This window comes from Paenarthrobacter nitroguajacolicus (assembly GCF_031455195.1).
Lineage (GTDB): Bacteria > Actinomycetota > Actinomycetes > Actinomycetales > Micrococcaceae > Arthrobacter > Arthrobacter nitroguajacolicus_D.
In genome coordinates this window covers 226,990-282,235 of sequence record NZ_JAVDSH010000002.1, presented here as the reverse complement: position 1 = coordinate 282,235, position 55,246 = coordinate 226,990, and the positions used below count along the sequence as shown (strand labels likewise).

Sequence of the window (55,246 nt, the reverse complement as noted above, 5' to 3'; positions counted from 1 at the left end):
CCGCTGCGGCCCATGGAATGAATGATTCGCGAGACCGATGCCTGGGAGGTCAATGCTGATCCGAGACTGCCGGCAATGTAGGCGGCCGTGAAGAAGGCCACGAGCAGTTCGCCGCCGGCCGCGCCAATAACCTCGATGGCCGCCGAGTCCACGTCGTTGAAGGTGCTGACGGGGAGAACCAGGTGGCTGATGTACGCGAGCCCCAGGAAGATCATGCCGGCCAGGATGGTGGTGATCATGATGGCGCGGGGCAGATTCCGCTTCGGGTCCTTGGTTTCCTCCGCAAAGGTTGAGACGGCGTCGAACCCCAAGTAGGAGAGGCAGAGGATGGCGGAGCCGGCGAAGACGGGCGAAAGTCCCTCGGCACCTTCGGTCCCGGTGAAGGGCGCCAGTAGATCAACATTGCCAGTTCCGGTGATGGAGGAAAGCCCCAGGGCCACGAACAACACGATGAAGATCGCTTGGAGGCCCACCACCACAAAGTTGGCCTTCGCAATCGCAGTGATGCCGAGGATGTTCAGCACGGTCACAGCCATAATCGAGACGATCATGAACACCCACGACGGCACCGCTGGGAAGGCCGCGTTCATGTAGATGCCGATCAGCAGGTAGTTGATCATCGGCAGCAACAGATAGTCCAGCAGGAGCGACCATCCGGCCATGAAGCCAAGGCCTGGCCCGAACGATCGGGTTGCATAGGTGTACGCCGATCCCCCGAATGGGAACGCCTGCGACATCCGGCCATACGAGCGGGCCGTGAACAGCATGACCACCAGGGTCACTGCATAGGCAGCCGAGAGCCGCCCGCCGGTCAGTTCCACGACGATGCCGTAGGTGCTGAAGATGGTCAGCGGCACCATGTAAACCAAGCCCAGCAGGACCAGGGATGGAACCCCGAGGACTCGGCGCCAACCTTGGTTCGCCGACTCCGTGGACGCGGGCCCCACAGGCTTCTCGCCTGCCGGTGTATCAGTTTCAAACATGGGGGTCATTGGGAATCCTTGGTGGTCATGCTGGAGTGTGCTGGGAAGCTGCGACGCTGCAGAACTTCGTAGCGGCAACGGGATCTACGGGGTCACCGAGATCCTGAAGTGCTGGGGCCGCTCAGGGGCGCGTGGTGGACGCCTCTGGTCTTTTGAACGTGAAATGAATAGCGTTCATTTAGTGTGACGGTGAGGCGGGTCACAGTCAATATGTGACGAGTGGCTCTGAGGCGGCGGCGGCGCTCACGTTTACCTCGTGCGCGCTCGCCCGCCTACGGCAACTCCCCGACGGGGGATCTTACCGTTGACCGCCACCTCACATCCTCCATTCACTTGCGTTCTCCGTCGCCAAAACTTGACTTGTCACAACACTCAAACCGGATGTGAGATGTAGATCCCCAAATTATGTGTCCGCTAGGTGCCAGCCGTGACGCGGTTGTTCATATATTTTTGAAAGCAGATCGTTGGCACTCGTGCCAGTACTCAAACGATCCGCCGCCACCCAACATCGGACAGTGGCCGGCAACAAAAGGGACAAAGGCAGTGGGTTACATCTGTGGGGGCATTATCGGAGCTGACAGATCCATCAGCAATTGCAAATACGGCCGACGAATTCAAGGTTCTGGGACGAGATGCATTCCTGGCCAAGCACGGACAACAACCATCGGTGCGGTACTTCGCCGCTGTCAACGGCATGCTTATCGACTCCAAGCCGCTTTTGGCAGTCGCCTACGGATACCAGCATCCGGCCAGGGGCCCACTCTCGAGCCGGCTATTCTCGGGCGGTGAAGAGACTAGAAAGGCACTGAAACGCTTTGGCATAGAGCTCACCTCAATTGCCAGTGAGCCGCCAGCGCGTATGTATGGGGAAATCCCGGATTGCCCGCCGGGGACAGCTTTCAGGGATCGACGGGAGGCGTTCGAAGCTGGCGTTCACAGGACCACTCAAGCCGGCATCGCTGGTCAGGCAGGCGGCACCCAATCGATTTGCCTTTCAGATGGATACTCAGATGACGAGATTCAGGGTGACCTCATCACCTACACCGGCTTTGGTGGTCGCGACGCTAACACCGGCCGGCACATCGCCGATCAAAGGCTGGAAAAAGGCAATCTTGGCCTCGTCGAGAATTACAAACTTGGCCGGCCTGTTCGAGTCCTGGTCAAGGAGTCCGTGCTCACCGCGAGGAAGGCCAACACTGAATACATCTACTTAGGGCTGTTCACGGTCACGACATGGGGCTGGGGTAAACGTGACGGCTGGAAAGTCTTGATTTACCAGCTCCGAGCAGTTGCTGGCGAAAGCCTCATTCCCGATGAAGTTGCGACGGCTTTGACCCGCGGGGAAGACGTAACGCCGCCTCGACGCAGCGCACACGCCAATCGGATCATTCGGAACTACGATGTCGCCGCTTCCGTAAAACGCCTCTATGACAACACGTGTCAGATGTGCGGAACCAGACTCATCACTGCCGTGGGGCCGTATTCGGAGGGTGCACATATCCGCCCGCTGGGCATCCCCCACAACGGACCGGATACTTTGGAAAACATCCTTTGCCTATGCCCAAATTGTCACGTCCTCTTTGACGGGCATGCCCTGACCGTTCGACAAGACAGCACGGTCATGAATCTTGGGAGACCGACGGGAAAGTTGAGAGTGGTGGAGGCCCACGGGCTCAACTACGACCATCTTGCTTATCAGGAACAGTTCTCGACAGCTTCTTCGGGACGGGCTGCTGGTTCCCAATAAGCCGCGACACGGGCCGAGGAATCTATTCCAAGCTGGCACCCGGACGCAAGTTCACGGCTGAAAGATGCTTTTCGACCCTGCTGTTCGCGGCTGATCAACTGTCCCTGGTGCAAGCGCGAGCTGCCGACCATTGAGGGGAAGGGTCCCGGGGAGGTACCAGCAACCCCCAGCTACTCCCCGATCGCGCCGTACTCATCATCGGCACCGACCAGCCGTGCGGACAGGTGGCATCCGGCGCCTGCCTCCTCAGACACTTTCCGGAGAACGATTTCCTCCAATCGCAAGGCCGGAATGTGGTGCTCGTTGCGACGCGATCCTGTCTCGGAAGGTGACTGGGCTCCTACGCGTAGCTCCAAGAATCCCTCCAGCTTCGAATCCAACTGCGCGAGCTTCCAGCGAACTTCAAGGGAGAGCCTCTGGCTGCTCGAGCCCCTCGGCATTCCATTCAGTCAGCACTCGATCGGGAGGCCCCAAGGGCCTCAGGCCGCTGCACCAAGAACACCGACCCCAGCACCAACACCGCACCAACAATCTGCCACCCCGACAACGCCTCCCCCAGGAACACGAACCCCAGCACCGTCGCCACAAGCGGGCTCAGGAATCCCAGGAACGACACCACCATCGTCGGCAGTCGTTGGATACCCCGAAACCACACCGCGTAGGCAGCCAACGCGCCGATGACACTGAGGTAACCAAAGCCCGCCAGGTTAGGCAGCGAAACCGACCCCGGCAGTCCTTCAACCACCAGCGTCACGGGCAGCAGCATGACTCCACCCATTGCCAACTGCAGGCCGGTAAACCCAAGCAGCCCCACGCCGTCGGGCCTTCCCCAGCGTTTCGTGAGGACGATGCCGGCCGCCATGCTCAGCGCCGCCGCCATTCCGGCCAGCACACCCACAAAAGTCAGCGTCGCGTCGGATCGCAGGACGAGCAAGCCGACACCCGCGGCTCCCACCGCGCAAGCAATGATGTGCGCCTTGCGGATTCTCTCCCCCAGCAACAGCACGCCGAGGAAGAGCACGAACAAGGGCTGGATGGACATGACCAACGCCGCCAGTCCACCCGGCAGTTGATACGCGGTGAAAAACAGGAGGAAGAAGAACAGACCGATGTTCAGCGCACCCAGCGCCGCCGCTTTGAACCACCAACTCCCCCGTGGCCACGTTCGGGTGACCAACATGAGCACGATCCCAGCGGGCAGGGCCCTCACGGTTGCGGCCAGGAGCGGCCGGTCGGCGGGGAGGAACTCCGTGGTCACCAGATAGGTGGAGCCCCAGACCATCGGCGCAAGGGCGGTGATAAAGAGGTCGCGAGGGGATGCCTTCGACGCCCCAACTCCCGCCGTGCTGGCAACCGTTGCAGATGAACTCATCTTTCACTTCCATACATTTCGATGTCGAACTATTTGATTTAAGACAATGTAGGTGCTGTACTGTTTGAGGTCAAGCATTGGAGGACGATGGACCGCGACGCAGTGGACATGATTCTTGAGCAGTGGAACAGGGAGCGACCCGACGTGGACGTCAGCTCCATGGGCGTTCTGGGCCGGCTCAACAGGGCGAGCCGCCTCGCCTCTCTGGACGTGCAGAAATTCATGAACCAGTTCGGACTGGAGCCGTGGGAGTTCGACGTCCTGGCGACACTGCGCCGGTCGGCAGCCGAGGCGCCGTTGACGCCGGGCAGGCTCGCCAGCCTGACCATGATCGGCTCGGCGGCGATGACCAACAGAGTGGACCGGTTAGTAAGCCGCGGCCTGGTCCATCGCGAGACCAACCCCGAGAACCGCCGGCAACTACTCATTAGCCTCACGCCCGAGGGACTCGCCTTGGTGGATGACGTAGTGGAGCACCACGTTGAGAACCAACAGAAGATGCTCGAAGGCCTCTCCAAGACTGAGAGGACACAGCTGGCGAACCTGCTGCGCAAGTTCCTACTGACAAACAACGACGTCGACCCCACCTAAGCGGTCCCATGCAAGGATGAGGCGTGGACACTTCCTCTGAGCAACTGGCGATCGCAATCGGAAAAGCACTGGGAGGCGGACAGGCAAGTGCCTACACCGGCACCTCGTATTGCCAGAGCGGCAACCATTTGGTGAGGCATGCCGTTTCGGTGCATCCGCGGGCCTTCATGTGGTCTGCGAAGGAGTTACCGGACGGACCGACGAGAACATTTGCCCCCCGCTCCCTCACCCTTCAGACGGACGGCGCCGATGATTTCAGCCTTTCCATTGATCGCATCCCGTTTTCCTTTCCTGAATCCGTCAAGCTGTCGTTCCCACTCTCCCTGCCCATATGGGGCCGACACCTGGACGACTATCATCCGGTTGCATGTGAGGTGAATGGCTCGGACACAACACTCCTCCTCAGGCACCGCATTGACCCGACAATCTTTGGGTCCTTCACCTTTGAAACCGAAAGCGGAATCGCTAAAACCCTGCTCACGCCCACGACGGCACTGAAACTGGAGCGCGAGATCCCTCCGGACAACGGAAAGTACGACTTCGGATTTGTGGCTGGCTCCGGTGACGCTGAATTTCAGAACCGCTTCCGCCCCGACGGAAACCCTCACCATTAGAGGTGGCCCGCAAACGAAAGTCTGCAGACCATTCTCAATCTCAGGTCACTCAAGCTCGCAAGGCTCCTGGCCCGACTCTTTACGCTTGCTCCGCCGCAACACATAAACGCCGTAGCAACCGAATCCGAGCATGAGCACCGCAGCCGCGGCACGCCACCAGGAGAAAGGCTGCCAGACGGCGAAGTTGAGTCCCATAAGGAAGAACGACACGACCTGCAGGGGATGCGGAGCCGTTTTCATTCTTTGCTCCTGCCACTAAGACGCCCGCGCGTGGTGAGCTCCCGATTCATCCCGACGGCCGCGGCAACGCCAACGAGCGGCGTCAACACGAAACTCAGTGGGTATCCCCTGAGAAGCAACGCCAACGTGGTCGCAGTGACGCAACCTACGCTGAGCCTGGCCATTTCCGATTCCTGGCTACAGGACGGCACCCACCGCCATTTCCTGTAGTGCACAGCTGCAGCCAGGATGCACACCACCAACGCGGCAGCGACGACGAAGATCAGCGGCTCAGGCACCAACCCCACGCACAGCACACTGGCCCCTAAAATCAAGGACAAAGACAACGAGTACCGCTTGGTCTCCATCGTGTTTGCTGGCATAAAGCCTCCCCTGACGCGACGCTTGCTGTGACACGAACAGCGTGGGTCTCCAAACCCGGACTAGGTGCCCAAAAGCACCAAACTAGGTGGCGGCCCGACCCAAATAGGTGCTCAATCGCCCGAAGATGAGTGGCAGAGCACTCCTCCTAGGTGCCACCGAGCACCCCACATTTTCATTTCGGAAATTTCCGACATATGATCGAATGATGCCTATCGACGTCTTCGGTGCCCTCGCAAACCCTTCGCGGCGCACCATCCTCGACAGCCTCCTCGGAGGTCCCCTGACCGCGGGCGAACTCACCGGCCAGCTGGAACTCAGCCGCTCGTCGGCGTCGGAACACCTCAGTGTCCTCAAGGAAGCAGGCCTGATCCGGGAGGAACGGCAAGGCAGGCACAGGATCTACCACCTCCAAGCCGCCGGGCTGCAGGAAGTCAACGGCTGGCTGAAGCACTACGAGCAATATTGGAACCAGCGTCTCGACGCCCTGGCCGAACTACTGGACGGCCAATTAACTGAACAGGAAAATACCCATGACTGACAACGCTATCCGCCTCGAACGCACATTCCCGCACCCCCAGGACGCCGTGTGGGCAGCCCTGACAACGCCCGACCTCCTCGCCCGCTGGTGGGCACCCGGCGACATAGCACCCGCAGCCGGCCACCGGTTCACCATGGACATGGGCGCCTGGGGCCAACAGTCCTGCGAAGTCCTCACGGTCGAGCCTGGCACGTCCATCAGCTTCAGCTTCGCCGAAGGAACCTTGGACACCATCATCACCTGGACACTGAAAACGGTCGACGGCGGGACCACCCTCTACTTCGAACACGCCGGCTTCAACCTTGACTCACCTATGGGACGCCAAGCTATCGAGGGCATGGGCAACGGCTGGCCCGGCCTGCTTGCCCGGATCGACGAGGTCTTGGTTAACGCCAGCTAGCGTCGGCAGCTAAGGCGAGTGCCGTCGTCGCACTTTCCTGCACGGTGCCGGACGTAGATCCGGCACCAACGGCGTGCGCCGCACGGGCATGGCAGGATGGGCTGATGTTGCCCGATGCCGAGTCCTTGCTTGCAGGTCCCCGCGGAAGACGACTGTGCCTGGAGCTTGCCATGGCAGCCGACGAGGAAATCCTCTGGGCCGCACGCCACCTCAGCTACAACCTCGATCCGGCGGCCGGTAGATCGAGGGCCATGTACACGCTCAGCTCCTCCAAGGAGCCTGAGCCCGTTTCAGCTGCTCCGACCCTCGCCGAGTTGGTTTCCCGCATCAACGCATTGGACTTGGATACCGTGAATTCCTTGGTGCCATACGCCCTGCAGCGAAGCGTGAACACCGCCAGGTATTGGCAGGAACCCGACGGTGAGGACGCTCTCGCCGCCACGGATGCGGTGGCTGCTGCGTTGGCACACGTCGCAGCGGGGGTTCTGGAATCACCCGCGTCGCAATGGTGGCGGGACGGCTTCCGGCCGGGGCAGTGGGCGATCGACTGGCGTTCCGCAAACGACCGAGCTCCACTCCCCCGAAGTCCCCAGCAAATCCTGGCCGAATGGGGCCGCAAGGAGCGCGCCGATGAGGCCCGCGCCGCGTGGGAACGCCCTGCAGACATTAGGGCCCAGGTGGGCGGAGAGTGGTGGTCAATCCCGCATGGGCTTGTGCAAACCGTCCCATTGATCCCCGGAGGGCTCAGCCTCGTGGAGGATTCCCTCGGGTGGGAAAAGGCAACCACTATCCCTGTGAGCGGCGCCGGGCGGATTCTGGAGATACGCACGGCCACGGATTGGACCGATCTTTGCCGGACCTACCCGCTGGAGGTCACTGCATCTCGCCGCCATGACTGGTTCCGCTCTACCGGTCGCCACGGGCGCTGGCTCATCCCTGACTGGGAGCAGGCCGCATCGGAGTGGGACGCCGTGCACCTCACCGTCGCGGGCTACCTCAATTCGGCAGGTCGCGCGCTCCCCGTTGGCCCGGACACCGCAACAGTGATCGCGGGTTGGGACCCGGGCAGCACGATCTGGCTCACGGACGTGGCCCGCGAATCCGAAGAACAGCCACGGCAGTTCTGGCACCGGCCCGATAACCAGGACGAGTGGTTCCAAATCCGGGCGGATTAGGCGATATCCCCGCCGGGACACGAATCAGGGTGGAGAATCGCGGGTATGGGTGGATCAATGTACCAACCGGCAACTGACAATCCGGCTCGGGATGCTGCCCGAAAGCAACGCGCATCCCGCGCGGAAGACTTCGGCGAGTTCGCAGTGTGCCTGTCACTCACTGATCCGGGCCCGTCCTCCATTTCCGGCCCATCCAAGGTCGAAGCGGGAATCAGGGTCGCTGCGAACTTCGCCGACACGAACAAGGGCGCGCTGTGCCTGATAACCCTCATACCGGCGCAGAACCTGCCCATGCGGAGCGTGCACCTTGTGGACCTCTTGGCAAACGAACTTACAAACTTCGCGTGCAGCCATATGGTTCCATACGGTGACGACGTGGCGGCGGCCCTTGGGCGCGCCAGCGCTCAGCCCGCGTCCATCCGAATAAACGGGATCGATGCTGCCGGGTGGAGTCTGCAGCATCGTGAGCTGCTCGGCCTGGTCGCCCATACCGGAAACCGCGTGTATATGTGGCTCAGTACGAACGCCCCCGAAGCGTCACTGGCACTAACAACCGAAGACTTGGGCGCACATCTCAGGACGATTCGCGGCAAGTAAGCAAGAGCGAAACCAAGAGAAGGCCGCCAAGGCGCGCCCCGCCGTCGTACTTTCCACTTCACACCCCGGTTACCCGCCGCCCCGCCAGACCCGGTAAATTTGATTCCACGAGTTTGACCCTCGGTGAGCAACACCATTCGCGCGCCTCACGAAAGCAGGATCACATGACCGTCTCTCCCCTCATCTGGGGCATCACCATCGTCGTCATTTTGGCGCTCTTGGCCTTCGACTACTTCTTCCACATCCGCAAGGCACACGTCCCGTCGCTGAAGGAAGCCGCCGTCTGGTCCTCCGTCTACGTGGGCCTCGCGATCGTTTTCGGCATCCTGGTGCTGATCTTCGGCGGGGGCCAGATGGGGTCGGAGTACTTCGCGGGCTACATCACGGAGAAGGCCCTCTCGGTCGACAACCTGTTCGTGTTCCTAATCATCATGGCGAGCTTCCGGGTGCCGCGCGAGGATCAGCAGAAGGTGCTGCTCTTCGGCATCGTGTTCTCGCTGATCGCCCGCACCGGCTTCATTTTCCTGGGCGCCGCGCTGATCAACTCGTTCGCTTGGGTGTTCTACATCTTCGGCCTCATCCTGCTCCTCACGGCAGGCAACCTGCTCAAGCCCGGCGACCACGGGGACGATCAGGCGAACAACTTCATCATCCGTCTCGCCAAGAAGCTTTTCCACACCACGGACAAGTACGACGGCGACAAGCTCTTCACCATGCTCAACGGCAAGCGTGCGCTCACCCCGATGCTCCTGGTGATGGTGGCGATCGGCGGCACGGACATCCTCTTCGCGCTCGACTCCATTCCGGCCATCTTCGGCCTCACCCAGAACGTGTTCGTCGTCTTCACCGCCACGGCGTTCTCGTTGATGGGCCTGCGGCAGCTCTACTTCCTGATCGACGGGCTGCTGGACCGCCTCATCTACCTCTCCTACGGCCTCGCAGCGATCTTGGCGTTCATCGGCGTCAAGCTGATCCTGCACGCACTGCACGAAAACAACCTGCCGTTCATCAACGACGGCGAGCACGTCAACGTCATCGAAATCACCACCGGCCTCTCGCTGAGCGTCATCATCGGTGTCCTGGTCATCACCGTGGTGCTCTCGCTGATCAGCCCGGCGGGCAAGGCCCAGACGGCCATCAACAACGCCCGCCGCCACGCCGTTGATTATCTGGACCTCGACTACACCGCCGACGCCAACGAGCGCGAGCGTATCTACCGCGCACTGACGGCTGAGGAAGCCCAGATCGTTCAGATGCCACTGAAGTACCGGAACAAGGCCAAGGACGTGGAGAAGATCCGCGAGCAAGTGGCCGAGGCACACCGCCAACACGAGGCGTTCCTCAACCGCTAAAGCTAGCCGCCCAGCAGCACACTGACCTGGGCACGGATATCGTCGCCAACCTGGGCATCGTTCAGGCCCAGGTTGGCTGCCGACGTCATGCTGATGAACATGATCGCGGAGATGATTCCGGCCAGTTTTCCGGATCCGCGCGCCGCAAGCTTCTTGTCGCGGTTCAGGACATCGACGACGGCGGCTTCCGTCCGTTGGGTGAGGGCCAGCGCCTCTGCGTGGTGTGGCTCAGCCGGATCGCCAAAGACGATTTCCTTCAGATAGGTTCTGCCGTTCTCAATCTGTACCCGGTTGCAGGTGATGATCGGGTTGATGATGGCCATTACCGCGTCCAGGACCTCGGCTTCGGCGGCGGCAGCTTCGATTCCCACGTCCAGCGCCTCAGCGTATTTCACGTTGTGCACCAGAAGCAGCAGCTCCGCCTTGGTTTTCGCATACAAGAACAAGGTTCCCGATCCGACGTCGGCCTTCTCAGCCACTTGCTGGGTGGTAACCTCATCCACTCCGTACTGGGTGAAAAGCTCTCGGGCGGCCGCGGTGATGCGGTCAAGCTTTTCCTGCTTGTTCCGCTCACGTCGGCCAAGGGTCTGGGGCGCAGGCTGCATTCAGTTACCGTATCAGCGGCCCAAGAACTCGAGGGCTACAGGGACGAACCTGTCATGGAATTGGAAGATGCCACCGTGTCCGGAATCAGGGTAGATGACCAGTTCGCTGCCCGGAATCCGACGGTGCATGTCGCTTGAAAGCACGGACGGCACCATACGGTCGTTGTCTCCGTTGGCGATCAGCGTCGGCTGGGTGATGACGCCCAGATCGGCCGACGGCGACAGTCCCCACCGGCGGATGGCTTTCAGTTGCGTCTGGAAGGCGCTGAGCTTGATGGGTGCCTCGCGATTGGTGGTGCGTTCCTTGAGTCGGTTAATGAAGGCCCGGGCGGCAGGCTTACCGGCGGCATTCCTGTTGAAGAACAGGAACTCCTTGGGATCCTGCCGGGTGAGGCTGCCCCGGAGAACGTCGTAGTACGTGGTTCCCATAATCTTCTTGATGCCTTCTCCACCGGCAGGGCCGGTACCGGCGAGAACCAGCTTGCGTACCAAACCGGGGTGCTTGAGGACCAGCGACTGGGCGATCATTCCACCGAGCGAGAAACCGAAGAGATCCACCTTCTGGTAGCCGAGAGCTTGGATGAAGGTGGCGGCGTCATCGGCCATGCTGTCGATGCTGTCCGGAACGGTGCCAGTGGACGCGCCTACTCCTCGGTTGCTGAAGGTGATGACGTGGTGCTTCGCGGCGATGGGGTCGATGATGCGCGGATCCCAGTTGTCCATGGTCCCGGCGAGGTGAATCAGGAAGACCACCGGAACCCCGCCCTTGGGCCCCATCTCCCTGTACGCGTACGTGACTCCGCCTGCTGTCACGGTCTTAGCGGGTACTTGCAAATATGACTGTTGTTCGCTGCTCATGATGTTCGTCCTGTCCTGTGGTTGTTGCTGGCTTAAGGTTTTTGGCTAAAGGTGGCTGACAACGGTCTTGCCGCGGACGCCGCCCTTTTCCATGGCAGCAAGGACATCGGCCGTCTGATCGAACGGCACCACCCGGCCAAGGACCGGCTTGATCTCCCCCGCATCGATAAGTCCCGCAATACGGCGAAGCTGGTCGCCGTCCGCACGCATGAAGAGGAACTGGTAGCTAACGCCCAGGCGGCGGGCCTTGCGGCGGATACTCGAGCTCAGCAGGGTCGTAGCACCCAGCAGCACAGGGTTTCCGCCCAGCTGCCGGGCAAAGTCTGCGTCCGGCGGACCCGCGATGCCGATGGCTTTGCCACCCTTTTTCAAGACCTTCAGGGACCGTTCCAGGTTCTCGCCACCGAGGCTGTCCAGAACGAGGTCGTAGTCGTGAAGGATCTCCACGAAGTCCTCGGCGCGGTAGTCAATCCCTACATCAGCGCCCAGCTCACGGACAAAGTCTTTGTTCCCGGCGCTGACCGTCGTCGCTACGGTTGCGCCCAGGTACTTGGCCAGCTGGATGGCGATGGAGCCTACTCCCCCGGCGCCGGCATGGATGAACACCTTCTGCCCGGGGCCAACGTTTCCGCGCTCCACCAGCGCCTGCCACGCGGTCAAGGCCACCAGCGGAAGCGAGCCCGCTTCTTCCATGCTGATGGTGGCCGGCTTGATGGCCAGGTCTTCTTCGGCCACCGCGATGCGCTCCGCGAACGTGCCGATCCGGTGGTCCCCTGCCCGTGCGAAGACCTCGTCGCCGGGCGTGAAGGACCGCACCTTTGGCCCCACCTGCAGGACCACGCCAGCGACGTCGTGACCAAGAACCTGCGGCAGTTTGTACGGGAGGATCTGTTTGAACTCCCCTTGCCTGATCTTCTCGTCCAGCTGGTTCAGGCCGGCCGCGTGCACCTCCACCAACACATCGTGATCGCCGAGCACAGGCTCAGGTACGTCGATCTGCTGCAGGGGTTCCTTGTATTGGCTAAGGACGAAGGCTTTCATGTGGGTCTCCCGTGCTTAATTTCTGACTTAACTCAATTATGAGTCTACTCAGTTATTTAAGCAAGGGAAGCTGCGGACCTCCCCCGTCGGAGAGGCCCGCACGCTACCCCGGGAGACGGCGCCGGTAAGACTGCTGAGCCCCATTTAGACGACTCGCTGCGTATAAGACGGTGGGAAACGTCGAATACGCAGCGAAACATCGAAATGGCCGGCCTGAAGCGTTACGTCGCTGGCTTACGCCACATCACGGCCAGCACCAGCACCAGCACGTTCAGCCCCAGCATCACCAAGACCATCAGTCCCCAGTTGGCCTGGTTCACTCCAGGGCCGTAGAACACGCCGATCAGCACGGTCGCCGTGATCGCGCCAAGGTAGCGGCAGGTCTGGAAAATCCCGGCGGCCACTCCGCGCTCTTCGGGCCGGGCGGAAACGTAGAGACCCTGATTGGAGGCCGTGCTGACTACGCCATACGGCACACCCATCAACGCGGTCAGCACGAACACCAGCGGCGCCCACAGCGTCAACGTCAACGCGCCCAACGTTCCTGCCGCAGCAGTAAGAATCAAAACGCCGGTGATCAGTACAGGCCGGACGCCGTACCGCTCAATGAACCGCACAGTCAGCGGCGTCACCACAACGGACAACGCCGCTAGGGGCAGCATCAGCAGGCCTACTACGCCGGCGTCGTAATGGCCAGCTTCCTGCAGCAACTGCGGAAGGCCGAAGAACGCGAAGTAGTAGACACCACTGAAGACGATAAACAGCAAGTAAACCAGCAACAGCGGACGGTTCCGCCCCAGCAAACGCAGATCCAGGAATGGCGGACGGAAGCGCAGCTCACGCCAGGCGAAGAGCGCCCCGATCACTGTGGCAGCGGCCAGGAGGTACCACCGGTAGCCGGGCATCACGTTGAGCAGCGCCATCATCGCAAGCATGAGCGAGGTGACGAAGGCCAAGATGCCGGGGATGTCGGAATCGCGGATCAGGGTGGACAGCTTGCCCGTTTCGCGGCCGGCATCCGCGGGCGCCGTGTAGCGGACCACGAAAAGCGCCAGCAAAGCGATGGGCACATTGATCGCGAAGAGCGCTTGCCACCCAACAAGGCTCACCAGCAGTCCACCAACCACAGGACCCACAGCCGCGGCGGACGTGTTGGCCATCTGGATCCGGCCCAGTGGACGCGTGGACGGCAGGTTAGCCAGCCGGCTGAGTTCGGTGACCATCACGACGGCGGACGGGTACGCCGTCGCGGTCCCAACAGCCATCAGTGCGCGGGCCACGCAGACGAGCGCGAAGTTGGGCAGGAACGGGGCGATCGCGCAGGTGACCGCCACCAGCGCCATGCCGAACATGAAGAGTCGGCGGGGGCCGAAGCGGTCGGCGAGCCGGCCCATCAACGGCTGCCCGGCGGCGGAGGCGAGGTAGAACGACGTGATAACCCAAGTGACCGTGGCAACGTCAAGCGAGAAGTGCTCCCGCAGGACCACCAACGCAACAGCGATCATGGATGAGTTCAGCGGGTTCAGCGCCGTCCCAAGGCTCAGCGCGGCGATCGCGAGGCCGGGGCGGGGGTTGTTGGCGGTCACCTACCCAAGTCTGCTCCATTGTTGCCTCGGGTCACGAAACAGGTTCGCTGGGCGGACCCACGACGTGACATTCTCGCTGGATCATCACGGCTGGCACCCACACAAAACCTGGAATACTCAGGCCCCGCGGCTTCGTCGGAGAGCAGTCAGGCGCGCAGTGTATTCGCTGTCGTCGATTTCACCCCTGGCAAATCGTTCTGCGAGTACGTCCTCTGCTCCCCCGACTCCGGGAAGTCCACCCACGTACCGCCGGCTGCTGGATCCCATGAACCGGGCGAAGAGGACTATTGCGGTGATGATGACCCCCCAGAAGAGTAGGAAACTCGCGGCCATCAGCGCGTACCCCCAGACGCCCATGTTCCCATTCCAATACATCATGGCTGCCTCCTGCTCACTGCGGCGCGCCAGCCGCTTCAGGACTTCACTTTCGCCCCCAGGGGCGCAGTCCAACAGAGGCGAAAGTCCCCCTGAGTTACTCCTCGAAGTGGGTGGTGACCTTACCCGAGGAAACGGCCGCGATGATGGACCGGGCCAGGTGCCGCAGCTTGATGTTGCGGTTGCTCGAGGCGGTGCGGAGGATGGTGAACGCCTCTTCCTGGCTGCAATGGTTCTGGGCCATGATGGCGCCCACCGCAAGGTCGATGACGGTGCGCGACTGCATCGCGGCGGCGAGGTCGTTCCGGGCATCGCTGAGCTGGGCGATCTTCAACGCAAGGCGAAGCGACTTGGCAGCGTGCGACGCGAAAACTTCTGCCCTCTCCACGTCATCCGGGCCGAAAGCGTGGGTGCGTTCCGAGTAGAGGTTCAGTGCGGCACGGGTATCGCCTTCAACCAGGAGCGGCACGCTCAGGATGGATCCGAGGCCCTGCTGCGACGCCGCTTCAACATAGTCCGGCCAACGATGCTCGCTAGCAAGGTCCGGGACCAGGACAGATGTGAGCTTGTCCATGGCCGTCAAACAAGGGCCGTCATATTCGCTCTGCAGCTCATCCATGACGCGGGCGCGCTCGTCGCTGCTGGCCGCTGTAGCTGATTTTTTCCGACGCAACACCGTGATGCCGCAGAAAACGGGGGCCGTATCGTGGGAGAGGCTCTCGGAGGAAAATGCCGCAAGATCTGTGAGGAACGCCTCGACATCTTCGCTGCCGAGGACCAGATCAAGGAAGTATCCGTTTTGGAGAGCTTCCTGCTCGGGGCGTGGGTTAGACATATGACACGTTCCTACTGACTGAAATGCGTCCCCAGCAGACAGCAAAGGAGCGAAACTTGCCGCCCTCTGCAAAACGGTCTTGCATAACCATAACGTCCAACGATCGACGGTACAAAGTTCAGCACGGGACGCCCTGACCTGCAGCGACGCGACCTGCTTACAGCCTTCGTGTCAAGCCCGGGCAGGGTGACACTTGAGTGACAACTAAGTAGGCTTACTATGTGAGCCGGGTTCGATCTCCGGACCATTTCTGCAAAGGAGTCATTTCATGGGCGTCGAAGACAGCATTCGCAAGGCCACAGAAAACGCAATGGAAGATCTGGCTGGCACATCCAAGCCGGTGAACGACCAGCAGGTTCCCGAGCCGGGTGAGAAAGACGACGACATCCAGGTCCACTCCTCCATCAGCGAAGGCTCCAACGCAATGGACCAGGACCTGCCATCCAAGGAGAACCGGCCCACGGGCCGCCGCCGCGCACCGGGCGAACCCGACAGCGGGACTCGCGCCGCGTCGTCGGATTCCGACGGCGGAACCCACCGCGGCGAGGACGTTCCGGCGGCCACGGGAGACGTCCCCGGACCGGCGGGGTTGCCCGACGGAGATCCGGACGACCTCCGCGCAGACCCCTCAGAGGGTGGCGGGGATCCGTCCACCAGCATGGGCCGGGGCTAAGAGCTTTCCGTCGTAAGACCTCCGCTCGTCCACCACCCACTTTGAACTGGCATCCCCTGCCCGGCAACCCATTCCGGTTGCAGCAGGGGGTCCGAGCTTCCAAAGTGGGTGGTGAAGGAACGCCTTGCCTGGGAAATTCGGTGGGTAGGCTGAAGGCGTGCCCCCACAACCGACCACGCGGCTGCGCTTCCGCGAGATGACGATGGATGATCTCGACGCCATGAGCGCCATGCTCGGCGACGCGAACGTCATGACCTATTACCCGGCGCCGAAGAGTCGTGCAGAAGCAAAGGCTTGGATCGAGTGGAACCAGGCGAACTATGCCCGGGACGGGTACGGGTTGTGGATCATCGAGACACTTGCCGGCGACTTCGTCGGAGACTGCGGACTGACATGGCAGAAGGTCAACGGCAGGTCCGAGCTTGAGGTTGGCTACCATGTGCGCCTGGACCTCCAAGGCCGGGGTTACGCCACGGAAGCAGCTACGGCCTGCCTTGAATTTGCGCGGGACGTGGTCAAGGCGCGCTCACTTGTTGCCATCATTCACCCCGAAAATGCAGCCTCCCGCCGAGTGGCTGAACGGATAGGCATGCGCCAAGTCGACAAAGACACGGATGGCCCGGTAACCCGGACCGTGATGGGCATGGAGTTGGCCTGGCTACCAGGCAAGGTCGGCGGCCCCGAGTGAGACAAAGCGCGGCGACGTTCGATCGCCGGAATCAACCAGTTCCCGGAGCTCGCGGGCTGCGACCCGAGGGTTTTTCGATGCGCCCGGCTGCCCCATCTCGGTCGCCAAGATGCCCGGGTGGACCGCCCAACAGCGCACTTTGCCAGCGAGTTCCTGTGCAAGGGAAACAGTCAGCATGTTCTGCGCAGCTTTGGAGATTCTGTAGGCGTAGCTGGTGGAGAGATCTGCGAAGTCACCGCGTGCCTGCGCCTCTATGGACCCCAGACGGGACGTGACGTTAATGATCACCGGATCGGCTGCGGCCAACAGATTTGGCAGGATTGCCTGAACCATCCTCAGCGGGCCGGCAACATTCACATCAACAGCGTTCATCACGCCTTCCGCTGCAATAGAGCCCAATCCGGCGTGGGAGGCTCCCTGCGCAGCGTTGTTGATGATCAAGTCGACGGGCCTGCCCGCGATGGCGTCCATGAGAGCGCCGGAGGCGTCGTGCCGAACGTCGTGTGTCACCGACACAAACCTGTCATTGGCGGCCCGTGCTTGGAATGTCCGGTTCACAGCGACAACCGACCAACCGGCATTCCAAAACTCCTCGGCCAAAGAGCGGCCAAACCCCCGGCTGGCCCCCGTAACGACCACAAGCCGCGACTCCTCCATCAAGCGAACCGAACGTCCGTGTCCGGGTCCTTGCGGGCATCCAACATCCCGGCGATCTTCCCTTCCAGCGCCGCGACCGTGGCCTCGGGGAGCACGATCAGGCCATCGAGTTCCTTGCGGGCACGCTTGTAGGCGGTCTGTCGTTCGGCAGGAGTGGCGGCGGTGTCTTCGGCGATGCGCAGCAGCTTCCTTGCAGTTGCCAGCCGTTGCCTTTCGGGTCCGCTGAAGTTGCCGTCCTTGATGCGTCGGGCTTCGCGCTCGGCAACATCGAAAGCCAGTTCAAAGTTGTGGACAGCTGTGCGGTACTCGGCGAGCCGGGCCGGCGTCGTGAGGTCCTCAGGCGCCGCCGGCCGCAAGCCGTCGGCTTCCTTCTTGGCTTTGAGGAAGGCCACTGTGAGGGGCTCGCGAACATCGGTCATGAGGGGGAAGTCGATGAGGTTGCCGACGTCGAGTTCGTAGTCCAGCCAGCGGTGGTTTACCGAATCGTGGGCGGCTATCAGCGAGACCACTTCGGCCTGGTTGGCTTCCTCATGTACGGCGAGCTGGTTCTTCAGCTTGAGCAATTCCACCTTGCGGCGGTGCCGCTCCTCGCTGGCCTTGGACCACGACCGCGCCCAGCCACCAGCCATGCCGCCGATGGGAAAGATAAGCCACCAGTAATGACCAAGGAAATCGAAGAGGGGTTCCACTGCTCCATCCTCCCACCGGCTTGGACGGGCACTCAACAGGACAGGCCGCCGTACCCTCTCGCTACTATTCCCGTATGGACCAGCAACTGCACTTCATCACGTTTGCCACGCCGGACCTCGACGCCGCCCGCAAGTTCTACAAGGTCGGCCTCGGGTGGGACCCACTCATGGATGTCCCTGGCGAGATCCTCTTTTTCCAGGTTGCGCCGGGGCTGATGCTCGGCCTGTTCGACGCCGAAAAGTTCGATCAGGACCTCAACAACGCCACCGCCACGTCCGGAGTCAGCGGGGTCACGCTCTCCCACAATGTCGGCAGCGCGGCGGAGGTGCCCACCACCATCGATGCCTTGGTGGCTGCTGGCGCCACGGTGGTGAAACCCGCCCAGGCCGGTGCGTTTGGTGGCATCTTCCATGGCCACGTGAAGGACCCGAACGGCATCGTCTGGGAAGTCGCGCACAACCCCGGTTGGAAAATCAACGACGACGGCACGGTGGTTTTCGGATGAGCACGCCAACGTCAACGGAGGACGTCATCAACAACAGCGAACGGGTCCAGTTCGATACCTTCCTGGACGAACACCGTTGGGCGCTGAACGCCAGTCTTGAGGGGCTCACCGAAGAGCAGGCACGACGGCGGCTGGTCCCCTCCCGCACCACCCTGCTGGGTTTGGTGAAGCACGCCACCTTCGTGGAAAAGGTGTGGTTCGACGAAGCGATCTCTGGCAGGTCCCGCGCGGACATTGGCATCCCGGCGTCGCCTGACGAGTCGTTCATCCTGGATGACCAGGACACCGTCGCCAGCATTCGGGCAGCCCATGTGGAGGCGTGCGAAGCATCCAGGAGAGCGGCGGCGCAGCTGAGCTTGGACGATCTTGTCCTCGGAAACCGCCGCGGCCCACTCCCGCTGCGATGGGTGTACCTGCACATGCTGCGGGAGCTCGCGCAGCACTGCGGGCATGCGGACATTCTGCGCGAACAGATCACCCACGCCGACGCGTAGGCCGGATCGAGTTCCACCGAAAACCGTTGACACGTGACCAAACAGTCACCTATTCTGAAGCCATGGACACCGTGTTCAAAGCGCTGGCAGACCCCACCCGCAGGGAACTCCTGGACGAACTGTTCCGCGAGGATGGCCAGTCTGCCTCGGCGCTCGGAGCCCGCTTCGAGATGACACGTTTCGGCATCGCCAAGCACCTCAAACTGTTGGAAGATGCAGGGCTGGTGGTTACCCGCCGTCGTGGTCGCGAAAAACTACATTTCCTGAACCCGGTTCCCATCCGCCTCATCCACGACCGCTGGGTGAGTAAATTCGCAGAACCATGGGCCGCTGCACTCAGCGACCTCAAATCCAGATTGGAAAGTCCCATGGAAAAGATCTTCGAGATTTACATCAAGACCACGCCGGAGCGGTTGTGGGAGGCCATCACCAACAGCGAGATCCGGAGCAAGTACCAGTTCGGAAACACCTTGACCTCGGACTGGACTCCGGGGAGCCGCTTCGAAATGCGGAACCCCAAAGCCGATGCGCCGCTGGGCGAGGGCGAAAACATCGAGGTTGATCCTCCGCGCCGGCTCGTCCAGACCATGACCGCGCTGTGGGGCGAGGACGTGAAGGCCGAGGGCACGTCACGGATCACCTGGGAGATCGAACCCGTCGGCGATTCGTGCCACCTCACCGTCACGCACGATCAACTCCGCGAGGGCGCCAACGACCAACTCTACGGCGGCTGGCCCATGATCCTTTCAGGCTTGAAGACCTGGCTGGAGACGGGCGAAACACTCACCACGCCCGGCTCCCTCATGTACGCGTAACCGCCTTAAACGAGGACGACGACGGCGGTCCGCTGCCGCCGTCGTCGTCGATCCTTCAGTCTCCCGGCAGTCAGGCGACGGGCACGACGGATTCCTCAAGCGAAGCTTCCGTGAGCCAAGCGGCCTGCAGGGTGCCCAACAGGTGCGGAGCAAAGTCCTCCCCGATGGACAGCACCACCCGGCAGCGCGCGCCCCGTTGTTCCGGGAAACCGGCGTACTGTCCGCGGAGGTCGCAGACCGTCTGGCCGCGGCCGGGCCCATCCGTTGTGTCCACCTGGACGCGAACGGTGGGAGCCAAGGCAAGCTCCACTCCCCTGACGGCGATGGCCGCGGCGAGGGGATCGTGCATTGCCGAGCAAGCACGCCCAAAGATGTCGACGTAGAAGCCGAAGTAGTAGCCCAGCATTTCACCGAGGGCCTGCGAAACCGGGTGTTCGGTGGCGAGCAGCTCCTGACGGTGGTTTTCCTCCAAGACATTGGTCATGGTGACGTCCAAGGGCACCATGGTGACGGTCCAGTCGGCGGCCAGAACCTCGGCGGCAGCTTCGGGATCGTTGGCAATGTTCGCTTCGGCCACGGCTGTGATGTTGCCCGGGGCCAGCGCGGCGCCACCCATAATGGTGATCTCCGCGACCAGTTCCGGCAGTTTCGGTTCCAGTCGCAGGGCCTCGGCAATGTTGGTCAACGGACCGATCGCGACCAGGCGCAGCTCCCCCGCGTGCTGGTGGGCCAGCTGCACCAACAGTTCGGCAGCCGTGGCTTCCACCGGTTCGCGGCCTGACGGGGCCAGGTCCACACCACCGATGCCGTTGTCGCCGTGCACGTGCGGAGCGCCGCCGTGGAACGTACCCACCTGCGGATCGTGCGCACCGATGGCAACGGGGATGTCCGGGTGGCCTGCCAGGTTCAGCAGGTCCAGGGTGTTCCGGGCCCCGCCGGCTGCACTGACGTTGCCACTCACGGTGCCGATACCCACGAGCTCCGCCAACGGGGAGGCGAGGAGGTACGCGAGGGCGAGGGCGTCGTCGATGCCGGTATCGCAGTCGAGGAAGAAGGGTGCGGGCTGGGTCATGATCTCTCGTTTCAGGTGTAGCGGACTGGAATGAATCGGCGGCGGGCCGGGATGCGGGAGGTGCTGCCCGGCGTCGTGCGTTAGATCTTTTCGCCCTTCGGCGCTGCGATGAACAGGCTAACAATGAACGCCAGCGCTGTGATGGACACCGAAATCCAGAGGGCCGTGGAGTAGCCGGCCGCAGTGCCCAAGCCGGCGAACGGCGCAACAATCACGACGCCGAGGCTCGCCCCGATCCCGAAAGAGGCGCCGTTGATGCCCGGCAACGCGGCCGGCGCTTCCTTGGGCGAAAGCAGGACGGACAGGCCGTTGATGGCGGTGAGGAAGAAGCCGTTGTAGAAGATGCCCAGCGCGGCGATGGCGATGAGGACTGCGACCTGGTTGTGCGCAAACAGTGCGGCCACGATCGCACAGGCGAGGCTGGTGGCGGTGCCAACGCGAACGGTCTTGATCCAGCCGCGACGGTCGGCGATCCAACCGGCCAGCGGTGCAGCGAACGCGCCGATCAACGCGGCGGGGGTGAGGAACAGGAGCGCCGCAACGGACGCGGAGAGACCGAAGCCGTTTTCCTTGTCCTGGCTGAGCAGCACCACGGTGAAGTTGATGATGGCGAAGATGCCGGCAAGCGTCAGCACGGTGGTGGCGATAACGGGCCACACTTGGCGCGAACGGAGGTGGTGGACTGCAACCAACGGGGTTTCGCGCTTCTTTTCGATGAGCCAGAAGGCCGTGAAGGACGCGATGCTGCCAGCCAGCAAGCCGAGAGCTGCCGGTGAGGTCCAGCCTGCGGAGGAACCCGTGGACACGAAGTAGGTGATGAACACCAGGAACACGGACAGCGATCCCGCTCCCCACCAGTCCATCCGGCCCGGAGCGACGGCGGACTTACCGCCCGGGACCACTTTGATGACACAGACGACGGCGATCGCGGCCAGTACCAGCACGGCGACGAAGATCGACTGGAAGCCCAGGGTCTCTGCCATGAGCCCGCCGAAGTAGCCGTCCACGCCACCGACGCCACCGTTGATGGCAGCGATGATGCCGATGGATGTACCGAAGAGCCGGGCAGGCAGGTACTCGTTCAGGACGATGTAGGAGAGAGCGAAGATGGCGCTTGAAACACCCTGCATGAAGCGGCCGGCCACCAGCAACGGCAGGCTCGGGGCGAAGATGCACAGCACCGTACCGGCACCCATGATCGCCAGGACCAGCAGGAGTGCATTGCGCCGGCCGATGAAGTCGCTCCAGCGCCCGATCACTGGACCTGAAATGGCACCGGCAAGGAAGAACATGGATTGCACTTGGGCTACGGCTTCCGGGGACTCACCGAAGAAGGAGCCGATGTGCGGGAGGGCCGGGGTGATCATGCTGGCGTTGAGCTGGAACGCCAGGACAGCAAGCACCAGGGTGGTGATCAGCAGGGCGGCGGCCTTGCCCTGGACGCGACCCGCGTCAGTCTTTGTGCCGGCTGCTCCGGTGTCGGCTGAGGCTGGGGACTGCGGGTCTACAGCCTGCGTGCCTGTGGCGGTGGGGATGTTCACATCAAACTCCTTTGTCCGAGGGCGCGGGGCGGCGCCACGAGATGTGAGTTGTTATACAAGCATGTATTACGAGCTTGTGCAACCTGTCACATCGATCCGGTACAGTATCCGTAACCCATCCCGAGTGAGGCACCCTTGACAGACAACGCCGTCAAATTCCTGTCCCGACCCATCGCCACCCAACCAGGGCAGCCCTTGCGCGTCGCGGCCTACTCCCGCATCGCCGAGGCCATCAGGACCAAAATCCTGCCGCCGGGCTCGCTGCTTCCCACGGAGACAGAGCTGGGCACCATGATGGACGTCAGCCGTACCGTGATCCGCGAAGCGCTGATGCTGCTGGAAGAAGACGGCCTCACCCGCGCACGCCGAGGGGTTGGCCGTTTCGTGGCAGACTCGCTGCCGCGGATTGGGATCGAACACATCCGGCCCTTCGACCAGCTTCTCGGCGGGCCGGACCAGGACATCCAGGTCAAGCGGGTAGCGGCCATCAAACAGCCGGCCTCGGAATTCGTGGCGCCAGGTGTGGGCGTGGAGCCGGCCCAGGATGTCTGGTTCTGGGAAAGCGTGCTCATCCGCGACGGCGAACCCGTGGCCCACCTGCAGGAAAACGTGTCGCAGGAAATACCCGAAGCGGCTCCGCTGGCTGAGGCCGCCGAAGCACCAACACTTTCCGCCTCCACGCTGCTGGAGGTACTGAGCGAACTGCCCGGCGTGACCCTTGGCCCAGGCGAATGCGAAATCAGCCTCAGCACGGCTGGTCCAAGCCGAGCCAAGCTACTGGGACTCCGCCCGTCCGATCCCGTACTGGTCCTCACCCAATACGTGCGCCGGAACGGCTCCCCGTTCTACCTCGCCAAATGCCTCGTGGCCGCCAAGGCCGGGCACCTTTCCGTCATCCAGTCCTCCTGAAACCTCCCCGAAAAGGACCTCCCATGAGCACGCCCGTTCAGTCCTCTGCGCCCACACTCACTGTGGTGGGCAGCATCAACCTCGACATCACGGCCACCGCCAGCCGTCTCCCCTCGCCCGGCGAGACCGTGGGCGGGGCTGTCCTGCGGCAGCAACCCGGTGGCAAGGGCGCCAACCAGGCCGTCGCCGCAGCCCGGCTCGCGGGCAGCTCACGCATGGTGGGGGCCGTCGGCCAGGATGACGCCGGACGCACGCTTCTGGACGCAATGGCTGGCGCCGGCGTCGATATCAGCGACATCGCCGCCGTCGACGAAGCTACCGGTACCGCGTTGGTGCTGGTGGACAGCGACGGCGAAAACCAGATTGTGGTGTGCCCCGGCGCCAACGCGTCCGTGAGCCTGGCCGACGTGAGCTTCGGCGATGACGAGGCCGTGTTGTGCCAGCTGGAAGTGGACCAGGACGTTGCCCTCGAGGCAGCTCGGGCCAGCAAGGGATTCTTCGCACTGAACGCAGCCCCGGCGGCACCCCTCATTCCGGAGTTGCTGGAGCGCTGCCACCTGGTGATCGTGAACGAGACCGAATATGAGTTGATCCCGGCCCTGACGGACGCCCCGCTGGTCGCCGTCACGTACGGTGGCGACGGCTCGGCGATCTTCGTCGACGGCGAAAGGGTGGCCGAAGCTCCTGCCGTGCGAGTCACGGACATAGCCAACACCATCGGAGCTGGGGATGCCTTCTGTGCGGCCCTGGTTCTGGCACTCCAGGCTGGGCTTGATTACTCACACGCCCTTGCGACGGCGAATGCCGTTGGCGCGGACGCGGTCCGGGATGCTTCGTCGCAGCCTGCGCTGCAGCCGTTGGAGCACTACATCGAGGCGACGCGGACCTCGCTCGCGTCAGGTTCCGCCACTGCATAGTCCGCCGATTGCGTTTTGGCCGATGTTATCGAGGCTCATCGCTCTCGGCTGCTACGATTGCTACGGAGGCTAACCATGACAACTATTCCGCACCGCGAACTGCGCAATCAAAGCAGCAAGATACTCGAACGCGTCAAGAACGGTGAGGTCATCGACGTCACCAACAACGGCGAGATCGCCGCTACCCTCATTCCGCCGTCTGCATCTCCGTTCGAGCGTCTCCTTCGAGCTGGCAGCGTACGGCCCGCCTCTGCCTCGCCGGTCGACTACCGGATCCTGCCGCGGGTTCAGAGTGAAATGTCCACGGCCGAGATTCTGGCCGACCTGCGTGGCGATCGGTGATCGTCTACGCCGATACATCTGCGATTCTGAAGCTTGTGGTGGAGGAACGCGAATCCGTGGCACTGGCCGCCTACCTCTACGACGTCCGCGAGGGCGGAGGCCATTTAGTGACGTCGATGCTCCTCTATACCGAGCTTCATTGCGCAGCACGCCGCCGCAACCTGCCCTATGACCAAGTCAACGACGTCCTAACAGGCATCAATCTGGTTGATGTCACCCGCTCGGACCTGATGTATGCCTCAGCCCTGCCCGGGCAACTTCGGAGCGCAGACGCAATCCATCTTGCAACCGCCATCAGATTGCAGGCGGACGCGGTGGTGGCCTATGACCAGGAACTGCTCATGGCTGCGAAGGAGTCCGGGCTCATGACTGCGTCACCGGGAAATTAGGGCTGCTACCCAACGATCCGGAAGTCGTCGAACTCCCCGGTGGCCTCGGAAACCTGAAAGTCTACGTTCTCCACCCGGCCCGGGGCCTGCGGGGAGTTGAGCCAGCTCGTGAAACGCTCCACACGTTCCACGGACCCTTCGGCTACGAGTTCCACCGAACCATCCGGAGCGTTCCGCACAGTCCCTGTGAGCATCAGTTCATCGGCTTTGCGAGCAGTCCAGTAGCGAAAACCCACGCCTTGCACCATGCCCGAAATGCGCGCGGTAACCCGGACCGTGTCTGCCTCCATGGACCCACCTTAACGAGTCCCGCCCTTGTCCGTCACGCGCCCCGTACAACGGGAGGCGCCACGAACAAGGTCGGGTTCCAGCAAACCAAAGAGCTAGCCGATCACGATGTCCCGGGTCACGTGGCTGTACGTGATGGTGACGGGACCGCCGTCGTGGTTCAACTCGTGGTTGGCACCGTCGCGGGCGCCGAACGCACCGTAGTTCTCATCCCACGAACGGTTCAGGGCGATCTTGTAGGTGTAGTGCCCGGCCGGAAGATCAGCCGTTAGCGTCCACACCTGAACCAGCGGGTTGAACTCCATCTGGGCTTCGTCGTACTGCGGCGCCCAGTCCTCGGGTGCGCCCAGGATGGTGTTGAAGTCGCCCGCCACCGCGACGGCGTCCGGCTGCGGCACGGTCTCGACGGCGGTAGCTGCCGCAGCTTTCGAAGTCGCCTTGCGCGGTGACTTCTTTGCGGCCGGCTCAGCCTTTGCAGCAGCCTTGGCCCTCGGTGCGGACACCTTGGCAGCGGCAACCTTCGGCTCAGCCACTTCATCAGGAGCCGCCTTCTTGGCTGCAGCCCGCTTGGTTGCTGCCTTCTTCGCCGCAGGCTTCACTGGCGGGGCCGTCGGAACTGGAACGTCGGCTGGTACCGGCGTTCCGGCGTCAAGCGCTGCCGCGAAAGCCGCCACGTCAGGGAAAGCGACTGTGGCGCGCAGGCCGTCCTCGGGAATGGTCCACCCGGATCGGCCCTTGACCAGCCACCCGGCCTTGACCAGTTTCGCCGAAGCCGACGTCAGGGTCTTGTGGCCGCGCGGGATGCCGCCACTCAGGAGCTCCGCTTCGTGGTCGTTGAAGGGAACGCGGGCAATCGCCTCAGCCAATACCTCCCCGGCGTTCAGTGAAGTCCCGGACCACACGCTTTCAGCGAGGATGTCCAGTACGGCCTTCAGACGAAGGTTGGTGTTTTCGGCGGTGTTCGCGCCCATGCTTCTCCTTCAACGGTGGTTACTCCACAGCAGTTTGCCAATGATTTGTTAATTCCCACGACTGCTGAAGGTAAACACCGTGTGTCGTGACCGAGTGTGACATCACAGCCGCCTCAAGTGATCTACGGGTCTCGGCTGCCGTGCCCAAGCGAGCCTCAGGGGTGCGGCACAGAGGCCTTGACCCACTCCGTGACTTCGTCCAACAGCACCGCTTTTCGGGCGTCGCTGGCGAACGAGGACCGGATGGAGTTCGCGGCCAGGGTTGCCTGCTCCGGTACCGAGAATTCCAGGACCTTGACCAACTGCTCAAAGTTGTCATCCACGTACCCACCAAAGTAGGCGGGGTCATCTGAATTCACGCAAACGTTCAAACCGATGGCGAGCATTTCCGGGAGCGGATGGTCTTCCAGCTTGTCCACCGCGCGTAGGCGCACATTCGACAACGGACAAACGGTCAGCGGCACCTGCTCGGCGACGAGTCGCTGGACAACGTCCGTATCTTCCATGCAGCGGATGCCGTGATCAATGCGCTCGACGTGGAGGACGTCCAGCGCCTCCGTGATGTAGGAGGCCGGACCTTCCTCACCCGCGTGGGCGATCCTGCGCAGCCCGGCCTCGCCGGCGCGCTGGTACAGACGTTCAAATTTCGACGGCGGGTTGCCCACCTCTGCAGAGTCCAACCCGATGCCGGCGATGGGTGCGTGCATGGCCAGGAGCTGGTCCAGCACCTCAAGGGCTGAATCCTCGGACATGTCCCGCAGGAAAGCCGCGATGAGCAGGGTCGAAACGCCGAAGTCCTCTTCGGAGGTTGCCAGGGCGTTGGCCACCCCGTTGACGCAGGTTTCCAGTGCGACACCCCGGGAAACATGGGCCTGGGGGTCCATCATGATTTCCGCATGGCGCACTCCCCCGGCGGCGGCGCGCTTCAGGTAGGCACGGGTCATGTCGGTGAAGTCCTGCTCGGTTTGCAGGACGGCCATGTTGGCGTAGTAGAGGTCCAGGAAGGATTGCAGGTCAGTGAACTCGTACTTTTCCCGGAGTTCCCCGATGTCTTCATACGGCAGTTCAATGCCGTTGCGTTCGGCCAGGGCAAAGATCAGCTCTGGCTGGAGGGTCCCTTCGATGTGCAGGTGCAGTTCGGCAACCGGGGGCGCCGTGGTTGTAGTTTTCTCGCCAAAAGTTTCCACCCGACAACTCTAGGCCCCATCGCCGTACGTGTCCCGGAGCACTCAACTTGGTTCTCAAGCCCGGCACCCTCAAACTGAAAGGATGCAGACTTTCCTCCCTTTCGCCGATTTCCGTGAGAGCGCCGCGGCGCTCGACACCTCAAGGCTCGGCAAACAGCGCGTCGAAGCACTCCAAGTCCTCCGCGCGCTGGTGATCCCGGAGTACGGTTGGCAGTCACACCCGGCCGTGCGCATGTGGATGGGCCACGTCCCGGCGCTCACCCTGTACGGCTTGGCGATGGCCGACGAATGGATGGAGCGGGGCCACCCGGACAACACCCGCACCAACATCGCGGAGTTCGCACCCCAGGCGGCCCACCCGGACTATGCGTCCAGGATCATCATGCCGCCATGGCTCGGACACGAGGACCTGCACCTCAGCCACCGCTCCAAGCTGATCGGCAAGGACCCCAAGTTCTACACCCGACTGTTCCCGGGCACGGATGAAAAACTGGAATACGTGTGGCCGGAGCCCAAGCACGAGTTCCACCCCGAGGAACCCGAAGAGGACAGCCTCTGGATCCTGCGCGCCCCAGTGGAGGAAATCCGCCCGGAGCAGCTCACCACGGTCAGCATGCCCCCGCACGGCAAGGCGAAGCCCGTTTCGGACCCCGACGAGTACGAATTCGTGTACGCCGAGGAGAAGTCCCGCAGGCAGGTTGGTGGGCCCAAAAAGCGTCCCGCCGCGCCGAAGGAAAAGAAGCCAACGCGCAAGCGTCAAGCCCAGGAGCAGGCGTTCAACACCTTGCCTGGCAAGACCGAGATCGCGGTTCCGTTCGACGGCGGCCAGGTCTTCGCCGTCGGCCTCATCCAGGGACGCCCCATCACCGTTGACGGACGCTTCGCCCGCAACTTCGAAGTCACCAACGTGATCAAGCGCTCCGATTTCGACTACCCGGCGCTCCTGCAAGATCCCCGCGTGTTCTACCGGGTCCCGGCGCCCGCGCTGTAGCGTTTGCTGGTTCACGACGGCGGCAGTCAGGTTCCGTAGCTCCGGAACCTGACTGCCGCCGTCGTTGGTTTGTGAGACGGTGGAGGCACGCAGCTAACCGGGGAGGGCCATGGATTTCCAGCACATCATCGAAGCAGTCGGCCGGTACATGGACTTCGCCGGGGTGGCGGTGATGGTGATCGGCGCCTTGGTGTCCATCCCCATGGCCCTCCGTGGATACCAACCCAAACGCGCCAGCGGCCTGGAACCGTTCTCCCCGTACCGCGCCTACCGGCAATTGTTGGGCAGGTCCATCCTGCTGGGCTTGGAACTGCTGGTGGCGGCCGACATCATCCGAACCGTCGCCGTCACCCCCACGTTCGAGAGCGTCGGGGTGCTGGCGATCATCGTCCTGATCCGGACGTTCCTGAGCTTCTCGCTGGAACTCGAAATCACCGGGCGTTGGCCGTGGCAGAAGGAGAAGACTTCGTGACCGGGTCATGGGTTGCGGACATTCTTGGTGACGGCTTTGAGCAACAAACTTTAGAGCTCGACGGCGGCGCTGTCGCCACCTTGGTGAGGTACGTTGGCGCCACTTCCCACGCGCAGCCTGACCTGGACGGTCGCAGTTTGGACGCCGATGTCCTGTACGTGCACGGCTGGTCCGACTACTTTTTCCAACGCCATGTGGCCGAGTTCTGGCATAACGCCGGCGCGCGCTTCTTCGCCTTGGACCTGCACAATTATGGCCGCAGCCTCCGGCCCGGGTTGGTCCCGGGCTTCGTCACCAACCTGGCCGACTACGACGCCGACATCGGCGCGGCGCTGGAAGCCATGGGACGCTCGGGGAATTCAGAACGGCCCCTGATCCTGCTGGGCCACTCGACCGGTGGGCTGACCCTGAGCCTGTGGGCCCACCGGCATCCGGGGGCGGCTTCGGCATTGATCCTCAACAGTCCTTGGCTGGAGTTCCAAGCCACGGAGCTCGGCCGACGGGCTATTGCGCCCTTGCTCGGCCTGCATGCACGGCTGCACCCGCTGACCCCACTGCCACCGGTGGACCTCGGAATTTATACCCGGGCTGTTTCCGCGGCGTTGGACGGCGAATGGGACTACAACCTCGAGTGGCGTCCGGACCGGGGATTCCCCCTCACCCCGGCGTTCCTTGACGCGGTGTTCCGTGGACAGGCGACCGTCGCGGCGGGTCTGGGCATCGACGTTCCGGTGTTGGTGATGCTCTCGGACAAGAGCTACCTGCAGCCAAAATGGTCCGCCGACGCGCTCACCGCTGACGTGGCCCTCAACGTCGACGCCGTAGCCCACCGGTCACTTTCCCTTGCGGACACCGTCACCATCAGCCGGCTGCCGAACGCGCTCCACGACATCTTCCTGTCGCCCGAACCCATCCGGCGGGAAGCCTTTGCGCGGATCGGTCGCTGGCTTCCCGCGGCGCTGCAGCCCTCGGGTGCAGGGGCGTGGGAAGCCAGGACCGCAGGCTCCTAGGCCCTACTTCCCCAGTCCTGCCCGACGCAGCGCCTCGGCCATTGCCGTGTTGGCGGGCGCGGACGGTGCTTGCTGGGGCTTGCCCTGACGCTGCCCACCCTGCTGCGGGTGGCCCTGGTTACCGCGGCGATCGCCCTGACCTCCAGCTCGCTGACCGGGCTGGCCGCCGCGCTGCCCCTGCTGTCCCCCAGGACGCTGGCCATCACCCGAAGCACGCCCACCTGAGGTGCGGCCGCCCCCGGTGCCGGGTTGGTCGTCGAGCCTCAACGTCAGTGAGATGCGCTTGCGCTCGGGATCCGCCTCAAGGACCTTGACCCGGACGACCTGGCCGGACTTCACGATCTCGCGCGGATCCGACACGAACTTGTTGGACAGGGCCGAGACGTGGACCAAACCGTCCTGGTGCACTCCCACGTCCACGAACGCGCCAAAAGCGGCAACATTGGTGACCGTGCCTTCCAGGATCATGCCGGGCTTGAGGTCGGAGATCTTCTCGATGCCCTCGGAGAACGATGCCGCCTTGAACGCGGGACGGGGATCGCGGCCCGGCTTCTCCAGCTCGGACATGATGTCCTTGACCGTGGGAAGGCCGAACGTGCCGTCGACGAAGGCCTGCGGGTCCAAGGCCGTGGCAGGTCCACCACCGGCCGCAACCAGGATCTTACGGGCCACGGAGTACGCCTCGGGGTGAACGCTGGAGGCGTCCAGGGGCTCCGCTCCCCCGGTAATCCGAAGGAATCCTGCGCACTGTTCGAAGGCCTTCGCGCCCAGGCGCGGCACCTTCTTGAGGTCGCTTCGTTTGGCGAACGGACCATTCTGGTTCCTGTAAGCCACGATGTTCTCGCTGAGCAGCGGCCCGACGCCGGCCACCCGGCTGAGCAGCGCTGGTGAGGCAGTGTTCACATCCACGCCCACAGCGTTCACGCAGTCCTCCACCACGGCATCCAATGAACGGTCCAGCTTCGCGGCGGTGACGTCGTGCTGGTACTGCCCCACACCGATGGACTTCGGCTCAATCTTGACCAGTTCCGCCAGCGGATCCTGCAAGCGGCGGGCAATGGACACAGCCCCACGCAACGAAACATCCATCCCCGGAAGCTCGGAAGCTGCGAGCGCGGACGCGGAGTACACCGAGGCTCCGGCCTCAGACACCACCAGCTTCTGGATACCCTTGGACCCGGCAGCCTCAAGGGACTTGATGAGCTCGGTTGCCAGCTTGTCCGTCTCGCGGGAAGCCGTTCCGTTGCCGATCGCCACCAGTTCCACGTTGTACTGTTTGGCGAGCCGGCCGAGGGTGGCCAGTGCTTCGTCCCACTTCTTCGCGGGTGCGTGCGGGTAGATGGTGTCTGTAGTGACCACCTTGCCGGTCCCGTCCACCACCGCGACCTTCACGCCGGTCCGCAAACCTGGGTCCAGGCCCAGCGTTGCGCGGTTTCCCGCGGGGGCGGCCAAGAGGACGTCGCGCAGGTTGGCGGCGAAGACGCGCACGGCTTCATCTTCTGCGTCCGCGAACATGCGACCACGAAGGTCCGTGGTGAGCCGGTCCAGGATGCGTCCGCGCCAGGCGAGCTGCGCGGTCTGCGTCAGCCATGTATCGGCGGGCCTGCCCTGGTTGGAAACCCCCAGGCACTTGGCCACAGCGTTCTCGTACCGGCCGCGGGCGGCGGCCAGGGCGTCGTCGTCGTCGGGGTCTGCTTCAGCGAGATCCAACTCCAGGACGCCATCCTTCTCACCACGCAGCAAGGCAAGGACGCGGTGCGACGGCATCCCCGAGGGCACCTGGGTGAACTCGAAGTAGTCCTTGAACTTCTGGCCCTCAGCCTCCATGCCCTTCTTGACGCGGGACACCATGCGGCCTTGCTTCCAGAGCCGTTCGCGGAGGTCCTCAGCCAAGTCCGCATCCTGCCCGACGCGCTCCACAAGGATGGCCCGCGCACCCGCGAGCGCCGTGGCGGCATCCTCGATGGAGTGCTCTGCGTTCAGGTATTTGGCGGCTTCGGTGGTGGGGTCCAGCTGCGGATTGGCCAGCAGCACGTCGGCGAGCGGTTCCAGCCCGGCCTCGCGGGCGATCTGGGCTTTGGTGCGGCGCTTCGATTTGAAGGGAAGGTAGATATCCTCCAGCCGCGCCTTTGTATCGGCACCGACGACGGCGGCTTCCAGTTCCGGGGTCAGCTTGCCTTGGGCGGCAATCGCCTCGAGGACGGACTTGCGCCGTTCTTCCAGTTCCCGCAGGTACCTGAGGCGTTCTTCAAGGTCGCGGAGCTGGGTGTCGTCGAGCGTCCCGGTGGCTTCCTTACGGTAGCGGGCGATAAACGGAACGGTGGATCCGGCGTCGAGCAGTTCCACCGCGGCCTTGACCTGCCAGGCTTTGACGCCGAGTTCTTCGGCGATCTGGGCGTGGATAGCGGAGTCGGCTGACTGGTGTTGGAGATTTGAAGTCACCATGACAGTTTGCCTCACCCGGCCGACAGTTTCAGGTCCGGCTTCCTGCAGGGCCTATCCCTGCGGCCCTGTTAGTGGTGTAGTTGGAGCAAAAGACGGGCCGCGAGGCGTTCCTCGGAAGGAGTGCCTCGCGGCGGCTGGGGTTGGTGGCCGGCTACCCGTAATAGGGCCGGGCCTAGTGGGCCATGTGCTCCTTGGCGGAGATGTGCTCCACCATTTCACCAAGGCGTTCTTCTGCGTAGTGGTGGCGGGCGATGTCGCCCTGGCTGATAATGCCCACCAGCTTGTGGTCGCTGATGACCGGCAGGCGGCGCACCTGGTGCTCTTCCATCATCACGATGGCGTCATCGACGTTGGCATCTGCGTCAACCCAGTAGGGCTTCCCTGTGGCGAGGTCGCCGGCGCGGACTTCGCGGGCGTCCTTGCCCTCAGCCAAACACTTGACCACAATGTCGCGGTCGGTGATGAAGCCTGTGAGCTTGCCGTCACGGCCGCAAATGGGAAGTGAGCCGCAGTCCAGGTCCCTCATCAGCCTGGCGGCATCCTGAAGAGTCTTGTCCTCTTCGATGCACTGGCAGTCCGTTGACATGAATTCACGTACGACACTCATGGATCCTCCTTCATCGATTGGATTACCGACGCGGGGCCTACGGGATGAGTCTTTCGGCTCAGCGCCGATGATGCCAAGCCTACGCTCGATTCACCTATTCAGCGATGTCCTCAGCCCACAGTTCCGGGTGACTTTCCTGGAAGGTCCGCATCATGTCGACGCACCGGGAATCATCCAAAACCACCACTTCCACGCCGCGTGAACGGAGGAGATCGAACTCGCCGGGAAAGGTCTCCGCTTCGCCCACTACAACGCGTGGAATCTTGAACTGGATGATGGTTCCCGTGCACATCGCACACGGTGCCAACGTGGTGTAGAGCGTGGTGTCACGGTAGCTTTTCTGGCGTCCGGCGGCGCGTAGTGCGGACATCTCCCCGTGCGCGATCGGGTCGCCGTGCTGCACGCGTTCGTTGTGGCCACTTGCGATGACCACACCGTTGCGGGCCAAGGCAGCTCCGATGGGGATCCCGCCCTCGCTGAGACTCTTCTGCGCGGCCTGGAACGCGGCTTCAAAAGCGGGGTCGGCGGCGCGGGCTGTTTCAGTCATGGGTGAAGTCTAAATTGCTTCAAGGCTAAATTGTCGGGGCCCGCTGATAGCTTGGCTGCAAGGGTTTAACCATGGCACGGAAGGAAGGTGGGTCGCGGTGTTCTTTCTCGATTCCGAGACCGCAGGCGCCCCGCAGGACCTGGTCTTCTCCGCCAGCGACCTCGTCATCGCTGCCACCTGCGAGTACCAGTTGCTCCGGAAACTCGATGAAAAGCTGGGCCGCGCCGCCAAACCGGACTTCCCGCCGGACGCCATGCTTGAGCGCACCGCACAGCTGGGAGACGTCCATGAGCACAGGGTGCTGGATGACTTCGTGGCTGAGTTTGGGCACTGGGATCCGACGACAGGAAAAGGCGTTTACGACGTCGTCCCGGCCGACGCGATGGACCGCACCACCCTTTCGGCCAAGCACGCGGAATCCATCGACGCCCTCAAATCCGGCGCGGACATCGTATTCCAGGCCGCCTTCTTCGACGGCCAGTTCCATGGCCGCTCTGACTTTCTGGTGAAACGTCCCGGTGGCATGTACGCAGTCTTTGACACCAAGCTGGCACGGCATGCGAAAGTCACGGCCTTGCTGCAATTGGCCGCGTACGGGGATCAAATGCTGCAGGCCGGCATCACGCCTGACCCCACGCTCACCCTGGTCCTGGGCAACCGTGTCCACAGCGACCACCCTTTGTCGCAGGTCCTCCCGGTGTTCAGGGAGCGGCGCGCCCGATTCCTTGGCATGACCGCTGCGCACATTGCGGAGCCCGGGCCCATCGAATGGGGTGACGCCCGCTTCTCCGCATGCGGCCGCTGCGATTACTGTGCCGAGCAGGTCCAGTTCCACCGGGACCTCCTGATGGTTGCAGGGATGCGCATCAGCCGGCGGAAGAAACTGATCGAGGCCGGGATCACCACCATCGACCAACTGGCAGCCTCTCCTGCTGACGGCGACCCGATGTTCCTCAGGCTCCGGGAGCAAGCCCAACTGCAGACCGGCACAGGCACGCCTGATGGAACGGTCAATTACACGGACAAGTCCGGCGAAGCCAAGTCGGTGAGTTACACAGTGCTTCCTGACAACACCTTGGGCAGGCTCCCCGTGCCCGACCCGGGCGACATCTTCTTCGATTTCGAGGGCGATCCCCTCTGGCAGGACCCTGTCACCGGAAAATGGGGGCTTGAGTACCTCTTCGGCGTCATTGAGAATCCTGTAGGACCCGGGGCCGCACCAGTGTTCCGGCCCTTCTGGGCGCACTCGCGTGCTGAAGAAGGCCAAGCGTTCGTGGCTTTCCTGGACTACGTGGCCAAACGTCGCGCGCAATATCCGGGGATGCACATCTACCACTACGCCGCCTACGAGAAAACGGCCCTCAGAAACCTTTCCCTGACGCACGTGGTGGGCGAATCCGCCGTCGACGATCTCCTGCGCGAGGGCGTCCTGGTGGACCTTTACGACACCGTGCGCCACAGCATCCGTGTCTCCGAAAACTCGTACAGCATCAAGAAGCTTGAGCCTCTCTACATGGGCCAGCACCTGCGCTCCGGGGACGTCACCGACGCCGGCGCCTCCGTGGTTGCCTACGCGGACTTTTGCACGGCGCGGGACACTGGTGAAGCAGACGCGGCGGCGGCAATCCTTGAGGGCATCCGGGACTACAACGAGTACGACTGCCTCTCAACCCTGGAGCTGCGCAACTGGCTTCTCGCCCGGGCGGCAGAACGCTCCATCCATCCGGTCGGCGGATCGGACGACGCAGCTCCCACAGATACAGAACCCGAGAAGTACGAAGCAGCCCCGGAAGAAAAATCCCTGTTCGATTACCTGGCTGGCCTACCGGAGGATGAGAAGTCCACCGCGGATGCGCGCGCCATTGGCATCGTCGCAGCTGGAGTGGGCTACCACCGCCGCGAGGACAAGCAGCATTGGTGGGGGCACTTCGACCGATTGGAAAAGCCCACCTCGCAGTGGCCGGACGAGCGTGACCTCTTCGTGGTGGATCACGCTGAGATGCTCCAGGACTGGGCTAAGCCGACACCCCGGAGCAACCCGGCGCGGACGGTGAAGCTCTATGGCCGCTCGGGGGACGGAGCAGGACTCGAGGCCGGCAAGAAGTACTTCAGAATGTATGGCTCGCCCCTTCCGGACGGCTTGCAGGGGAAGGAATCGGCCGTGCTGGGCAGGGCCGGCTGGAACGGGACCCTGGTCACCGAGGTTGGAGAGGACCAGGACTTCGAAACGGTCACTATCACCGAAGGCCTTCGCAAGGACTCAAGTGCGTTCAGCCAACTGCCCATTGCACTGACCCCGGATCCGCCCATCGCTACGAAAGGCCAGCGGGCGGCCCTCGCCGCGCTGGCAGCACAACTCAAGGACGCACTTCCGGACTGGCCACAGGACCCGGCACTGGACCTGGTGCGGAGAAGGCCGCCCAAGCTGCGGAGCCTGGAGGCCCTGCCTCGTGTGGAGCCCGGGCCTGATGGTTACATCGACGCCATCACTGCGGCTGTTACCGACCTGGACGATTCCTACCTGGCCGTCCAGGGTCCTCCGGGGAGTGGCAAGACCCATGTCGGCGCCCACGTCTTGGCGCGGCTCATAGCCAACGGCTGGAAGGTGGGCGTCGTGGCGCAGTCACACGCCGTGGTGGAGAACATGCTGTGCGCCGCCGTGGAGAAAGCAGGGGTGGATCCGCACCGGGTTGCCAAGGAAGTCAAGCACGATAACCCCGTGCCGTGGATGCACTGCGGAAAGGGCAACGTCGAGGACTTGCTCGCCAAGCCGGGAGGTGCCCTGATCGGCGGGACCGCCTGGACCATGGTTGGCAAGGAAGTCCCCGCCGGTTCCTTGGATTTGCTGGTCATCGACGAAGCCGGCCAATTCTCGCTGGCTAACACCATGGCAGTGAGTCGCGCAGCCAAACGGCTCCTGCTCCTGGGCGATCCGCAGCAGCTGCCCCAGGTCACGCAGGGCAAACATCCGGAACCCGTAGATGAGTCGGCACTTGGCTGGCTCTCTGATGGCTACAACACCTTGCCGCCGGAACTGGGCTATTTCCTGGCTCTGTCCTGGCGTATGCATCCCGAACTCTGCAGCGCAGTTTCAGAGCTCTCGTACGACAACCGGCTCGAGTCAGCGCCTGCCGCCAAGGAACGCCACTTGGAAGGGGCGAGTCCCGGGATCTCCTGCGTCTATGTCCCGCACACCGGGAATTCGAGCAACTCGCCCGAAGAAGCCGCCGAAGTGGTCAGGCAGGTCCAAGCCCATCTGGGACTGGAATGGCTGGACCCCTCGCAGGCCCCGGATCCCAAGCCCCTCCAGGAATCCGACATCCTGGTGGTCGCGGCCTACAACGCCCAGGTCCAGCTCATCAAGCATGAGCTCCGGGCCGCAGGCTTTCTCAGCGTGCGGGTAGGAACAGTGGACAAGTTCCAAGGGCAGGAAGCACCGGTGGTCATCGTGTCCATGGCCGCCTCGGCAGCAGCTGAGGTTCCCCGGGGCATGGAGTTCCTGCTCCTTCGCAACCGGATCAACGTGGCTGTGTCGCGCGGTCAGTGGCGTGCCGTCGTTGTGCGTTCGCCGGAACTGACAAACTACCTCCCGACACATCCGGAGGGACTGGAGAACCTTGGCGGCTTCGTGGCCCTCTGCCAACGGAGTGTTGGCACAGCTGATGGCCTTAAAGAGGCCCGTTAAGAACCTCGGCCGTACTGAAGCTCAACGCTTCGTCCAGCACCAGGCCGAAATTCCGGGCATTGTGCGCGAAGCGTCCCAGGAACAACCCCGATACGCCTGAAAGCTGGGGCAGCAGCCCCGGCTTGGCCGACCCCCCATATATGACGGGCAAATCAACCAGGCCGTGCTGGCCTAGCGAGTCCCGCAAGGCAGCCACCACCCGCGAGACGTAGGCAGCCGACGCCGGCTCAGGAGCACCGATGGCCCACACCGGCTCGTAAGCAATGATGAGCCCGGAAGCGACGGACCAGTCACCGGATACGGCTGCCCTGATCTGCCGGAACACCAACTCCGCCGCAGCTTCTGGCGTGCTGAGCTCAGGCTCCCCCACGCACAGCAGCGGGGTGAGGCCAGCATGGACGGCGGCCCTGACCTTGAGTGCCACCACACGGTCGTCTTCGGCGAAGTGGCGTCGCCGTTCAGCGTGGCCGATTTCTACGAGGCCCACACCGAGCTCGGCGAGCATCGAAGGGGAAACCTCCCCTGTCCATGGCCCATCAGCCCATCCACAGTTCTGCGCGCCGAGCAGGAGGGGAGAATCCGCCATCGCCGCGGCTGCGGCGGGCAACACAGGAAACGACGGGATCACGAACGGGACCACCCGCCCGGCCGCAAGGGCCGGGCGGGCGTCCACTTCAGCCACCAACTGCTCCAACCACGCCAGGGACTGCGCGTAGCCCATGTACATTTTGGTGCTGACTCCTACGTAAAGGACGTCAGGCGAAGGGAGGGAGGCAGCTTGGCGCATGGTCTACTTGTCCAGCAGTTCGTCGGCTTTGTTGGTGAAGGCTCGGGTACCGAACATCATCAGTGCCGCCACGAACGGCAGGACACCCAAGGCGTAGACACCCATGGTTCCCGTGTCGGAAGCGGTGACCTGGTTGACGGTGGTGCGCAGGATCGGTGCCACGAATCCGCCGAGGTTTCCGAGCGAGTTGATCAGCCCGATACCCGCAGCTGCGGCAGTTCCGGTGAGGAACGCCGTCGGATATGACCAGCAAATGGGACCGGTCGACAGGAAGCTGCACACCGCCAAGGTGATGAAGATGATGCCGATGGCCGGCATGTGGTTTGCACCGGCCCAGGCGGAGCCGAAGATGCAGAGGCCCGTGGAGATAAACAGCGCGGTGCCCCAGCGGCGTCGGCGGGCAACGGTGTTGGCCGCTTTGCCAATGAAATAGCAGGCGAAGATGCCGAAGAACCACGGGATGGCTGCCATGAGCCCGACGGCGAGGCCCACCTTTTGGCCGGTCAGCTGCGCTACCTGCTGCGGCAGGTAGAAAGTCACCCCATAGACGGCCACCTGCAGGCAGAAGTAGATGACGGTGAAGTACCAGACCCTGCCGTTGCGCATTGAGGCCAGAACGCCGCGGGGGCCGAACTCTTCCTTGACCGTGTCTTCCATGGCCATGACATCGGACAGCGCCTTCTTCTCCTCTTTCGAGAGGAACTTGGCGTCCTGCGGGCTGTTGATGAGGAAGAAGTAGGCGGCCACACCAGCCAGGACGGCGAGCATGCCTTCAACGAAGAACATGACCTGCCAACCAGCGACGCCCGGAACCTGGTCGCCGATGTTGATGAGCCAACCGGACAGCGGCGCACCCATCATCTGGGAGAACGGCTGGGCCAGGTAGAAGATGGCGAACATCTTCACGCGGACCTTGTTGGGGAACCAGGCCGCGAGGAACATGATCACGCCCGGGAACAGGCCAGCTTCGGTGACGCCCAGCAGGAAGCGAAGAATGATGAAGGACGTCTCACCCTGCACGAACGCGAAGCACGCTGAAACGATGCCCCAGGTGATGGCGATTCGGGCCAACCACACTTTGGCTCCGAACTTGGTGAGCAGCAGGTTGCTGGGGATTTCAAACAGCGCGTAGCCGATGAAGAAGATACCGGCACCGAGGGCGTAGGCCCCTGCGGTGATGCCCTTGTCCATTTCCAGTGCGGCTTCGGCGAAGCCAACGTTGGTGCGGTCCAGGAAAGCCACGACGTACAGGATGACGAGCATCGGCATGAGCCGCCGGGATGCTTTGGAGATCGCCGATTTGAGGACCGGCGTATCCAGCAACTCCTTAGTGGAATTGGTGGCAACAGACATTGAAACTCCTCTTTGAGTGACAGGAAATGACTAGTGCGGCGCGATCGGCTTCGATCAGCGCGGGAAGAAAATGAGCACCATGCCCACTGCGCAGGCGAGAATGCCCACGGCAAGGTAGATCTTGCGTTCTCTGGTCCAGGTCCGCATGGCAGCCCTAGTGCATGTACAGTCCGCCGTCCACATTCAGCGTCTGGCCGGAGATGTATCCGGAGTCCTCGCTGATGAGGAAGGCGATGGCGGCTGCGATGTCCCGGGTGGAGCCCACGCGGTTCACTACGAGGTCCTTGGTGAGTTCATCCTTGCGCTCCTGGCTCAGCGTGCCGCCCATGATGTCGGTGTCGATGGGGCCGGGAGAGATGGCGTTGACGGTGATGTCGTACTCGCCCAGCTCGCGGGCTGTTGCCCGGGTCAGGCCGATGACGCCGGCCTTGGCTACTGAGTACGGGGTCTTGGAGAAAGTGCCGCCGCCGCGTTGCGCGGAAACGGAGGAGATGTTCACGATCCGCCCGATCCGGTTCTTGACCATGGATTCGGCCACACGGCGGGTGGCGTAGTGGACACCGTTGAGGTTGATGTTGAGGACCCGGTCCCACTCGGCTGCTTCGAGTTCCAGGTAGCCGATGGGCGAGCTGACGCCGGCAACATTGGCAAGGGCGACGATCTGGGGCAGTTCAGCTTCGAGTTCGTCTATGGCTGCGCGGACTTCGGCTTCGCTGGCCACGTTCGCGCCTACGCCGTGGGCCTGCACGCCGAATTCCGCGGCGATTTCCTTGGCAGCCAGCTTGCAGGCAGCGTCGTCAAGGTCGATGATGCCGATGTTCCAGCCTTGGGCAGCCAGGTAGTTGACGGTGGCACGGCCGATGCCGCGCTCGGACACTGCGCCAGTGACAATTGCGGTGCGTGATGCGGGGAAAGTCATGTGTCTTCTCCTGTGAAGTCTTAGTGGATGGGGGCCGGGCCGAGCTCTTCAATGAGCTTCTGCATGGCGACGTAGGCCTTGTTGCGGTAGGCGATGAGTTCCGGCGTACGCTCGGCGGGAACATTGAGGAAACCGGCGCCGGTCTTGGTGCCCAGCTTGCCTGCCTCGACGAGGTCGGAGAGGATCTTCGGCGTCGCAAAGCGTTCCGGGAAGCCCGTTTGCAGCGACTTGTAGCAGAAGTTGTAGACATCCAAACCGGCCATGTCCGCAATGGCGAACGGTCCAAAGAAGGGCAATCGAAAGCCGAACGTCGTACGCACCAAAGTGTCGACGTCGTCCGCTGTTGCGATCCCCTGCTCAACCAGTTGAGCCGCTTCGTGGAACAGCGCGTACTGCAACCGGTTCAGCACGAACCCGGTGACGTCCTTGACGACGGCGGTCTGCTTGCCGGCTGCGTGGACGAGGTCGCAGGACGCGGACACCGTCGCGGCAGAGGTACCTGCGTGCGGGATGACCTCGACGCCCGGGATGAACGGTGACGGGTTGGAGAAGTGGACCCCCAGGAAACGTTCCGGGTTGGTCACGGCTTCGGCCAGGTCCGCAATGGAGATCGTGGACGTGTTCGAGCCGATCAGGGCGTCCGGTCGGGCCGCAGCACTGATCCGCGAAAGGGTTTGGTGCTTGATCTCGAGGACCTCAGGGACGGCTTCTTCGATGAAGTCGGCATCGGCCACGGCTTCCTCAATGTCCTTGGCAGCCCAGAGGTTCTGCTTGAGGATCTCCGTGGACCCGGCCGGGAAAAGCCCGTCCGCAATGAACTGCTCCGACTCCTCCAACAACCGGTCGTAGTTCTTCTGCGCCACTTCGGCGGAAACATCGGCCAGCGCCACGCGAGCTCCGCCGAGGGCCAGGACCTGGGCGATGCCGCCGCCCATGTAGCCGGAACCGACGACGGCGATCTTCCGGGCTGCGTTACTGGCCGGGCCTGCGTTTGCTTCAGAAATGGTCATGTTCAGACTGCCTTCGTGTAGTCGGGCTCATAGGAGCAGATGGCGTCCACCTTGGCGGCGGAGGATGAGGTTTCGTCGAAGCGGTGGTCGAGCCACTCTCCTACAAGCTTTTTGGCCAGTTCCAAGCCAATCACCCGCTGGCCGAGCGTCAGGACCTGGGCGTTGTTGCTAAGGACTGAGCGCTCCACGGAGTAGCTGTCGTGGGCGGTTACTGCCCGGATGCCGGGAACCTTGTTGGCCGCGATTGCCACGCCGAGTCCCGTGCCGCAAATCAGCAGTGCCCGGTCGGCTTCGCCTGCTGCCACCTTGCGGGCGGCGTCGACGGCAACGTGCGGGTAGGCCGTGGAATCGTTGAAGCCAACTCCCACGTCTGCCACGGAAGCGACGCGCGGATCTGCTTCCAGGAGCGCCATGAGTGCTTGCTTATACTCAACGCCGGCTTCGTCATTGCCGACGACGATGCGCCAGCCTTGGTTGTTGCTCATGCTCAGGCTCCGTTTCCGGCCGGTGCCGCTGTTGTGGCGGTGGCCAGTAGTGAATCGATGTGGCTGGAGATTCTTGTGGCAATCAGTCCGAAGGAGACCGCGCCAGGATCGGGATGGCCGAGGCTCTTTTCCGCGAGCGGACGGGCACGGCCCTTTAGCGGCCTCAGTTCAGCGGTCTTCGCGGCAGCGGACTCGGCCGCCGCCGCGGCGACTGCCAGTGCCCGGTCAACGGGGGCACCGCCGTCGAGCTCTGCCAGGAGGGTGTCCCGGAACGGCAGGAGCGCGTCCACCATGGTCTTGTCGCCGGGGTCGGCCTTGCCGAGTTCGGTGATGGCGCGGACGAACGCTTTCACGGCGGCGGCCGCGTCCTCGGCACTGTACGAATCGCGGTTGCCGAGCGACTGTCCGGCAGCGATCACTGCCGATCCCCACAGCGCGCCCGATGTTCCGCCGGCCCGCTCACTCCAGGCTTCGCCGGCAGCGGTCAGAACGCGGGCCACGGACGAACCGGCTGCGGCCTCCCCCGCCGAAGCGGCAGCGTCGACACCACGGCGCATGCCGATTCCGTGGTCGCCGTCCCCTGCGATCGCGTCCAGCTTGCCGAGTTCCTCTTCATGCTCGACGACGACGTCCCTGACCTGCGCGAGGATGGCCACGGCCTGCCGCCCAAGTTCCGCGGCCGCCGCGGTGGGCTGTTCGACGTCGGCCGTTTCGGCGTCGTCGGCCGCGGCCTCGGCGCGGGGTGCACGCGGGGCCGTGCTGCCCTTGCGGAACGCCGGTGTATCGGCCGGCGCTGCCCAATACTGTTCCAGTTCCCCGTCCAACCACAGCAGCGTTAGCGATAGACCGGACATGTCCAGGCTGGTCACTAGCTCACCGCATTCGGGTTCCACCACCGTGAGTCCTACCGCGGTGAGGAGCTTCTCCACCTTGCCGAACAGCAGGAAAAGTTCGTCGTATTTCACGGTTCCCAGTCCGTTGACGATGGCGACCACGCGTTCACTGGCGTCCTCAGGCTTGTCGGCGAGCAGCTTTGACACCAGGAGTTCGGCAAGCTCGGATGCCGTGGGCATGGGGTGCTCGGAGATCCCGGGTTCGCCGTGGATACCGAGTCCCAGGGACATCTGGCCGGAGGGCACATGGAACAGCGGATCCTTGGCACCAGGCAGCGTGCAGCCGTCGAAGGCCACGCCGAGCGAACGCGTGCGGTAGTTGGTCTTGATGGCCAAACGCTCGACGTCGTCAAGGTCCAGTCCCGCTTCGGCCGCAGCACCTGCGATCTTGAAGACGGTGAGGTCTCCAGCGATGCCGCGGCGCTTCTCGAGTTGGTCGAGCGGGGCGCTGGCAATGTCATCGGTGACTGTGACGGTGCGGGTTTCGATGCCTTCGGCATTGAGCCGCAGCTGGGCCTGGCCGAAGTGGAGGACGTCGCCGGCGTAGTTGCCGTAGCTCAGGAGGACACCGCCGCCGGCGTTGGCTGCCTTGGCTACCCGGTACACCTGTCCCGCTGCCGGTGAAGCGAACATGTTGCCGCAGGCGGAGCCTGTCGCCAGGCCCGGGCCGACCAGCCCGGCGAAGGCCGGGTAGTGTCCCGAACCGCCACCAACCACCAGCGCTACCTGGCCGGAGGGGACTTCGGTGGACCGGACCACGCCGCCATCCACCCGGGCAACGTAACCACGGTTGGCAGCAACAAAGCCGTCCAGGGCTTCATCGGCGAAGTCTGCCGGATTGTCGAAGATCTGTGTCATTTTCCTAGACTCCTGCCAGCTGGGTGGCTGGTTCCTGGCGACCCTGCGCAACCCGGCTGGTGCCCAACGCGTAACCGTCGGACTTCGGCAGGACGTGCCTGCGGAGGTAGTCCTGGTTGCTGGCGGTGACGCTCAGGCCGTCGCCGCCGTAGTGCTCGGTGCAAAGGATGCCCTGGAACCCAACGGACAGCGCGAATTTGAAAGCCTCGCGGTAGTTGATAAGTCCGCTCTCCATCGGAGCCGGCATGGTGATGTAGCTGTCGCGGGCCACGTCTTCGTCCCGGATGTAGTTCTTCATGTGCCAGTAGTTGGAGTACGGGAGGGTCTTGGCCACCATTTCGCGCCAGTCCTCAATGGGCCGGTGGAGGCGGATCAGGTTGCCGAGGTCCGGGTTGAGGCCCACATTGTCCAAAGCAATGTCCTGGACCAGCTGGACAGAGGAGTCAGCGGTGCCCAGGTACGTGTCCTCATACATTTCGAGGGAGACCAGGATGCCGGCGTCGGCTGCGTGCTTGCCAAGTTCGCGGATGCGGGAGACTGCGTTGCCCCACGCTTCCTTGTCCCCCGCGGGGTCCTTATAGCCCTCCACGGTCCAGAACCACAGCTGCTTCTGCTGCTCCGGGGTGATGGCCTGGTGCAGGCCGAACGAGACGACTTCGCACCCGAGCTCCGCGGCGGCGTCGATGGTGCGGTGGCTGTAGGCGAGGTTGTCTGCCCAGTCCGTGTGGTGGATGACGCTGCGTCGGATGGCAGAGATGACGGGAACGCCTATGCCTACGTCAGCGGCGGTCTGCTTGAATTCCGCCAGACGCTCCTTGCTGAGGTCACCGGGGCGGACCCAGCTGTCCGTGAGGTCGGCGTTCGCGAAACCTGCGTCCTTAACTTCCTCGAGGACCGAGGCCCAAACCGAAGCGTCGGCGTCGTTCACCTGGGTGCCCTCGGCGTCAGTGCCGGGGAATTGCAGGAGGGCCGCTGTAATGGGCCAATTCTCGGCGGTGTACGCCATGATGATCACTCCTTCGTGGAATCCTGTTTCCTATAGGATTTACGAAGCAAGCAAAGCTGTCAACCCTTTTGTGAAACTTCCTAGATCCTATATGTCATACATATCCATGTGAAGGGGGTCACTCAAGACGCAAAAAGACCCGCCGACGGAGCCGGCGGGTCTCGGGTATGGGTTAGTCTTCCGGCGCGTCAGCCATCGCCCGGCCGCGCACCTTCTCCACGTGATCGATCATCATCTGCGCTGCCTTCTCCGGGTCCCCACTCAGCATGGCGTCCAGCACGGCCTGGTGCTCGGCAATCGCCTGCTCAGCATCCGTGATGCCCACTCCCCCGAACAGCCGGAACCGTTGGATCTGGCCGCCCAGGGTGTTGTAGGCCGCGAGGAGGAACTGGTTGTTGGCCTGCGCGGCGATGAGTTGGTGGAAGCGTTCGTCGGCCTCTAGGTAGCTGCGGTACTCGGCAAATGTTCCACCGCGGGGTGCCGTTTTCAGGTCCTCCACGGCTTGCTTAAGTGCGTCCAGACCGTCGGGTGTCATGCGCGAGCAAGCCAAGCGGGCATTGACCGGTTCGATGGAAAGCCGCGCTTCCATGAGCTCAGCGAAATCCTCGCGGGTGAAGACTGGCGCCACCCGGTAGCCCTTCAAAGCGACGCGCCGGACCATGCCCGTGTGCTCCAGCCGGGCCAAAGCCTCGCGGACCGGTGTGGGCGATACGTCGAGGTCACGCGCCATCCCATCGATGCTTACCGCCGCGCCAGGCTCCAATCGGCCGTCCATGAGCCATTCCAGGAGGGCTTCGTAGACGTGGTCGGCCAGCACTTGGCGGCTGACGGGAAAGCCGGCGCGGGCGACGGAAGGATCAGGCATGCCACAAATCCTATAGGAACGCCGACGTCAGGCAGGGCAAGCGCCTCCGTCACATCGCGCCGGGACCACGCGTTAAAACCACGACGTCGGCACCCGGGTTGGGTGCCGACGTCGGGAAGAACTTTAGAGGGTGTGCTTGACGCTTAGTTCGCGTAGAACGGGTAGTCCGTGTATCCCTCGGCGCCATCAGCGTAGAAGGTGGACGCGTTCGGCTCGTTGAGCGGCAGGCTCTCGCGCCAGCGGCGGGCAAGGTCCGGGTTGGCGATGGCGGGGCGACCCACCACTACGGCATCGGCCAGGCCGTCCTCGATAATGGCCACGGCTTCCTCGCGGGTGGTGATCTCGCTGAAGCCCGTGTTCACCAGGAACGTTCCGTTGAAACGCTCGCGAAGGTCCTGGACCAGGGCGCCCTTGGGGTCGTGGTGCAGGATGCTCAGGTATGCCAGGTTCAGCGGGGCGATGGTGTCCACCAAGACCTCGTACGTGGCGCGTACGTCCGCGGCATCAACTTCGGCGATGCCTTGAACGTTGTGCTCCGGTGAAATCCGGATGCCTACACGGTTGGCGCCGAGGGCTTCCACTACGGCATTGACGGTCTCGATCACGAAGCGGGCACGGTTCTCCGGGGAGCCACCGTAGCTGTCCGTGCGCACGTTCGAGTTCGGGGCGAGGAACTCATGCAGCAGGTAACCGTTGGCTGAGTGAAGTTCGACGCCGTCGAAACCTGCCTCAATCGCATTCCTGGAGGCGGTAACGATTTCCTGGATGACGCCCGGGAGCTCGTCCGTGCGAAGTTCGCGGGGCACCGGGTAGGCCTGCTTGCCGTTGGGCGTGCGGACTTCGCCGTCGATGGCTACGGCGCTGGGGCCGACGATCTCGACACCGCCGGTGATGTCGGCATGTGAAACGCGTCCACCGTGCATGATCTGGGCGAACATGTGGCCCCCCTCGGCGTGCACGGCTTCAGTAACTTGCTTCCAGCCGGCGATCTGCTCTTCAGTCACGAGTCCCGGCTGGCCCGGGTAGGACCGGCCCGCGGGGGTTGGGTAGGTTCCTTCGCTGACGATCAAGCCGAGCGAGGCCCGCTGGCGGTAATGCTCAGCGATCAAAGAACCAGGAATGCCTTGGTCGCCTGCGCGAAGGCGCGTCAGGGGCGCCATCACCAGTCGGTTGGACAGTTCAAGTTCGCCGAGGGCCAGGGGGGAAAACAGCATGCGCGGATCCTTTCAGAATGAATCAGGTTCACTCTGGGCAACTGCATGGCGTCTGCAACTATTCCGCTTGAGGCGCAGATCACACAGTCGGGCTGGCATCCCAAGCCGGGCTGGCGGCCAGGAGCTCTCCCGCGCGGCGGGCTACTCCGGCTTGATGTTCTTCAGGGCGTCGTCAAAGCACTCGCAGAGGGCCAGGACCGCCACCAGGTGCGCTTCCTCGGCGTGGGGTGGATCGGTGTTGATGCAGATGGCCTCATTCACCGAGTCTGCGAGATCCTTGGACTCCTGGCCGGTGAGGGCCCAGACCCGGGCACCCCCTGCCTTGGCGGCCGCAGCAGCGTCCCGCAGGTCGTCGGTGATGCCCTTCGCAGCCAGGAGGACAACGATGTCGCCGCGGCGGACCTGGTCCGTGATTTGGGCGCTGATACTGGGAGAAGCCCCATCAGATCCGCTGGCGCCTTTTGGAATGTAGATGGCTTTGAAACCGGAGCCACCCCCGGGATCGTGGGCCGCGAGCTCCGAAGTGAACCTCTGGGCTTCGTGCGATGAACCGTCGCTGCCGGCAGCGAACACGGTCCCACCCCGCCGCCGGACACGTGCCAGCTCTTCGCCCCATTCGGCGAGCCTGGAGGATTCCCGGCGCAGGGACGCAACCGCTGGACCGATTTCGCCCAAGTGCCCAAGAACAACATCGACGGCGTGCCGGCTCGCCTTGGACCCGGCCGCACGCACCTCCTGACCTGTTCGCCTCACCACGATGCTCACTTTCCTGCCTCCGTTTCCCGGTCGAAACTATAGGTTCCGATCGCCGTCGCGCGTTGAACCCTCCCGTACCGAACCGTTGCGATCGGACCTGTCTCTGGTCAGGCGCTCCCCCTCCGCCGCATTCGAGCGGTCGGTGCTGGTTTCATCCAAGGGGTCCGAGCCGTTGGAACGGTCACCGGCATTCGGGTCCAGCTTGTCCGCGTGGCGGAGATGCTCTTCAACACGCCCGCGAGCCTCGTCGGCTTTCTCCGAGTGGCGTTCGGCTTCCTTGCGGAGACGGTTCGCCTCCACTTCGGCCTGCAGTGCGTTGGCTTCGGCCTGCGCGGATTCGGCTTTGGCCTGGTGTGCGCCGATCGCTTCTTCGGCGGCCTTCTCCCGCAACTCTTCGGCCCGGTGACGGTTGACTTCGGCCTTCTTACGACGTCCGACGACTACCGCGATCACAACAGCGGCTATAACGACGACGGCGATGACGATGATCAGCACCAGCTGTCCTGTGTCCATCTGGATTACCTCCCTGGTGTGCGGCTTTTGGGGGCGCCGCCCGTTGCCCACGCTGTGGTTGCTACCGAAGACGTACCCCGGCCGGAGTACTTCCAAACGATGTACATGGCCTAGGCCGGGAGTTCCATCCTGAAACCACAGCGGCACTGGAGCACGCGGGTTTTCAGGTAAACGTCCATGAGGCCGTCGTCTGTGTCTTCGGTGGAAAGGGGTGCGTACACGCTGCGGGCCGACGTCGTGGAGAACTGCATGGGTTCGCCGCAGTGGAAGTATTGTCCACCAAATTGCAGCAGTCCAGAGACGGTTCCGTTGCGGTTCAGCACGGCAGCGACTTCATGGAACGCTGCGGTGTGCGCATAGGAGGATTCGCAGGCCAGGCAGGTGTAGGACACGGAGACCAGCAGCTCGCCGGAGTGCGGCTCTATGGACTCGATTGTCTCCAGGTCCAGGTGATCGGTGGACCTGCACTTGCCGCACAGCAGGGCCTGGGCTTTGGGATGCGGCGTTGAGCCAGGAATCAACGGATTTCTCATCATCGACAATCTGATCTCTCCTCGGTCAACTCTGTCCGATAACTCTCTCTGGCAATATCGTAACTAATGATCAGCTTGCTTACTAGTTGCTAGCTGCCTGTTGCTAGGGTTCCCTGGCGTCGGAACGCGCAGATTGGGTTTCGCTGGCTTCATCGCTCATATCCACAATGTAGGCCCGGGCCTCGACACTGTCGAGGTCAGGCGGCCTTGTGCCGAGGTATCAACTCTGCTTCGCTGGGAGGGTCTCCTGCAGCGTGGGACAGCTCCAGCCGAACAGCAGGGAGAACCAGTTGTGAAAGCAGTGACATGGCAAGGCCGGCGCTCTGTGAGCGTCATCGACGTCCCGGATCCAACCATTCAAGAACCCACGGATGTAATTGTACGAATCACGTCCTCGGCCATCTGCGGTTCGGATTTACACCTGTACGAAGTCCTCGGCCCATACATGCATAAGGGCGACGTCATAGGCCACGAACCCATGGGAATCGTGGAAGAAGTCGGCTCGGAAGTCCACCGCCTGAAGAAGGGCGACCGCGTGGTGGTGCCCTTCAACATCTCCTGTGGGCGTTGTTATATGTGTAATCAAGGCCTGCAGTCACAGTGTGAAACCACCCAGGTCACTGCCAAGAACTCGGGAGCTGCCCTGTTCGGGTACTCCGAACTCTATGGCTCCGTGCCCGGCGGACAGGCCCAGTACTTGCGGGTCCCGTTTGCGGATTACGGTCCGGTCAAAATTGAATCCGATGCCCCCGACGAGCGCTACCTTTTCCTTTCGGACATCCTTCCCACCGCCTGGCAGGCAGTAGAGTACGCGAACGTCCCCGAAGGCGGCACACTCGCGGTGCTCGGACTGGGGCCGGTGGGCCAGTTCGCTGCCAGGATCGGCGTCCATAAGGGATTCAGGGTGATCGGCGTCGACCCCGTGCCTGAGCGCAGGGCCATGGCGGAACAGCACGGCGTGGAAACCATGGACTACAGCCCGGACGTTGCCGGCCAGATCCGGGAAGAGACGGTGGGACGCGGCCCGGACTCAGTGGTGGACGCCGTGGGGATGGAAGCCCATGGCTCACCCGTGGCCTCCTTCCTGCACAAGGCTGTGTCCTTGCTCCCGGACAAGCCGGCACAGGCCGCCATGGAGACCATGAGCGTCGACCGGCTTGCCGCACTGCACACCGCCATCGACACCGTCCGACGCGGCGGAACCATATCGCTCAGCGGTGTGTACGGCGGACAGGCGGACCCCATGCCGTTGATGACCATGTTCGACAAGCAGATCCAGTTGCGGATGGGCCAATGCAACGTGCGCAGTTGGACTGACCAGTTGCTCCCGCTGGTAGAGGACGACGCCGATCCGCTGGGCGTCATGCGCCTGGTCACCCATACGGGTTCCCTGGACGACGCCCCTGAACTGTACGAGAAGTTCCAGAAGAAACAGGACGGCTGCATCAAGGTGGTCCTCAAGCCATAGGCAGCCGCTCACCCTGCACACCAAGGACGTTCAGGAAACACCCAGAATCGCTAGATAGCCTAGCGATTGTCATAGTTGGATTACATCGAAGGAGGGCCCATGGGACTCGGAGACAAGATCAGCAACAAGGCACAGGAAGTCACCGGCAAGGCAAAGGAAGCCTTGGGTGACGCCACCAATAACGAGAAACTGCAGGCAGAAGGAGCCGCTGACCAGGCGGCCGCCAAGACCAAGCAGGCCGGAGAGAACGTCAAGGACGCCGCCAAGGACGTCTTCGACAAGTAATCCGCAAGCAGTAACCACACAGCACAACGCCCCGGCTCCCTCCAAGGGAACCGGGGCGTTCGTGTCACCCCGGCCAAGGGGCCAGGGCACCTACTTCTGGGCGGGGAGCACCAACTCGCCCGACTTGTCGGTGGAGAGGGCGAGTGACGAGATGAACCGGGGTTCGCCGTCGGGCCCGTCCTGACCGGAGCGGAGCATGTCCGGTCGTTCGAACTCGATGCCGGTGACGTGGCAGGGGAGCTTCGCGTCACTCGGGTTACCGTCGGCGTCGAACATGGGCAGGTCGATTCCGTCATCGGTGCGCCGGAGGTAGTAGCGTCCCTTGGTGGCAAGAGCCAGGACCGGCGGCAACACCAAAGCCAAACCCACCGCGAAAATGGGTGAGAACGGCTGGACTGCCGAACCGAACGCCCCGAAGAACACAGCGATCGACACTCCGGCGGAGACCAGCATGGACACGAAGCCCACCGGGTTCACCGCGTAGAGCATCCCGCGGCGGAACTCGGGAACCTTGGGTGAAATCTTCAACAGGTACTTGTTGATGGCGATGTCCGAGGCCACAGTGACCACCCAGGCCATGGCGCAGTTGGCGTAGAAGCCCAGGATGGTGTTGAGGAACTCGAACATGTTGGACTCCATGAGGATCAGCGCGATCACCAGGTTCACCACCACGAACACCATGCGGCCCGGGTAGGTTTTGGTGATGCGGGTGAAGGAGTTGGTCCAGGCCAGCGAGCCGGAGTAGGCGTTGGTCACGTTAATCTTGATCTGCGAAATCACCACGAGCACGACGGCCAAGGTCATCGCCAACCATGCGGGCATCATCTCTTCGTAGACGCCCAGGAACTGGTGGACTGGTTCGTTTGCGTGGACTGCTGCTGCGGGGTCGAGCTTGGCGATGAGGTAGATCGCAATGAACAGGCCAATGATCTGCTTGATGGCTCCGAAGATCACCCAACCCGGTCCGGCCAGGATCACGGCACGCCACCAGGCACCCTTGTTTTCCGCGGTCTTGGGCGGCATGAAACGGAGGTAGTCGATCTGCTCGGCAATCTGCGCCATCAGGGACAGGCAGACACCGGCCGCCAGCATGACGGAGGCCAGGTTGGGGCCGCCCTCACCCGAAGCGCCGGTGAAGGCGAAGAACGCATCGATGCTTTCCGGGTGGGACAGGAGCAGGTAGCCCACGGGAACAACCATGAGCAGCAGCCACAAGGGCGTGGTCCACACCTGCAACGTGGCGAGCGTCTTCATCCCGTAGATCACCAGCGGAATGATGATGATGGTGGACACCGCGTAGCCGATCCACTGCGGGATGCCCAGGCCCAACTGCAGGCCCTGGGCCATGATGGAGCCTTCCAGGGCGAAGAAAATGAAAGTGAACGTGGCAAAGATGATGTTGGTGACCACCGAGCCGTAGTAGCCGAATCCTGAGCCGCGGGTAATGAGGTCAAGGTCGATGTTGTACCGTGCGGCGTAGTAGGCCAGTGGGAATCCCGTGGCGAAGATGATTACGGCCGCCACGATGATGCCGAAGATCGCATTCACCGTTCCGTAGGCGATGCCGATGTTCGCGCCGATCGAGAAGTCGGCCAGGTAGGCGATGCCACCCAAGGCACTGGTGGCTACGACGCCAGCGCTCCACTTCCGGTAGGAGCGCGGGGCGAACCGGAGCGTGTAATCCTCCAGGCTCTCCTTCGCAGCACTCAATGCGTCGGCGTTGCCTTGCTGCGGCGTGCCGGCGGTGCCGATTCCGACGGCGGTGCCTGCCGCCGTCGTCGGCTCCAATATTGCGGTACTCGTCTTGTCGTCACTCATGCGTGGTCGCTTTCGTCCGGGGAGGGTGCCTCGCCCACGACGCTAGTAATGCAGCGCGTCAATTCCGTCACGTGCATGTTTCGCATCTGTAACTTCTGCATCAGGGGGCCCCGCGCGCCCACCACCAAATTCCGCGACGGCGCTTTGTGCGGAACCCACAAAATCGGCTGTGACCAGCACCGATACCGTCGAGGCATGACCCCAGAAGCCATCAGCTACACCATCCTGGACACCGCCCGCGAACAGGTCCTGGAGCGCGGTGAGGGCCTGGACGAGGCGCAGCTCATCCAGATCCTGGAACTCCCCGACGACGCCATCCCGGCAGCCCTGCAACTGGCCCACGAAGTGCGGCTCAAGCATTGTGGGGAGGACGTGGAAGTGGAAGGCATCATCTCCATCAAGACAGGCGGTTGTCCCGAGGACTGCCACTTCTGCAGCCAGTCCGGCCTGTTCGACTCCCCCGTCCGCGGCGTGTGGCTGGACATCCCCGAGCTCGTCAAAGCAGCGAAGGAAACCGCCGCCACCGGGGCCACTGAGTTCTGCATCGTCGCAGCAGTCCGCGGCCCGGACATCAAGCTCATGAACCAGATCAAGTTCGCGATCGACCGCATCAACGAAGAAGTGGACATCAACATCGCCTGCTCCCTGGGCATGCTCACACAACGCCAAGTGGACCAGTTGGCGGAGTGGGGCGTGCACCGCTACAACCACAACCTCGAAACAGCCCGCAGCTTCTTCCCGGAGGTGGTCACTACCCACAGCTACGAGGAACGGCTGGAAACCTGCGCCATGGTCAAGGCAGCCGGCATGGAACTGTGCTGCGGCGCCCTGATCGGCATGGGTGAATCGGCGGCTCAGCGCGCCGAGCTGGCCGCCCAACTGGCCGCCCTGGAACCGCACGAAGTCCCGCTGAACTTCCTCAACCCTCGCCCCGGAACACCCTTGGAAAACCAAGGAATCATGGACGGCAAGGATGCCCTCCGTGCCATCGCCGCGTTCCGTCTCGCCATGCCCCGGACTGTCCTCCGGTACGCCGGCGGTCGAGAACTGACCCTCGGCGACCTCGGCACCCGCGATGGGCTGCTCGGGGGCATCAACGCGGTGATCGTCGGCAATTACCTGACAACGCTGGGCCGGCCTGCCAATGCCGACCTCAACCTCCTGGTGGAGCTGAACATGCCCATCAAGGAATTCCAGAAGTCCCTGTGACAACCGGCTATTGCGGGCATTGCGGCGGCGTCGCAGGCGCGCCGGCAACGCCAAGCGGGACTCGGACGCCGGACCCTCACCACAGCTGCCGTCAGCAGTTGGCGATGGAGCCGCCCCGCTATTGCGTGGAGTGCCGCAGGCGAATGAAGGTCCAGGTCACTCCGACGGGCTGGACGGCGGAGTGTTCGCGGCACGGCCGCACGGGTTTTTGTGCAGATACTGCCCCTCAAAACGCTTCCTAAGGGCGGTATCGGTACGAAACTCCCTGGGTAGGCTGGATTCATGGGCGAAGGCCGGGACCGTCTGACGCAGGAGCAGCGTAGCCGCAACATGTCCAAAATCCGAGGGAAGGATACCAAGCCCGAGTTGCTGGTCCGCAGGCTGCTGCATGCCAAAGGCTACAGGTACCGGCTGCATGGACGGGTCGGCTCAACCAAGCTGCCTGGCCGCCCGGACCTGGTGTTCGCGGGCAGGCGCAAAGTCATTTTCGTCAACGGCTGCTTCTGGCATTTTCACGACTGCAAGGTTGGCCTGCATGCCCCTGCGGCAAACGCGGAGTTCTGGGAAGCCAAACGTTCCCGGACCAGGGAGCGCGACGCAAGGCAACGGGAGCTGTTGCACGCTGCGGGTTGGGACGTACTGACCGTGTGGGAATGCGAGCTGGGCAACCAGTCGATGCTCGAAGAACGGCTGACCGGTTACCTCGATACGGGCAGAGGCTACGGTGCGGACGTGGTTGTCGGGGCTGACTCAACAACGTGATCAACACCGGCACTGTGTGAGCTCTGTTCCCAGAGGGCGAAAGCGGCCGTGCCGCCGATGCCCAAGAGGATGGTCATGCAAAAGACGATCAAAACCATGAGCGCCGGTGATATGCGAGCCCCACTGTCCATGCTGTTTCCCGCTCCTTGGTTCAAGACTGACATCCCCAGATCAGTGACCTCCAACCTGCTCTTCACCACTTTCAGGCCCGGTGATCAAGACTCCCTCTGAGTCCGCTCAAGATTGGATCAAGCTTTGGGTTTCCGGCACTTGGGTAGTTAGGCGGGTTCTACTGTTGAATCGTGAATCGATTGTTTGGAGGCGGGAGGGGTTTGGTGTCCGAGTATGGCGAGTGCACCGAAGTCCTGGTGGATCGCACGGTCCTCATCGCACTCCAGGCCGAGCTTGGCGGCGACCAGGCCATCATCGGTGCGTTCGTCCGGAACTACGTAGCCCTGCTGCCGTGGCGGGTTTCGCGGCTTCATCGCGCGTTGGACAACGCGGACATGGAAGACGCCATGGATGCTGTGCTGAGCTTGAAGACATCCAGCCACATGGTGGGTGCAATTTGCATGGACCGCCTGGCCAGGGAACTGGAAATTGGCATCCGCCTCTTGCCCAACGAAAACCACTTGGATGAGCTGCGGCCCCTGGTGACCCACATCGAGCAGTACGTCGCCGGCACTATCGCCGAGCTGGAGTCACCTGTTCCGTAACGCGGCGCGTTAGTTGTTTTGCGCGGACGGCGCGAGCCGGTATCCCACGCCGCGGACCGTCTCCAGCCAACGCGGGGCCTGGATGCTGTCGCCAAGCTTTTTGCGCAGGTTCCCCATATGCACCTCGACGGCGCGTTCGTCGGCGTCGCTGACGTAACTTCCGACGTCGTATGGTTCGTTCCGAAGGCGACGGGCCAGATCGGCCTTGGTCCGCACAATACGTCCGGTCTCCAGCAGTGCGAGCAAAAGGTCGAACTCGGTGCGGGTCAGCTTCAGTTCTTTGCCGTTCAGCACTGCTGTGCGTGAGCCAGCGGAAACGGACAGGCCGTTATGGGCCATCTCCGGATCGGCTTCGTCCGGAACACTCCTGGTGTCCGACGACGCGCGGGGCCTCCGCATCATGGCCTCCACACGGGCGCGCAGCTCGCGGGGACGGAAGGGCTTGGTGAGGTAGTCATCGCCGCCGGCTTCGAGGCCCATGAGGGTATCGAGTTCTTCAGCGCGTGCGGTGAGCATGATGATGTAGGCGTCCGAGGACTTGCGGATTTGGCGCGCGACCTCAAAACCGTCGATGTCGGGAAGGCCGAGGTCCAAGGTGATGACGTCCGGATTCAACTCGCGGGCCGACA

At 63.0% G+C, this 55,246-nt stretch carries 61 protein-coding genes (2 of these 61 running past the window's edge); 27 read left to right on the top strand and 34 right to left on the bottom strand.

Annotated features, from left to right (window positions below):
* Positions 1-992 carry the 5' portion of an APC family permease gene (locus tag J2Y68_RS05115; RefSeq protein ID WP_309990571.1) on the bottom strand. It extends 400 nt beyond the left edge of the window, so only the first 992 of its 1,392 coding nucleotides appear in the window; the start codon lies at positions 990-992; the stop codon falls past the left edge of the window.
* A gap of 547 nt (positions 993-1,539) precedes the next feature.
* On the opposite strand from J2Y68_RS05115, the gene J2Y68_RS05110 reads away from it, so the two are divergent.
* Positions 1,540-2,730, top strand: coding sequence for a YDG/SRA domain-containing protein (locus J2Y68_RS05110; protein WP_309990568.1), 1,191 nt, complete (start codon positions 1,540-1,542; stop codon positions 2,728-2,730).
* A 445-nt stretch (positions 2,731-3,175) separates the two neighbouring features.
* On the opposite strand, the gene J2Y68_RS05105 is transcribed toward J2Y68_RS05110, so the two are convergent.
* Positions 3,176-4,102, bottom strand: coding sequence for an EamA family transporter (locus J2Y68_RS05105; RefSeq protein ID WP_309990566.1), 927 nt, complete (start codon positions 4,100-4,102; stop codon positions 3,176-3,178).
* Positions 4,103-4,189: 87 nt separating this feature from the next.
* On the opposite strand from J2Y68_RS05105, the gene J2Y68_RS05100 reads away from it, so the two are divergent.
* Complete coding sequence (locus J2Y68_RS05100) at positions 4,190-4,693, top strand: MarR family winged helix-turn-helix transcriptional regulator (protein ID WP_309990563.1); 504 nt, start codon at positions 4,190-4,192, stop codon at positions 4,691-4,693.
* Positions 4,694-4,716: 23 nt separating this feature from the next.
* On the top strand, positions 4,717-5,307 hold the full coding sequence (locus J2Y68_RS05095; protein ID WP_309990561.1) for a hypothetical protein: 591 nt from the start codon (positions 4,717-4,719) through the stop codon (positions 5,305-5,307).
* A 45-nt stretch (positions 5,308-5,352) separates the two neighbouring features.
* On the opposite strand, the gene J2Y68_RS05090 is transcribed toward J2Y68_RS05095, so the two are convergent.
* Positions 5,353-5,547 carry a hypothetical protein gene (locus J2Y68_RS05090; protein WP_309990558.1) on the bottom strand — a complete coding sequence of 65 codons (195 nt, stop codon included), beginning with the start codon at positions 5,545-5,547 and terminating at the stop codon, positions 5,353-5,355.
* Positions 5,544-5,909 carry a hypothetical protein gene (locus J2Y68_RS05085; RefSeq protein ID WP_309990555.1) on the bottom strand — a complete coding sequence of 122 codons (366 nt, stop codon included), beginning with the start codon at positions 5,907-5,909 and terminating at the stop codon, positions 5,544-5,546. Before J2Y68_RS05085 ends, J2Y68_RS05090 begins: the two co-directional genes overlap by 4 nt.
* 206 nt (positions 5,910-6,115) lie before the next feature.
* Between J2Y68_RS05085 and J2Y68_RS05080 the strand changes: the two genes are divergently transcribed.
* The 5 genes from J2Y68_RS05080 to J2Y68_RS05060 all read left to right on the top strand — a co-directional run bounded on the left by J2Y68_RS05080 (position 6,116) and on the right by J2Y68_RS05060 (position 9,972).
* On the top strand, positions 6,116-6,448 hold the full coding sequence (locus J2Y68_RS05080) for an ArsR/SmtB family transcription factor (protein ID WP_309990553.1): 333 nt from the start codon (positions 6,116-6,118) through the stop codon (positions 6,446-6,448).
* Positions 6,441-6,848, top strand: coding sequence for an SRPBCC family protein (locus J2Y68_RS05075; protein WP_309990550.1), 408 nt, complete (start codon positions 6,441-6,443; stop codon positions 6,846-6,848). The genes J2Y68_RS05080 and J2Y68_RS05075 overlap by 8 nt, the downstream gene beginning before the upstream one ends.
* 104 nt (positions 6,849-6,952) lie before the next feature.
* Positions 6,953-8,023 (top strand): hypothetical protein, encoded by a 1,071-nt coding sequence (locus tag J2Y68_RS05070; RefSeq protein WP_309990548.1) that lies wholly within the window; start codon positions 6,953-6,955, stop codon positions 8,021-8,023.
* A 45-nt stretch (positions 8,024-8,068) separates the two neighbouring features.
* Positions 8,069-8,620 (top strand): hypothetical protein, encoded by a 552-nt coding sequence (locus tag J2Y68_RS05065; RefSeq protein WP_309990544.1) that lies wholly within the window; start codon positions 8,069-8,071, stop codon positions 8,618-8,620.
* Positions 8,621-8,784: 164 nt separating this feature from the next.
* A complete protein-coding gene (locus J2Y68_RS05060; protein ID WP_309990541.1) occupies positions 8,785-9,972 on the top strand; it encodes a TerC/Alx family metal homeostasis membrane protein in 1,188 nt (395 codons plus the stop codon).
* Between the two features lie 2 nt (positions 9,973-9,974).
* On the opposite strand, the gene J2Y68_RS05055 is transcribed toward J2Y68_RS05060, so the two are convergent.
* The 6 genes from J2Y68_RS05055 to J2Y68_RS05030 form a co-directional block, all read right to left on the bottom strand.
* The gene (locus J2Y68_RS05055) at positions 9,975-10,577 is read right to left on the bottom strand and encodes a TetR/AcrR family transcriptional regulator (RefSeq protein ID WP_309990539.1); all 603 of its coding nucleotides are present in this window, start codon (positions 10,575-10,577) and stop codon (positions 9,975-9,977) included.
* A 12-nt stretch (positions 10,578-10,589) separates the two neighbouring features.
* Complete coding sequence (locus J2Y68_RS05050; protein ID WP_309990536.1) at positions 10,590-11,435, bottom strand: alpha/beta fold hydrolase; 846 nt, start codon at positions 11,433-11,435, stop codon at positions 10,590-10,592.
* A 45-nt stretch (positions 11,436-11,480) separates the two neighbouring features.
* Positions 11,481-12,476 (bottom strand): NADP-dependent oxidoreductase, encoded by a 996-nt coding sequence (locus J2Y68_RS05045; protein WP_309990533.1) that lies wholly within the window; start codon positions 12,474-12,476, stop codon positions 11,481-11,483.
* A 221-nt stretch (positions 12,477-12,697) separates the two neighbouring features.
* Positions 12,698-14,062, bottom strand: coding sequence for an MFS transporter (locus J2Y68_RS05040; RefSeq protein WP_309990530.1), 1,365 nt, complete (start codon positions 14,060-14,062; stop codon positions 12,698-12,700).
* A 117-nt stretch (positions 14,063-14,179) separates the two neighbouring features.
* Positions 14,180-14,440 (bottom strand): SHOCT domain-containing protein, encoded by a 261-nt coding sequence (locus tag J2Y68_RS05035; RefSeq protein WP_309990527.1) that lies wholly within the window; start codon positions 14,438-14,440, stop codon positions 14,180-14,182.
* Between the two features lie 94 nt (positions 14,441-14,534).
* The gene (locus J2Y68_RS05030) at positions 14,535-15,272 is read right to left on the bottom strand and encodes a GAF and ANTAR domain-containing protein (protein ID WP_309990524.1); all 738 of its coding nucleotides are present in this window, start codon (positions 15,270-15,272) and stop codon (positions 14,535-14,537) included.
* 268 nt (positions 15,273-15,540) lie between these two features.
* Here J2Y68_RS05030 and J2Y68_RS05025 point away from each other — a divergent pair, with 268 nt between their 5' ends.
* Positions 15,541-15,945 (top strand): hypothetical protein, encoded by a 405-nt coding sequence (locus J2Y68_RS05025; RefSeq protein ID WP_309990521.1) that lies wholly within the window; start codon positions 15,541-15,543, stop codon positions 15,943-15,945.
* A 157-nt stretch (positions 15,946-16,102) separates the two neighbouring features.
* The gene (locus J2Y68_RS05020; protein ID WP_309990518.1) at positions 16,103-16,633 is read left to right on the top strand and encodes a GNAT family N-acetyltransferase; all 531 of its coding nucleotides are present in this window, start codon (positions 16,103-16,105) and stop codon (positions 16,631-16,633) included.
* Here the strand turns inward: J2Y68_RS05020 and J2Y68_RS05015 are convergent.
* Both J2Y68_RS05015 and J2Y68_RS05010 read right to left on the bottom strand, forming a co-directional pair.
* A complete protein-coding gene (locus J2Y68_RS05015; protein ID WP_309990517.1) occupies positions 16,604-17,290 on the bottom strand; it encodes an SDR family NAD(P)-dependent oxidoreductase in 687 nt (228 codons plus the stop codon). The two genes, J2Y68_RS05020 and J2Y68_RS05015, sit on opposite strands and share 30 nt — an antisense overlap.
* Positions 17,290-17,979 carry a hypothetical protein gene (locus J2Y68_RS05010; protein WP_309990513.1) on the bottom strand — a complete coding sequence of 230 codons (690 nt, stop codon included), beginning with the start codon at positions 17,977-17,979 and terminating at the stop codon, positions 17,290-17,292. The genes J2Y68_RS05015 and J2Y68_RS05010 overlap by 1 nt, the downstream gene beginning before the upstream one ends.
* 74 nt (positions 17,980-18,053) lie before the next feature.
* Between J2Y68_RS05010 and J2Y68_RS05005 the strand changes: the two genes are divergently transcribed.
* From J2Y68_RS05005 to J2Y68_RS04995, 3 genes are all read left to right on the top strand, one after another.
* A complete protein-coding gene (locus J2Y68_RS05005; protein ID WP_309990509.1) occupies positions 18,054-18,485 on the top strand; it encodes a VOC family protein in 432 nt (143 codons plus the stop codon).
* A complete protein-coding gene (locus tag J2Y68_RS05000; RefSeq protein ID WP_284986022.1) occupies positions 18,482-18,979 on the top strand; it encodes a DinB family protein in 498 nt (165 codons plus the stop codon). Before J2Y68_RS05005 ends, J2Y68_RS05000 begins: the two co-directional genes overlap by 4 nt.
* 62 nt (positions 18,980-19,041) lie before the next feature.
* On the top strand, positions 19,042-19,794 hold the full coding sequence (locus J2Y68_RS04995; RefSeq protein WP_309990505.1) for an ArsR/SmtB family transcription factor: 753 nt from the start codon (positions 19,042-19,044) through the stop codon (positions 19,792-19,794).
* Positions 19,795-19,864: 70 nt separating this feature from the next.
* On the opposite strand, the gene J2Y68_RS04990 is transcribed toward J2Y68_RS04995, so the two are convergent.
* Both J2Y68_RS04990 and J2Y68_RS04985 read right to left on the bottom strand, forming a co-directional pair.
* Complete coding sequence (locus tag J2Y68_RS04990) at positions 19,865-20,866, bottom strand: nucleoside hydrolase (RefSeq protein WP_309990502.1); 1,002 nt, start codon at positions 20,864-20,866, stop codon at positions 19,865-19,867.
* 80 nt (positions 20,867-20,946) lie between these two features.
* Positions 20,947-22,407 carry an MFS transporter gene (locus tag J2Y68_RS04985; RefSeq protein WP_309990500.1) on the bottom strand — a complete coding sequence of 487 codons (1,461 nt, stop codon included), beginning with the start codon at positions 22,405-22,407 and terminating at the stop codon, positions 20,947-20,949.
* A 135-nt stretch (positions 22,408-22,542) separates the two neighbouring features.
* On the opposite strand from J2Y68_RS04985, the gene J2Y68_RS04980 reads away from it, so the two are divergent.
* The 4 genes from J2Y68_RS04980 (at position 22,543) to J2Y68_RS04965 (ending at position 24,964) form a co-directional block, all read left to right on the top strand.
* Complete coding sequence (locus J2Y68_RS04980; protein ID WP_309990498.1) at positions 22,543-23,316, top strand: GntR family transcriptional regulator; 774 nt, start codon at positions 22,543-22,545, stop codon at positions 23,314-23,316.
* 23 nt (positions 23,317-23,339) lie between these two features.
* On the top strand, positions 23,340-24,233 hold the full coding sequence (locus J2Y68_RS04975; protein WP_309990496.1) for a ribokinase: 894 nt from the start codon (positions 23,340-23,342) through the stop codon (positions 24,231-24,233).
* Positions 24,234-24,308: 75 nt separating this feature from the next.
* The gene (locus J2Y68_RS04970) at positions 24,309-24,575 is read left to right on the top strand and encodes a type II toxin-antitoxin system Phd/YefM family antitoxin (RefSeq protein ID WP_284986017.1); all 267 of its coding nucleotides are present in this window, start codon (positions 24,309-24,311) and stop codon (positions 24,573-24,575) included.
* Positions 24,572-24,964 carry a type II toxin-antitoxin system VapC family toxin gene (locus tag J2Y68_RS04965; protein ID WP_309990491.1) on the top strand — a complete coding sequence of 131 codons (393 nt, stop codon included), beginning with the start codon at positions 24,572-24,574 and terminating at the stop codon, positions 24,962-24,964. The genes J2Y68_RS04970 and J2Y68_RS04965 overlap by 4 nt, the downstream gene beginning before the upstream one ends.
* 5 nt (positions 24,965-24,969) lie before the next feature.
* Here J2Y68_RS04965 and J2Y68_RS04960 read toward each other — a convergent pair whose 3' ends face one another.
* The 3 genes from J2Y68_RS04960 to J2Y68_RS04950 form a co-directional block, all read right to left on the bottom strand.
* Positions 24,970-25,254 carry an acylphosphatase gene (locus J2Y68_RS04960; RefSeq protein WP_309990488.1) on the bottom strand — a complete coding sequence of 95 codons (285 nt, stop codon included), beginning with the start codon at positions 25,252-25,254 and terminating at the stop codon, positions 24,970-24,972.
* 93 nt (positions 25,255-25,347) lie between these two features.
* On the bottom strand, positions 25,348-26,223 hold the full coding sequence (locus J2Y68_RS04955) for a pullulanase X25 domain-containing protein (protein WP_309990487.1): 876 nt from the start codon (positions 26,221-26,223) through the stop codon (positions 25,348-25,350).
* A 155-nt stretch (positions 26,224-26,378) separates the two neighbouring features.
* Positions 26,379-27,410 (bottom strand): adenosine deaminase, encoded by a 1,032-nt coding sequence (locus J2Y68_RS04950; protein WP_211712965.1) that lies wholly within the window; start codon positions 27,408-27,410, stop codon positions 26,379-26,381.
* A gap of 82 nt (positions 27,411-27,492) precedes the next feature.
* Here J2Y68_RS04950 and J2Y68_RS04945 point away from each other — a divergent pair, with 82 nt between their 5' ends.
* From J2Y68_RS04945 to J2Y68_RS04935, 3 genes are all read left to right on the top strand, one after another.
* Positions 27,493-28,401: an MSMEG_6728 family protein gene (locus J2Y68_RS04945; protein WP_309990484.1), complete on the top strand. Its 909-nt coding sequence runs from the start codon at positions 27,493-27,495 to the stop codon at positions 28,399-28,401.
* A gap of 109 nt (positions 28,402-28,510) precedes the next feature.
* A complete protein-coding gene (locus J2Y68_RS04940) occupies positions 28,511-28,873 on the top strand; it encodes a DUF1622 domain-containing protein (protein ID WP_235519090.1) in 363 nt (120 codons plus the stop codon).
* Positions 28,870-29,883, top strand: coding sequence for an alpha/beta hydrolase (locus J2Y68_RS04935; protein ID WP_309990480.1), 1,014 nt, complete (start codon positions 28,870-28,872; stop codon positions 29,881-29,883). The genes J2Y68_RS04940 and J2Y68_RS04935 overlap by 4 nt, the downstream gene beginning before the upstream one ends.
* Before the next feature lie 3 nt (positions 29,884-29,886).
* Here the strand turns inward: J2Y68_RS04935 and J2Y68_RS04930 are convergent, their stop codons facing one another.
* From J2Y68_RS04930 to J2Y68_RS04920, 3 genes are all read right to left on the bottom strand, one after another.
* On the bottom strand, positions 29,887-32,328 hold the full coding sequence (locus J2Y68_RS04930) for a Tex family protein (protein WP_309990478.1): 2,442 nt from the start codon (positions 32,326-32,328) through the stop codon (positions 29,887-29,889).
* A 172-nt stretch (positions 32,329-32,500) separates the two neighbouring features.
* Positions 32,501-32,935, bottom strand: a complete 435-nt coding sequence (locus tag J2Y68_RS04925; protein WP_309990475.1) for a CBS domain-containing protein — start codon at positions 32,933-32,935, stop codon at positions 32,501-32,503.
* 94 nt (positions 32,936-33,029) lie between these two features.
* Positions 33,030-33,482, bottom strand: coding sequence for a nucleoside deaminase (locus J2Y68_RS04920; RefSeq protein WP_309990473.1), 453 nt, complete (start codon positions 33,480-33,482; stop codon positions 33,030-33,032).
* A 97-nt stretch (positions 33,483-33,579) separates the two neighbouring features.
* Here J2Y68_RS04920 and J2Y68_RS04915 point away from each other — a divergent pair, with 97 nt between their 5' ends.
* Entirely contained in the window at positions 33,580-37,167 is a 3,588-nt protein-coding gene (locus J2Y68_RS04915; protein WP_309990470.1) for a TM0106 family RecB-like putative nuclease, read from the top strand.
* On the opposite strand, the gene J2Y68_RS04910 is transcribed toward J2Y68_RS04915, so the two are convergent.
* The 12 genes from J2Y68_RS04910 to J2Y68_RS04855 all read right to left on the bottom strand — a co-directional run bounded on the left by J2Y68_RS04910 (position 37,151) and on the right by J2Y68_RS04855 (position 48,362).
* The gene (locus J2Y68_RS04910) at positions 37,151-37,954 is read right to left on the bottom strand and encodes a triose-phosphate isomerase family protein (protein ID WP_309990468.1); all 804 of its coding nucleotides are present in this window, start codon (positions 37,952-37,954) and stop codon (positions 37,151-37,153) included. The two genes, J2Y68_RS04915 and J2Y68_RS04910, sit on opposite strands and share 17 nt — an antisense overlap.
* Positions 37,955-37,957: 3 nt before the next feature.
* A complete protein-coding gene (locus tag J2Y68_RS04905) occupies positions 37,958-39,307 on the bottom strand; it encodes an MFS transporter (RefSeq protein WP_309990465.1) in 1,350 nt (449 codons plus the stop codon).
* 154 nt (positions 39,308-39,461) lie between these two features.
* Positions 39,462-40,226: an SDR family NAD(P)-dependent oxidoreductase gene (locus J2Y68_RS04900; RefSeq protein ID WP_309990464.1), complete on the bottom strand. Its 765-nt coding sequence runs from the start codon at positions 40,224-40,226 to the stop codon at positions 39,462-39,464.
* Positions 40,227-40,246: 20 nt separating this feature from the next.
* Positions 40,247-41,236: a 3-hydroxyacyl-CoA dehydrogenase family protein gene (locus tag J2Y68_RS04895; RefSeq protein WP_309990462.1), complete on the bottom strand. Its 990-nt coding sequence runs from the start codon at positions 41,234-41,236 to the stop codon at positions 40,247-40,249.
* 2 nt (positions 41,237-41,238) lie between these two features.
* Entirely contained in the window at positions 41,239-41,721 is a 483-nt protein-coding gene (locus J2Y68_RS04890; RefSeq protein WP_309990459.1) for a ribose-5-phosphate isomerase, read from the bottom strand.
* A 2-nt stretch (positions 41,722-41,723) separates the two neighbouring features.
* Positions 41,724-43,472, bottom strand: a complete 1,749-nt coding sequence (gene dhaL, locus J2Y68_RS04885; protein ID WP_309990456.1) for a dihydroxyacetone kinase subunit DhaL — start codon at positions 43,470-43,472, stop codon at positions 41,724-41,726.
* A 4-nt stretch (positions 43,473-43,476) separates the two neighbouring features.
* Entirely contained in the window at positions 43,477-44,478 is a 1,002-nt protein-coding gene (locus J2Y68_RS04880) for a sugar phosphate isomerase/epimerase family protein (RefSeq protein ID WP_309990451.1), read from the bottom strand.
* 172 nt (positions 44,479-44,650) lie between these two features.
* Positions 44,651-45,343, bottom strand: coding sequence for a GntR family transcriptional regulator (locus J2Y68_RS04875; protein WP_309990449.1), 693 nt, complete (start codon positions 45,341-45,343; stop codon positions 44,651-44,653).
* Between the two features lie 143 nt (positions 45,344-45,486).
* Positions 45,487-46,557: an alkene reductase gene (locus J2Y68_RS04870; RefSeq protein ID WP_284985998.1), complete on the bottom strand. Its 1,071-nt coding sequence runs from the start codon at positions 46,555-46,557 to the stop codon at positions 45,487-45,489.
* A gap of 141 nt (positions 46,558-46,698) precedes the next feature.
* The gene (locus tag J2Y68_RS04865) at positions 46,699-47,322 is read right to left on the bottom strand and encodes an SIS domain-containing protein (RefSeq protein WP_309990446.1); all 624 of its coding nucleotides are present in this window, start codon (positions 47,320-47,322) and stop codon (positions 46,699-46,701) included.
* Positions 47,323-47,349: 27 nt separating this feature from the next.
* Positions 47,350-47,826, bottom strand: coding sequence for a hypothetical protein (locus tag J2Y68_RS04860; RefSeq protein ID WP_309990443.1), 477 nt, complete (start codon positions 47,824-47,826; stop codon positions 47,350-47,352).
* 110 nt (positions 47,827-47,936) lie between these two features.
* Positions 47,937-48,362 (bottom strand): hypothetical protein, encoded by a 426-nt coding sequence (locus tag J2Y68_RS04855; protein ID WP_309991625.1) that lies wholly within the window; start codon positions 48,360-48,362, stop codon positions 47,937-47,939.
* 289 nt (positions 48,363-48,651) lie between these two features.
* Between J2Y68_RS04855 and J2Y68_RS04850 the strand changes: the two genes are divergently transcribed.
* Positions 48,652-49,827: a zinc-dependent alcohol dehydrogenase gene (locus tag J2Y68_RS04850; protein ID WP_309990441.1), complete on the top strand. Its 1,176-nt coding sequence runs from the start codon at positions 48,652-48,654 to the stop codon at positions 49,825-49,827.
* Positions 49,828-49,926: 99 nt separating this feature from the next.
* Complete coding sequence (locus tag J2Y68_RS04845; RefSeq protein WP_211712941.1) at positions 49,927-50,112, top strand: CsbD family protein; 186 nt, start codon at positions 49,927-49,929, stop codon at positions 50,110-50,112.
* Between the two features lie 90 nt (positions 50,113-50,202).
* Here the strand turns inward: J2Y68_RS04845 and J2Y68_RS04840 are convergent, their stop codons facing one another.
* Positions 50,203-51,930: a purine-cytosine permease family protein gene (locus J2Y68_RS04840; RefSeq protein WP_309990438.1), complete on the bottom strand. Its 1,728-nt coding sequence runs from the start codon at positions 51,928-51,930 to the stop codon at positions 50,203-50,205.
* 195 nt (positions 51,931-52,125) lie between these two features.
* Here J2Y68_RS04840 and bioB point away from each other — a divergent pair, with 195 nt between their 5' ends.
* The 4 genes from bioB (at position 52,126) to J2Y68_RS04825 (ending at position 54,617) form a co-directional block, all read left to right on the top strand.
* Positions 52,126-53,139: a biotin synthase BioB gene (bioB, locus tag J2Y68_RS04835; protein ID WP_309990436.1), complete on the top strand. Its 1,014-nt coding sequence runs from the start codon at positions 52,126-52,128 to the stop codon at positions 53,137-53,139.
* Positions 53,136-53,381, top strand: a complete 246-nt coding sequence (bsaP, locus tag J2Y68_RS22050) for a biotin synthase auxiliary protein BsaP (RefSeq protein WP_463675848.1) — start codon at positions 53,136-53,138, stop codon at positions 53,379-53,381. Before bioB ends, bsaP begins: the two co-directional genes overlap by 4 nt.
* A 40-nt stretch (positions 53,382-53,421) precedes the next feature.
* The gene (locus tag J2Y68_RS04830; RefSeq protein WP_309990433.1) at positions 53,422-53,901 is read left to right on the top strand and encodes a very short patch repair endonuclease; all 480 of its coding nucleotides are present in this window, start codon (positions 53,422-53,424) and stop codon (positions 53,899-53,901) included.
* A gap of 302 nt (positions 53,902-54,203) precedes the next feature.
* Positions 54,204-54,617 (top strand): Hpt domain-containing protein, encoded by a 414-nt coding sequence (locus tag J2Y68_RS04825; RefSeq protein ID WP_309990431.1) that lies wholly within the window; start codon positions 54,204-54,206, stop codon positions 54,615-54,617.
* A 9-nt stretch (positions 54,618-54,626) separates the two neighbouring features.
* Here J2Y68_RS04825 and J2Y68_RS04820 read toward each other — a convergent pair whose 3' ends face one another.
* Positions 54,627-55,246, bottom strand: partial view of a response regulator transcription factor gene (locus J2Y68_RS04820; RefSeq protein WP_309990428.1) — the 3' portion only. 124 nt of this gene lie beyond the right edge of the window; only the last 620 of its 744 coding nucleotides appear in the window; the start codon falls outside the window, past its right edge — the gene reads right to left on this strand; it ends in the stop codon at positions 54,627-54,629.

Bases quoted from the DNA above. Each gene is read 5' to 3' on its own strand.
- J2Y68_RS04840 (WP_309990438.1), bottom strand. From the start codon at position 51,930: ATGAGTGACGACAAGACGAGTACCGCAATATTGGAGCCGACGACGGCG.
- bioB (WP_309990436.1), top strand. From the start codon at position 52,126: ATGACCCCAGAAGCCATCAGCTACACCATCCTGGACACCGCCCGCGAA.
- J2Y68_RS04875 (WP_309990449.1), bottom strand. From the start codon at position 45,343: ATGCCTGATCCTTCCGTCGCCCGCGCCGGCTTTCCCGTCAGCCGCCAA.
- J2Y68_RS05075 (WP_309990550.1), top strand. From the start codon at position 6,441: ATGACTGACAACGCTATCCGCCTCGAACGCACATTCCCGCACCCCCAG.
- J2Y68_RS04945 (WP_309990484.1), top strand. From the start codon at position 27,493: ATGCAGACTTTCCTCCCTTTCGCCGATTTCCGTGAGAGCGCCGCGGCG.
- J2Y68_RS04895 (WP_309990462.1), bottom strand. From the start codon at position 41,236: ATGACCATTTCTGAAGCAAACGCAGGCCCGGCCAGTAACGCAGCCCGG.
- J2Y68_RS05080 (WP_309990553.1), top strand. From the start codon at position 6,116: ATGCCTATCGACGTCTTCGGTGCCCTCGCAAACCCTTCGCGGCGCACC.
- J2Y68_RS04860 (WP_309990443.1), bottom strand. From the start codon at position 47,826: ATGGACACAGGACAGCTGGTGCTGATCATCGTCATCGCCGTCGTCGTT.
- J2Y68_RS04960 (WP_309990488.1), bottom strand. From the start codon at position 25,254: ATGGAGGCAGACACGGTCCGGGTTACCGCGCGCATTTCGGGCATGGTG.
- J2Y68_RS04970 (WP_284986017.1), top strand. From the start codon at position 24,309: ATGACAACTATTCCGCACCGCGAACTGCGCAATCAAAGCAGCAAGATA.
- J2Y68_RS05090 (WP_309990558.1), bottom strand. From the start codon at position 5,547: ATGAAAACGGCTCCGCATCCCCTGCAGGTCGTGTCGTTCTTCCTTATG.
- J2Y68_RS04890 (WP_309990459.1), bottom strand. From the start codon at position 41,721: ATGAGCAACAACCAAGGCTGGCGCATCGTCGTCGGCAATGACGAAGCC.
- J2Y68_RS05035 (WP_309990527.1), bottom strand. From the start codon at position 14,440: ATGATGTATTGGAATGGGAACATGGGCGTCTGGGGGTACGCGCTGATG.
- J2Y68_RS04830 (WP_309990433.1), top strand. From the start codon at position 53,422: ATGGGCGAAGGCCGGGACCGTCTGACGCAGGAGCAGCGTAGCCGCAAC.
- J2Y68_RS05105 (WP_309990566.1), bottom strand. From the start codon at position 4,102: ATGAGTTCATCTGCAACGGTTGCCAGCACGGCGGGAGTTGGGGCGTCG.
- J2Y68_RS05050 (WP_309990536.1), bottom strand. From the start codon at position 11,435: ATGAGCAGCGAACAACAGTCATATTTGCAAGTACCCGCTAAGACCGTG.
- dhaL (WP_309990456.1), bottom strand. From the start codon at position 43,472: ATGACACAGATCTTCGACAATCCGGCAGACTTCGCCGATGAAGCCCTG.
- J2Y68_RS04910 (WP_309990468.1), bottom strand. From the start codon at position 37,954: ATGCGCCAAGCTGCCTCCCTCCCTTCGCCTGACGTCCTTTACGTAGGA.
- J2Y68_RS04900 (WP_309990464.1), bottom strand. From the start codon at position 40,226: ATGACTTTCCCCGCATCACGCACCGCAATTGTCACTGGCGCAGTGTCC.
- J2Y68_RS05060 (WP_309990541.1), top strand. From the start codon at position 8,785: ATGACCGTCTCTCCCCTCATCTGGGGCATCACCATCGTCGTCATTTTG.
- J2Y68_RS05065 (WP_309990544.1), top strand. From the start codon at position 8,069: ATGGGTGGATCAATGTACCAACCGGCAACTGACAATCCGGCTCGGGAT.
- J2Y68_RS04990 (WP_309990502.1), bottom strand. From the start codon at position 20,866: ATGACCCAGCCCGCACCCTTCTTCCTCGACTGCGATACCGGCATCGAC.
- J2Y68_RS05015 (WP_309990517.1), bottom strand. From the start codon at position 17,290: ATGGAGGAGTCGCGGCTTGTGGTCGTTACGGGGGCCAGCCGGGGGTTT.
- J2Y68_RS04880 (WP_309990451.1), bottom strand. From the start codon at position 44,478: ATGGCGTACACCGCCGAGAATTGGCCCATTACAGCGGCCCTCCTGCAA.
- J2Y68_RS04870 (WP_284985998.1), bottom strand. From the start codon at position 46,557: ATGCTGTTTTCCCCCCTGGCCCTCGGCGAACTTGAACTGTCCAACCGA.
- J2Y68_RS04955 (WP_309990487.1), bottom strand. From the start codon at position 26,223: ATGGGCGCGAACACCGCCGAAAACACCAACCTTCGTCTGAAGGCCGTA.
- J2Y68_RS04920 (WP_309990473.1), bottom strand. From the start codon at position 33,482: ATGACTGAAACAGCCCGCGCCGCCGACCCCGCTTTTGAAGCCGCGTTC.
- J2Y68_RS05055 (WP_309990539.1), bottom strand. From the start codon at position 10,577: ATGCAGCCTGCGCCCCAGACCCTTGGCCGACGTGAGCGGAACAAGCAG.
- J2Y68_RS05000 (WP_284986022.1), top strand. From the start codon at position 18,482: ATGAGCACGCCAACGTCAACGGAGGACGTCATCAACAACAGCGAACGG.
- J2Y68_RS04845 (WP_211712941.1), top strand. From the start codon at position 49,927: ATGGGACTCGGAGACAAGATCAGCAACAAGGCACAGGAAGTCACCGGC.
- J2Y68_RS05100 (WP_309990563.1), top strand. From the start codon at position 4,190: ATGGACCGCGACGCAGTGGACATGATTCTTGAGCAGTGGAACAGGGAG.
- J2Y68_RS05070 (WP_309990548.1), top strand. From the start codon at position 6,953: ATGTTGCCCGATGCCGAGTCCTTGCTTGCAGGTCCCCGCGGAAGACGA.
- J2Y68_RS05045 (WP_309990533.1), bottom strand. From the start codon at position 12,476: ATGAAAGCCTTCGTCCTTAGCCAATACAAGGAACCCCTGCAGCAGATC.
- J2Y68_RS04940 (WP_235519090.1), top strand. From the start codon at position 28,511: ATGGATTTCCAGCACATCATCGAAGCAGTCGGCCGGTACATGGACTTC.
- J2Y68_RS05030 (WP_309990524.1), bottom strand. From the start codon at position 15,272: ATGTCTAACCCACGCCCCGAGCAGGAAGCTCTCCAAAACGGATACTTC.
- J2Y68_RS04930 (WP_309990478.1), bottom strand. From the start codon at position 32,328: ATGGTGACTTCAAATCTCCAACACCAGTCAGCCGACTCCGCTATCCAC.
- J2Y68_RS04995 (WP_309990505.1), top strand. From the start codon at position 19,042: ATGGACACCGTGTTCAAAGCGCTGGCAGACCCCACCCGCAGGGAACTC.
- J2Y68_RS04855 (WP_309991625.1), bottom strand. From the start codon at position 48,362: ATGATGAGAAATCCGTTGATTCCTGGCTCAACGCCGCATCCCAAAGCC.
- J2Y68_RS04975 (WP_309990496.1), top strand. From the start codon at position 23,340: ATGAGCACGCCCGTTCAGTCCTCTGCGCCCACACTCACTGTGGTGGGC.
- J2Y68_RS05085 (WP_309990555.1), bottom strand. From the start codon at position 5,909: ATGCCAGCAAACACGATGGAGACCAAGCGGTACTCGTTGTCTTTGTCC.
- J2Y68_RS05025 (WP_309990521.1), top strand. From the start codon at position 15,541: ATGGGCGTCGAAGACAGCATTCGCAAGGCCACAGAAAACGCAATGGAA.
- J2Y68_RS05005 (WP_309990509.1), top strand. From the start codon at position 18,054: ATGGACCAGCAACTGCACTTCATCACGTTTGCCACGCCGGACCTCGAC.
- J2Y68_RS04905 (WP_309990465.1), bottom strand. From the start codon at position 39,307: ATGTCTGTTGCCACCAATTCCACTAAGGAGTTGCTGGATACGCCGGTC.
- J2Y68_RS04925 (WP_309990475.1), bottom strand. From the start codon at position 32,935: ATGAGTGTCGTACGTGAATTCATGTCAACGGACTGCCAGTGCATCGAA.